The sequence below is a fragment of the Brevibacillus dissolubilis genome, from assembly GCF_006170445.1.
In the GTDB taxonomy this organism is placed as follows: domain Bacteria; phylum Bacillota; class Bacilli; order Brevibacillales; family Brevibacillaceae; genus Brevibacillus_B; species Brevibacillus_B dissolubilis.
Genome location: NZ_VCNA01000004.1, coordinates 55,651 through 113,321, shown reverse-complemented (window position 1 = coordinate 113,321; position 57,671 = coordinate 55,651). Strand labels below are relative to the sequence as shown.

The window sequence follows — 57,671 nt, the reverse complement described above, 5'->3', positions numbered from 1 at the left end:
CAGGTCAGTCAGCTGAACCAGTATGTGCTCGACAACGATCCAGATCATCTGCTCAACCGGATCGGGGTCTATTGGCAACGCTGGGTGAACAAAGAAAACCGTGATTTTGCCGATCTGCCGCCCGAGATCGTCCGGCTGTATAAGCAAAGCTTGCTCACCGTCCGCACTCAGATTGATTCCAACGGTGCGATCATTGCGGCCAACGATTCCGATATTCTCCAGTTTAACCGCGATCACTACAGCTACATGTGGCCGCGCGACGGGGCGTTGGTGGCGCTGGCGATGAGCAAGGCTGGGTATGACGGGGTGGTCTCACGCTTCTATGAATTCTGCCGCGACGCCCTGACCAAAGACGGCTATCTGTTGCACAAATACAACCCGGACGGCTCAGTCGGCTCCTCCTGGCATCCATTTATCCAAGAGGATGGAGAGGTGCAGCTGCCGATCCAGGAGGATGAGACAGCACTTGTCCTGTACACGCTCTGGGAGCATTACCAGCGCAGCGGACAGATCGAATCCTGCCAGCAGCTCTATGCCTCGCTGATCCGCCCGGCAGCCAAGTTCCTGCACACTTACATGCATCCCGAGCTTCACCTGCCGCTCCCAAGCTACGATCTGTGGGAAGAGCGGCGCGGGATTTTTACCTTCACCTGTTCATCCACCTACGCCGGACTCAAAGCCGCTGCCCAATTCGCCCAGCTGTTCGGGGATGACCGCCGCTTTGAGCGCTATGACCATGCCGCCGAGCAGATCAAAGAGGCGATGATCAAGCACCTCTATGACGAGGATGCAGGCCGTTTTCTGCGCGGGATCTATCTGGGCAAAGAGGGGAAGATCGTCAAGGACTATACGGTGGAATCCTCGCTGTTCAGCCTTTTCTCGTTCGGCGTCCTGCCAGCCGATGACCCGCGTGTCGAAGCCACGATGAACGCGGTCAAGCGAAGTCTGCGGGTCAACACAACCGTCGGTGGCTATGCCCGCTACCAAGGAGACTACTATTTCCGCAAGACCCATGACATCAACCGCGTGCCGGGCAATCCGTGGATCATCTGCACGCTCTGGGTGGCCGAGTGGGAGATCGCCAAGGCGAAGGCGCTTGCCGATCTGGAGGAACCGCTGGAAAAATTGCGCTGGGTCGAGCAGCACACGATGGAATCGGGACTTTTGTCCGAGCAGCTTGATCCGTTCACGGGTGCACCGCTGTCAGTTGCTCCATTGACCTGGTCGCATTCCACGGTGGTGCTGACCGTGCTGAAGTATCTGGAGAAGTACCGCGAGCTGAAGGAAGGATAGGGATGCGTCCCTCCGTGAATAGAGGGGGCGTCGAGATAAAAGCAATTTACAGACATAGAGACTGGGGACATTTCTTCGGAAAAGGCCTCCAGTCTTTTTTTGATGGAAAAAAGCTCAAATCACTTCATTACTTTTAATATGTATGAAATTGTATGTTGAACCATATTAAACAAAAAGGTTTGCAAAAAAAGTAGTTTGGATCATTCGATCAACACATTTTTTATGATAAATATTTCTCTCATACTTTACAAGATCTCTCATTAGTGGACGAAAAAACAGGTTGAAAACAGCACAGAAATAGGTAAAAAACTTACTTAATTAAATTAAAAAAGTATTTACAACCATGTAACGGGTTGCTAATATAAAGCCTGTAAGTGATGCAAACAAAATGATGAACAAAGGAATGATTTAAAAATGATAAACTTCTTCAAAAAGCATAAGACAAAAGTGCTCCTTGCCGCTCTTTTCTCTGTATCTACCATCGCTTCCTCTCAGGTCTATGCTGAAACGTTTTCCTGGAAATGGAATTCTTCAGTTACCCCTACAATCGAAATGAAAGATACAACCGGTTCTTGGTCAGTCTACTTCTACGATGCGATTGCCAAATGGAGAAATGTCTCAGGATCAGCGATCAATCCGTTGTTGGTATCCAACACGACAGGAGTCGAAGTCTATCTCTCTTACGACTCTGCTACATACCTCAATCTCTTCGCGATGATATATCCTTACGACAGTAGTGATAAGCTGATGTATGATACAACTGCAGGTACACCTTACTACGTGAAAATCAGAATGCAATCTGCAGAGGTAGATCCGCTGACCACCACTAAACGCGTACAAATGTTGGTGCATGAAATCGGTCACTCTTTGGGATTGGCGCATAATTCAGGAGATTCAGTCATGAATAAGGACAAAACCTTCAGTTACACTAGTATAACCCAGAAAGATAAAGACGATTTGGCAGCCCGATACTAATTAGAAAAGGTGAGAATGGATATGAAAAAAACAACTTTGATCGTATATAGCAGTTTAGCAATTCTTCTTGGAATCGGTTCTGGTGTAGGTGTTACGGCGATGTCCATGGATAATCATCAGCATGGTGCTGCTTTGCTGGTACCTGGGTATCAAACGGTGGATGAACTCACCAAAAATACGAACACGATTATGAAAGCACAAGTTTCCGGCGATTATGAAGAAGTAGAAACAGCTATTCCAGATGAGAAGGACTTATATACGGTGTCCCGTGCTTACAAGCTCACTGTTGAAAAAGCTTTCAAAGACGAAGCAGGCAACAAATACAAAAAAGGAGATGTCGTCGAACTTCTGGTACCTGTGGGCGTAACGCAAAAAGTGGACGGCAAAAATACCGGTCTTCTGCCAATCTTTGACGAACAGCCGAAACTTGAAGAAGGGGAATACCTCCTCTATCTGACAAGCGCCTACTCCAAGCAACACGGCAAAAAGGTTCTCATGCTTTCCAACTACCATCACATCTACAAAAACAACAGCAAAAACAAGGGCGCTGCTAACTCTGCATCCGTATTCGAAAACATCGCTTCCGATAAAGTACCAACCATCGATGAAGCAACTCTCATCAGCGAATAAGAGTTTCGCACATCAAGCAGATATAGAAGCTATATTATAGAAGGAACTCGTTTCAGCCCGACACCTGTTCCAATCAAAAAAGGCGAACCATTCACCGCATTTCCAGCGGGAGAGGGATCGCCTTCTTTCTTTTGGGAGGACCAACAGTACTGCGTGTTACAGAAACAAAAGCTGGGCACAATTCCAAATGAGTTACCGCCCTATGGATGAATCATCGCACCTGCCCGAAAGGAGAAATATGATGGGAAAGACCCAAAAACCGTTTCTGCTTGCAACCTCCCTCAGCCTGATCCTCACCGCTTGCGGCGGTACAGCGACAGAACCACCCCTAGAACAAACCACCGAACCACCAGCCCAGCAGCCAGCCGACCAGGCATCCGGGCACGTACATTGGTCATATGAAGGCGAAGGCGCTCCCGAGCACTGGGGGGACATCAGCCCTGACTATGCCACCTGTGTCAACGGTAAAGAACAATCCCCGATCAACATCGAGACGGCAAAAGTCAAGCCAACTGGTACAGGTGGCGGTCAAGCATTTACGCTCAGCTACAAGCCGACCCCTTTTACCGTCATCAACAACGGTCATACGATCCAAGCCAACCCGGAAGACCCGCATAACATCATAACCATTGACAGCGAGTCGTATCAGCTGGCCCAGTTTCATTTTCACACCCCGAGCGAGCACCAGCTCAACAGCCAGAACTTCGCGCTGGAGCTACATTTGGTCCATAAGAATGCCCAAGGCCACCTCGCCGTACTCGGTGTCATGCTCAAGGAAGGGGCTGAGAATCCGACGATTGCGAAGATCTGGTCGGGTATGCCAAAGACTGAGGACACAGAGGATGTAGAACTGGTGGAGCCGATTGATCTGAACACGTTGTTGCCCGAGGATCGGAAGTCGTTCCGTTACAATGGTTCACTGACGACGCCGCCATGCTCAGAAGGCGTGAAGTGGACCGTGCTGGAGCAGCCGATTGAGATGTCAAGGGAGCAGATTGCGGCGTATCAGGCGATTTTTCCGATGAATGCAAGACCGGTGCAGCCGGTGAAGGAGCGGGTTGTTTCTTATTGAAACAGGACATGAAAAAGGAAGATACGCAGTATGATACCGTGTACCTTCCTTCTTTTGTCCTACTGGTATTACTGGAGCCAGTTGGTAGTGCTCAGCGTGTTGGTAGCATGTCCTTTCTACTTCGATTCTCACCTGTTACGGATACCTACTTAAACGTATTGGGATCTGGATCTTCCGGGTATAACTGATCCGGCTCGACCGTATAGTAGTTCGTAAGTCCGGATGTCGGCATCAATAAGCCTGTCCAATCATGATCCGTTGTATTCAGATTATTCTCATAAATATGTACCTCATCTGTCTCATTCAAGCTGCCAAAGCTGCTGAGTACTCCCGAGTCATTGTCTCCCATCATCATACTGTTTGATTCGGTGAAGGTAAGAGTGGTGCTGTTGAACGCTTGCGTCTGGGGCATGTCCATCCACGAGACCATGCAGAATGCAGCAAGAGCGGCGAGCATAGTCTTCTTTGTGATCTTATTGCTTTTCACAATATTCACTCCCTTTCACGTAATATAACTTTTTTATATCCTATCTACAAATATACGACAAGGTACTAATGTTACAAAAATTTCGTGACAGAACAAATCTTCATCTATCGCCTGCACTCTGCTACAATAAGTTGAGAAGAATCCAGGTACGGAACAGAAAGAGAGAGTTGAACAGATGCGAATTGATCAGGATGTGCTCGATGCGTTTTTGCGGGAGGTTAAGCTGGAAGCACCCTCTCCCATCGACCCGGTCCAGGTGCGCTATGTACCGAAGCCGTGGGCGGTTGTGGGTGCAGGCAACTATGCCGGTGTCTTCGAGCATCCGGATTATCCCGATGTCGTGCTGAAGCTGTATGCGCCGGGCCGTTCCGGTTTTGAGGAGGAGCAGGAGGTATACCGACGCTTGGGCGAGTCGAAGTATTTTCCCGTATTGTATCAGGCAGGGGAGAATTATCTGGTGATCAAGCGGATGCGCGGGATTTCGCTGTTTGACTGTGTGCGCTATGGAATCCCGATCCCGGAAAATGTAATTGAGGAAGCGGAGGAAGCATTGGGCGAGGCGCGTGCCAAAGGCTTGTTCCCGCAGGACGTGCACGGCAAAAATGTGCTGATGTACCAAGGACACGCCTATATCATCGACGTGTCCGACTATCTGAACGAATCCGGCAAGCCAGATACCAAGTGGCGTGACCTGCGCAAAGCCTACTACAAGGTATACCTGCCGTTCATCAAAGACCGTGGGTGGAAAGTCCCATTGTGGATGCTCGATGGGGTACGGAAAGGCTACCGGTTTTATAAATTGATCAAGCGGACGGTCCTGGGCAAAAAGAACGATAAATAGATCGGACAAAAGATCGGACAAAAATTGTCCCAAAACAGACAGAGCAAGGTTCCTGCAAGTTGTCACTGACAGGTGGGCATGATACAATTCGTATATTGTCAATTTGGATTGTTTTGGTTAAGAGGAGGCCGGGCATGTTACTCTACTATATCGTTGCAGCGGCGATTATTTTGGTCGATCAGGTGACCAAGTATCTGATCAAGAGCAATATGGAGATTGGTGAGACGATTCCATTGATCCAGGATGTGTTTCATCTGACCTCCCACCGCAATTTGGGCGCGGCTTTTGGGATGCTCCAGAACCAGCGTCTGTTTTTTATCGTCATTACGATTGCTGTGGTAATCGGGATTATTGTCGCACTGACCCGGATGGGACGCAACCAGCCGCGCGTGGCGTGGGCGCTGTCACTTGTATTGGGCGGAGCGGTCGGCAACTTCATCGACCGTGCCACTACGGGACAGGTGGTTGATTTTCTGGATGCCCGCATCATTAACTTCCCGATTTTTAATGTCGCCGATATGGCGATTACGTTTGGTGTCGGGTTGTTGCTCTTGGATGTGTTTTTAGATTCCAAGCGGACAGCCAAGGTTGACGGAGAAGCATAAGGGCATACTACCCTTAAATCTTTTTACACAGGAGTTTTGTGATCTGATGAATGATACAGCCGTATTTGAACGTTTTGATTGGACAGTGGAGACAGAGGATAAGGGTGAGCGCATCGACAAGTTCATCACTCTGCAGAATGAAGAATGGACCCGCTCCCAGGTGCAGGCTTGGGTAAAAGAAGACCGTGTGACCGTCAATGGGGAACCGGTGAAGAACAACTACAAGGTACATCAGGATGACGAGATCACCCTTCGTGTACCACCTCCGCGCGAGCTGGAAATCAAGCCAGAGCCGATGGATTTGGAGATTGTCTATGAAGATGCTGATGTCGTCGTGGTCAATAAGCCACGCGGTCTGGTCGTGCATCCGGCTCCAGGGCATTACTCTGGGACGCTGGTTAATGGTCTGATGCATCATTGCAAGGACTTGTCCGGCATCAATGGCGTATTGCGCCCAGGGATCGTACACCGCATCGACAAGGATACGTCTGGTCTGTTGATGATCGCGAAGAACGACAAGGCTCATCTCGGCCTGTCTGAACAGCTGAAGAACCATACCGTGAACCGCAAATACGTGGCGCTCGTGCATGGCGTGATTCAGCATGAGATGGGCACCATCGATGCGCCGATCGGTCGCAATCCGAAGAACCGTCAGGAGATGGCGGTTGTTTTTGAGAACTCCAAGAATGCTGTCACGCATTTTCTCGTGATGGAGCGCTTCAAGGACTATTCCCTTGTGGAGCTGAAGCTCGAGACTGGCCGTACGCACCAGATCCGTGTCCACATGAAGTATATCGGCTATCCGCTGGTCGGAGATCCGAAGTACGGGAAGAAAGACCCGCTGATCGATCTGGATGGACAGGCGCTCCATGCCAAGACCTTGGGCTTTGTGCATCCGCGCACGGGTGAGTATCTGGAGTTTGAAGCACCATTGCCACCTGAGCTTGTGGAGCTGACCGACTTTTTACGAAAACTGTAGTTGACATGGGCTTGTACCTATGACATAATCCTATTAGCTAAAGTGAACCTTTAAATCCAGTCCCGTGAGGCTGGCAAGGACGACGGACATTCGCATATGGAAGAGTAGCAGGACATATACCGATCTGTGAGTCGGGGTCCGCTGGTTTCCGTGTACCTCTGCGTAATCCCCAAGCTTCTTGTCATGCCGACAAGAAGCTTTTTTTATGCCCTCGCGAGACGACGAACAAGCCAAGATGAGGAGGATTGTGCGGTGTCAGAAAAAAACGTGATCATGGATGAACAAGCCATACGCCGTGCCTTGACCCGGATCGCTCATGAGATTATCGAGCGCAACAAGGGTGTCGAGGACTGCGTGATCATCGGGATCAAAACGCGTGGGGAGTACATCGCCAAGCGGCTGGCAGACCGGATCGAGCAGATTGAGAGTGTCAAGGTACCGGTCGGAGAGATCGACATCACCTTCTACCGCGACGATCTGACCCATAAGGCAGAGGATGCGGTTCTGCAAGGAGCCAAGCTGCCAGAAATTACGGGAAAAACGGTTGTGCTCGTAGACGATGTGCTCTACACCGGACGCACGGTGCGAGCAGCCTTGGACGCCCTGATCGATCAGGGACGCCCGAAGATGATCCAACTGGCCGTCATGGTCGACCGTGGACACCGCGAACTGCCGATTCGCCCGGATTTCGTCGGCAAGAACGTCCCGACCTCCAAGAGCGAGATCGTCTCGGTCAAGGTCAGCGAAGTGGATCAGGCCGACGAGGTAAATATTCAACAACAGTAAAAATCAGTGGACGTCCAACTGCATATGATCCCTCTTTAACGCTAATCCTGTGAGGTTAGCAAGGGGGCAAACGAACTTCCCATAGGTGTCCGGTGCCTTGTTTGCGCATGGACATGGGAGAAGTCTGCCTCTTTGTGCCTGCACAAAGAGGTTTTTTGTTGCAACAGAGTCGGTTGAAACTGCCATACTAAGCGGAGCACCATAGAAAGAAGGGGAAACACATGGATCACAAATCCTACATCGATGTCAACGAAACTCCACATATTACCAAACTTTTCCCACTCAGCATTCAGCATCTGTTCGCAATGTTTGGCTCGACGGTACTGGTTCCGATCCTGACCGGGTTGGATGTATCGGCGACCCTGTTATCAAGCGGGATCGGTACACTCCTGTTCCTGCTCATCACCAAAGGCAAGATCCCGAACTACCTCGGCTCCTCCTTCGCCTTCATCGGGCCGATCATCACGGTCACGGCGACCTACGGAGCAGGAACGGCGCTGCTCGGTTGCCTTCTCTCCGGTCTGGTCTACATGGTGGTCGCAGCGATCGTCGCTAAGAGCGGTGTCAACTGGCTGAACCGCCTGCTGCCGCCGGTCGTGATCGCCTCGGTCATCGTCGTCATCGGTCTGAGCCTCGCAGGTGTCGCAGTCGATATGGCGACCAAGGTAACTGTCGACGGAGTATCTAAAATCTCGTTGACCTCGATCGAGCTTTCGCTGGTCACCATGATCGTCACCATCCTCGCCGCAGTCGGCTTACGCGGATTTTTCGGACTCATTCCCATCCTCATCGGTATCATCACGGGTTATGTATACACCCTGATCCGCCACCCAGAGCTGGTGGACTGGGCTTCTGTAGCAAATGCACCTTGGTTCGTCAGCTTCTCTGAGATGTACAGCCAGCACCTCAAAGTCGGTCTCGTCTTCGAGACGATGGCAAGCCCAGGCGCATGGCTCTCCGCTCTGATCATCGCACCGATCTCCTTCGTCACCTTGGCTGAGCACTTGGGTCACCTGCTCGTCACAGGCCGCATCATGAACCGTGACCTGATGAAAGAACCGGGTCTGCACCGCAGTCTGATGGGGGACGGTGTGGCGACAAGCTTGGCCGCCATCCTCGGTGGACCTCCGGCAACCACCTACGGTGAGAATATCGGGGTACTCGCCATCACCCGCGTCTACAGCCGCGTCGTCATCGGTCTGGCTGCCGTACTCGCCATCCTGTTCGCCTTCGTCGGTAAAATCAGCGCTCTCCTGATGACCATCCCGACTGCTGTACTTGGCGGTGTCTCCATCATCCTATTCGGGATTATCGCCGCACAAGGCTTACGGATGTACGTGGAAAACAGAGTCAACTTCTCAAATAAACGCAACATGATCATCGCCGCAACGATCCTGGTCACCGGGATTGGCGGATACAAAATCAGCTTTGAGGGCGTCACCTTCTGGCAATCATTCCTCACCAACCTGACCATCGACAACATCGCGTTCTCCACCTTCCTCGGCATCCTGCTCAACGCGGTGCTGCCAGGTAAGTCAGAGGCGCTGGTAGAGGCAAGCATCGACCGTCCAGAAGAAGTGTAAGTTGGTATACAAAAGGGAGGAGATTCTTATGGAAAACAAGCACCTGCTAGGCATCAAAGGCATGAGCAAGGAACAGATCGAAGCGATTTTGGACAGAGCAACGTACTGGGCTGACCGTCCTAAACAACAGGCGGACATCCTGCAAGACCGATTTGTGGCGAACCTGTTTTTTGAGCCGAGCACCCGCACCCGCTGCTCGTTTGAAGTGGCGGAAAAACGTCTGGGCGCCCATGTGCTGAACTTCGCAGCCGAATCTTCTTCTACCACAAAAGGGGAGACGATCTACGACACGATCCGCACACTCGAATCGATGGGCGTAGAGGCAGCGGTGATTCGCACCAGCCAGAATGGGTTGTTCGATGAACTCAAGGACAAGGTCAGCATGCATCTCGTCAACGCAGGGGAGGGCACAGATGAACACCCGACCCAATGCCTGCTCGATTTGCTCACCATCAAGCGGCAGTTCGGCAAAATCGCAGGCTTGCGCATCGCCATCATCGGGGACCTGCGCCACAGCCGCGTGCTTGGCTCCCATCTGCATGCCTTGCCGACGCTCGGTGCAGAGCTGGTGCTGGCTGGCCCGCCAAGCATGATGCGCCCGGCAGAAGATCTGCCGACAGGTGTGCGCGTAGTTGGCATCGACGAAGCGATTCAGAGTGCAGACGTCGTGATGATGCTCCGTGTACAGCTGGAGCGTCACAACGAAGCGCTGTTCTCTTCCCAAGAGGAGTACCACCAAGCATATGGTCTCACCCTTGCACGCGAAAAAATGATGAAAAAGGATGCGGTGATCATGCATCCAGCGCCATTCAACCGAGGCGTAGAGATCGACAGCGCACTGGTTGAGTGCGAGCGCTCCCTGATTTTTACACAAGTATCCAATGGTGTCGCAGTACGCATGGCCGTACTCGAAGGACTGATGAACGGAGGAGTTAAGACATGGGAACCATTCTTAAAAACGGCAAGCTTCTAGATGAATCAGGAGCACTGATCACGAAAAGCATTTTAATAGAAGATACACGCATTGTGAAAATTGCGGACGAGATCGAAGCAGGTGATCACGAGGTCATCGAGCTGGACGGAAAATTCGTCTCCGCAGGCTTCATCGACATGCACGTCCACCTGCGCGAGCCGGGTTTTGAGGCAAAAGAAACCATCGCGACAGGTGCTGCCTCTGCAGTACGCGGCGGCTTCACCACCGTAGCTTGCATGCCAAATACCCGCCCGGTGATCGACAGCGTGGAGACGGTCGAGTACATCCTCGGCAAAGCAAAAGAAGCAGGGAAGGCCCGGGTGATCCCATACGGCTCGATCACCGTTCGCGAGCTGGGGAAAGAACTGACCGACTTCGCAGCGCTCAAAGCAGCAGGCATCTGCGCCGTCACCGACGATGGCGTAGGGGTACAGGCGACAGGCATGATGCGTCAAGCGATGGAGCTGGCAAAAGAACACGGTCTCTCCGTTGTCGCTCACTGTGAAGACGAAGAACTGGTCATCCCAGGCACCGCTCTGCACGATGGTGTAACCGCGAAGCGCCACGGGTTGCAAGGCATCCCATCCGCTTCTGAATCTGTCCATGTAGGCCGTGACATCCTGCTGGCTGAGATGACAGGTGTCCACTACCATGTCTGCCACATCAGCGCGAAGGAATCGGTCCGCCTCGTCCGCGACGGGAAGCGCGCAGGCGTCAACGTCACCACAGAGGTCAGCCCGCATCACCTGCTGCTCTGCGACGAGGATATCCCAGACAGCCTCGATGCCCGCTGGAAGATGAACCCGCCGCTTCGTAGCCGTGAAGACCGCGAAGCGCTCATCCAAGGTCTCTTGGACGGAACGATCGACATCATCGCCACCGACCATGCACCGCACACCGAGGAAGAGAAGGCAAAAGGCTTGGAGCGCGCGCCATTCGGTATCGTCGGATTGGAGACAGCCTTCCCGCTTCTCTACACCCATTTTGTGGAGAAGAATATTTTCTCCCTGGCCTTCCTGATTGAGAAAATGACACAAAAACCGGCTGAAATCTTCGGCCTGCCATATGGAAGACTGACCGAGGGCGCGATTGCGGACATCACTGTGATCGACCTGGAGACAGAAAAAGAAATCATTCCAGATGAATTCGCCAGCAAAGGACGCAACACCCCATTTGCCGGCTGGAAGTGCAAAGGTTGGACCGCATTGACACTGGTAGACGGCAAGGTAGTCTATCAGGCACCTGCACAGGTAGAAGCGTAAGACACCCAAGAATCGCAAAGTTCGTTAAGTACGAGTGAGGAGGAAACAAGATGCGAGCAAGATTGATCTTAGAAGACGGAACGGTATGTGTGGGTAAGGCGTTCGGCGCGGCCACAGAAACGCTGGGTGAAGTGGTGTTTAACACCGGATTGACCGGTTATCAGGAGGTACTGTCCGACCCATCCTACTGCGGTCAGATCGTCACCATGACCTACCCGCTGATCGGTAACTACGGCGTGAACCGCGACGACTTTGAGGCGGTGCGTCCCTTCATCCATGGCTTCGTGGTACGCGAACATTGTGATACACCAAGCAACTGGCGCAATACCCAGACCCTCGATGAGCTGTTGAAAGCCTACGAGATCCCAGGCATCTCCGGTGTCGACACCCGTATGCTCACCCGCAAAATCCGTCACTACGGAACCCTGCGCGGCATGATCACCACCAATGACACACCAGCAGAAGAGCTGATCGCCTCTCTCAAGGAATCCAGCCTGATGATCGATCAAGTCTCCCGCGTCTCCACCAAGAGTGTGTTTAGCGCACCAGGTACAGGCGACCGCATCGTACTGGTGGACTTCGGCTCCAAGCACGGAATCCTGCGTGAGCTGACCAAGCGCGGCTGCGACGTCGTGGTTGTACCGTACAATGTGACAGCCGCAGAGATTCGCCGCCTCCAGCCAGACGGAATCCTGTTATCCAATGGCCCTGGCGACCCGAAAGATGTACCACAAGCCATCCAGATGATCAGCGAAATCCTCGGGGAGTACCCACTGTTCGGGATCTGTCTGGGTCACCAGCTGTTCGCACTCGCATCCGGTGCTGACACCGAGAAGCTCAAGTTCGGACACCGTGGCGGCAACCACCCGGTAAAAGAACTGACCACCAACCGCACCTACATCACTTCCCAGAACCACGGCTACGCGGTGAAAGAAGACTCCATCGCAGGCACTGGTCTGGAAGTTACCCATATCGCGCTCAACGACAATACAATTGAAGGCTTGAGCAACCAAGCAAAACGTGCTTTTTCTGTACAATACCACCCAGAAGCGGCACCGGGTCCATACGATTCCGGCTATCTGTTCGATCAGTTCCTAGAGATGGTGGCGAAAGCGAAGGGAGAGAAGAAACATGCCTAAACAACAAGACCTGAAAAAAATCCTCGTAATCGGTTCCGGACCAATCGTCATCGGACAAGCAGCTGAGTTTGACTATGCGGGTACACAAGCCTGCCAAGCTCTCAAAGAAGAAGGCATGGAAGTGGTGCTGATCAACTCCAACCCAGCGACCATCATGACCGACACCAACATGGCGGACAAGGTCTATATCGAGCCGATCACCCTCGAATTCGTCTCCCGCGTCATCCGTCAAGAAAAACCAGACGGCATCCTTCCGACCCTCGGCGGTCAGACAGGTCTGAACATGGCTGTCGCACTCGCAGAAGCAGGCGTACTGGAGCAGGAGAACGTCAAGCTGCTCGGTACCAACCTCGCTTCGATCAAGCAAGCAGAAGACCGCGAGCTTTTCCGTGACCTGATGCGCGAGCTGAATGAACCGATTCCTGAATCTATCATCTGCAGCACGGTACAAGAAGCGGTTGATTTTGCCAACGAGATCGGGTACCCAATCATCGTACGTCCTGCATACACGCTCGGCGGTACAGGCGGCGGGATCTGCGATGACGAAGAGACCCTGCGCGACATCGTGGCAAGCGGCCTCAAGTACTCTCCAATCACCCAATGCCTCATCGAAAAATCGATTGCAGGTATGAAAGAAGTCGAGTACGAAGTGATGCGCGATGCCAACGACAACTGCATCGTCGTATGTAACATGGAAAATATCGACCCGGTCGGCGTACATACCGGAGACAGTATCGTTGTGGCGCCAAGCCAAACCCTGTCTGACCGTGAGTACCAGATGCTCCGCTCCTCCGCACTCAAAATCATCCGTGCACTCGGCATCGAAGGCGGCTGTAACGTCCAATACGCACTCGATCCATATAGCTTCCAATACTATGTCATCGAGGTAAACCCACGCGTATCCCGCTCCTCAGCGCTTGCATCCAAAGCAACCGGCTACCCAATCGCGAAGATGGCAGCGAAGATCGCAATCGGTTACACCCTCGACGAGCTGAAAAACCCGGTAACCGGTCAGACCTATGCTTGCTTCGAGCCAACCCTCGACTACGTGGTAAGCAAAATCCCACGCTGGCCGTTCGACAAGTTCGAATCTGCCAACCGCCGTCTCGGTACACAGATGAAAGCAACGGGCGAGGTCATGGCGATCGGCCGTACATTTGAAGAATCCATCATGAAAGCTATCCGCTCCCTTGAGGTAGGCAGCTACCATCCAGAGGTTCCATACGCACCGGAGATTCCGCAGGACGTGCTGGAGCAGCGCCTCGTACAAGCCGATGACGAACGTCTTTTCCTCCTGATGGAAGCATTCCGCCGCGGCATGACCATGGAGCGCCTGCACCAACTGACCAAAATCGATTATTTCTTCCTTAATAAATTGCAAAATATCGTAGCGATGGAACGCAGCCTCCAAGACATCGGCATGAGCGAAGAGACCCTGTACGAAGCAAAACGCATGGGCTTCACCGACCGCAAAATCGCCGAGCTGACCAAGAGAAGCGAAGACGACATCCGCAGCGAGCGCAAGTCACTTGGCATCATCCCGGTATACAAAATGGTAGACACCTGCGCAGCCGAGTTCGAAGCACAGACCCCATACTACTACTCTACCTATGAGCAAGAAGACGAACGCTTTGAGACTGGCAAAAAACGCGTCATCGTGCTTGGCTCCGGCCCAATCCGCATCGGACAGGGGATTGAGTTCGACTATGCAACCGTCCACGCTGTCTGGGCCCTGAAAGAAGCAGGCTACGAAGCGATCATCGTCAACAACAACCCAGAGACCGTATCGACTGACTTCAACACCTCTGACCGACTCTACTTCGAGCCACTCTACATCGAAGACGTGATGAACATCATCGACGCAGAAAAGCCAGAAGGCGTCATCGTGCAGTTCGGTGGACAGACCGCGATCAACCTCGCTGACAAGCTCGAAAAACGCGGTGTCAAAATCCTCGGTACGTCACTTGCCAACATCGACGCGGCAGAAAACCGTGAAAAATTCGAAGCGCTGCTGCAAAGCCTCAACATCGCCCAACCGCCAGGCAAAACGGTTACTTCCGTAGAAGAAGCGGTAGGTGTAGCAGAGGGCCTCGGTTTCCCTGTACTGGTTCGTCCATCTTATGTCCTCGGTGGCCGTGCGATGGAGATCGTGTACAACCAAGACGAACTTCTCTCTTATATGAAGCAAGCGGTCAAAGTCAACCCAGAGCATCCGGTACTGATCGACCGTTATATGCTGGGTACAGAAGCAGAGGTAGATGCGATCTGCGACGGCGAAAACGTGCTGATCCCAGGCATCATGGAACACATCGAGCGCGCAGGTGTCCACTCCGGTGACTCCATCGCGGTCTACCCGCCACAATCCCTGTCCAATGAGATCAAGCAAGAGCTCATCGAGATGACCACCAAGCTGGCCACTGCGCTTCAGATCAAAGGTCTGTTGAACATCCAGTTCGTCATCTACAAAGACCGTCCATACGTGATCGAGGTTAACCCGCGCTCGTCCCGTACCGTGCCATTCCTCTCCAAAGTAACCGGCATCCCGATGGCGAACATCGCGACCAAAGCGATTCTTGGACACAGCATCCCTGAGCAAGGTTTTGAGACAGGTTATCACCCAGAGGAAACGATGGTATCGGTCAAAGTCCCAGTCTTCTCCTTCGCGAAGCTGCGCCGTGTCGACATCACGCTCGGTCCTGAGATGAAGTCCACCGGTGAGGTTATGGGCCGCGAAACCACCCTGGCAAAAGCCCTCTACAAAGGTCTGATCGCCGCAGGCATGAACATCCCGACACACGGCTCCCTGCTGGTCACTGTCGCAGATAAGGATAAAGAAGAAGCACTCAGCATCGTCCGCCGCTTCTCCGCAATCGGCTTCAAGCTGATGGCAACAGAAGGCACTGCTGGCTACCTCGAAGAGAACGGCCTGAAAGTAAGCCGTGTGCAAAAGCTCTCCGAAGGCACGCCAAACCTCTTGGATGAAATCCGCACAGGACATGTCAATATCGTCCTCAACACCCTGACCAAAGGCAAAACACCGCAACGCGACGGCTTCCGTATCCGCCGTGAAGCAGTAGAGAACGGTGCCGTATGTCTCACCTCACTCGACACCGCAACCGCGCTTCTGCACGTACTGGAGACGATCACCTTCTCCACCGAAGCGATGCCACAGCAGCGTTTTGGCCGCGAATTGGTGACACAATAACCAGACTGGGAGAACAGGGAGGCCGGACACATGTCTGATCGAGCAATGACGGAGAATTTTTCCGAACGAATCATCCTCGCCCTTGATTTTCCCCATATGACTGAGATGGAGCGCGTCCTGTCCTCACTTAGAGGGCAGGTGCGCTACGTCAAGGTAGGTATGGAGCTGTTCTACGCAGCAGGGCCGGGCATTATCACCGAACTGAAAAACCGTGGACTCAACGTCTTCATCGACCTGAAAGTCCACGATATTCCGAATACCGCAAAAGGCGCTGTACGCAGCCTCGCCAGCCACGGTGCTGATATGATCAATGTCCATGCCGCAGGTGGTGTGGCGATGATGGAAGCAGCCCGCGAAGGCTTGGAGCAGGGTCTTACCGCAGGAGCCACCCGTCCGCTGCTCATTGGGGTGACGATGCTCACCAGCACCAGTCAACAGACGATGAACCAGCAGATCGGAATCCCTGGCACGGTGGAGGAGACCGTCACAGCTTATGCCAAGCTGACGGCCCAAGCTGGTCTGGACGGTGTCGTTGCTTCCCCGCTGGAAGTACCGTTGATCAAGGAAGCGGTCAGCCCAAGCTTCATCACCGTCACACCAGGCATCCGTCCCAAAGGCACAGATCAGGGCGACCAGACCCGGATCACCACACCAGAGGATGCACTCATCCGTCTTGGCAGTGACTATATCGTGATCGGACGCGCCATCACCGCAGCTGCTGACCCGAGTGCAGCATGGGAGAACATGATGGAGCAACTTAAGAGGGGAGAGACCACAGCGTGACACAATCCACGACAACCACAGCCAAAAAAATCGCCAGCCAGCTTCTCGAGATCGGTGCGGTACATCTGCGCCCTGACCAGCCATTCACATGGACGTCTGGGATCAAATCCCCGATCTATTGCGATAACCGCATCACCATGTCACACCCAGCCGTCCGCCGTGAGATTGCCCAGGCTTTTGCCCAGACGATCCGCGAGCGCTTCCCAGAAGCACAGGTGGTGGCAGGAACCGCGACAGCAGGCATCCCGCACGCTGCATGGGTAGCCGAAATCCTCGACCTGCCAATGATCTACGTCCGTGACAAAGCCAAAGGCCACGGCCGCCAGAATCAGATCGAAGGCCGCCTCGAAGCCGGACAGAAGGTTGTCGTTATCGAAGACCTGATCTCCACTGGCGGAAGCTCGCTTAAAGCCGCACAGGCCGTGCAGGCAGAGGGTGGCGAGGTGCTTGGCGTCGTCGCGATCTTCTCCTACCAGTTCCCAGACGCTGAAGCGCTGTTTACCGAGGCGGGTGTACCTATGACCACCCTGTCCCACTACACCGCCTTGCTCGAAGCGGCACAGGAATCCGGGGTCATCACCGCTGATCAGGTGCAATTCTTGTCCAAATGGAGAGAACAACCCAAGACTTTCTATAACGAAATGTAGCAAAATCTACTAGGCATCTTTCTCTTACTGAGAAGGATGCCTATTTTTTATACCAATCTTATAGATTTCCGCGCTTGCCTTCTCACTCATCCCACCTACCTCCCATAGATTAGACATTGTGAAGAGTGAGCTTATGGGATATAAGAACCTTCTTTTAATACGGATAAAGAGGTGCAACGATGACCCTACTTAACAACGATTGGCAAGACATGTTTGAAGAAGTGAAGCAATGGCATCAAAAAGGAATCGAAGGCGATAAAGAAGCTGTCAAGCAGGCCAGCAGCCTCATGGCCAAAATCCGCCTGAAGGTGTTCAATAACACCCTGGTGGATGCCTACCACGGCAGTATTCAAGCCCTGCAAGCCCGTGACCTGATCAGCCCGATGGACCGCTTGGATAAAGCCAACAAGGGCCTAAAAGCACTCGATAGGGCTGTGGCAAAAGAACCAGACAACCAAGAAATCCGTTTCCTCAGAGGCAACGTGGCCTTCAACCTGCCGGAGATGTATTTTCACCGCAATAAAACAGCGGTCGAGGATTTTGAATTCCTGATTGCTCTCTATGAAAAAGATTCGAAAGCGTTCGCCAAGGAAACGTATTGGAAGCTCCTCTATAAACTCGGCGCCGCTTATAAAAATCTCGAAAAAGAAACGGAAGCCAAAGCCGCCTGGCAAAAGCTATTAAGCAAAACGACCGACACCGGCTACAGAAAACTGCTCCAAGATGAGGGAATCTTTTAACGGATAAAAGAGAGGGGGAGCAAGGGTGATCCGTAGACGTAAACGCACAGCAAGCAATTCTTCCAAGAAAAAACAGGCAAGTAAGAAGTCGAAGCAGCCGCAACTGAGCGTAACCCCGGATGCCAAGATCAAATCGACCACCAAAGCAGAGTCCCAGAGCAAAGCGGGGGGCAAGCGAAAAAGAGGACTCGGTCTTGGGCGCAGAAGCCGACTGGCCAGCAAAATCAGAGAGGTTCTGCTTGATTCATCACCAACCCAATCGCAGAGTCAGAGTGAACCCGCCGGTCTTGCACGCGGCTCAGGCTCAGCGCAACGCTTCTATGAGGAAGCGGTCAAAATCCACCAACAGGCTGTAGACGGAGACCGGGACGCGGTGCAAAAAGCGCTGGGAATGTTTGAACAGCTTCACCGCAAAAGCCCGAACAACAACCTGATCAAAGCATACTTAGGCAGTTCCATCGCCATGCTTGGCCGCGATGAGTCCAATCCGATCGAGCGGTTCCAAAAAGCGATCAAGGGTCTCAAGCTGCTCGACGAGGCCGTGGCAGGCTCACCCGATGACGTCACGATCCGCATGATGCGCGGTCATGTCTCCTACTATCTGCCGGAAAACTATTTCCACCGCACCAATACCGCCATCGAAGACTTTTCCTATCTGGCATCTCTGTACGAGACGGACGGGAGTGCTTTTTCGCGTGAAGCGTATTGGAAGCTGCTCTACGATCTCGGTCATTCCTATAAGCGGATTAACCGGGGGCAGGATGCGGAGAACACATGGGAGAAGCTGCTTGCGGTGGCGGGAGATGACAAATACAGCCGCCTGATCAACCGTGAGCGGCAGAATGCAGCCATGGCCGCCAAGGAAGCCGAGGAGAGAGCGGCACGCAAGGCAGAGCAGGCGGACCGAAGTCCCAATGCCAGCAGCCAAGCAAACTCCACATCCAAAGCACCTGACATCAAAATCGATCTGCCCGGTGAAGGTCTGGCCGAACAGATTATCGACTATATCGACGTCGTCGTGCCCAAGGATGCGCTGAAGCTCTACCACCGTGCACTCGGCGGTGACCGCAACGCGATGAATGAAGCCGCTGACCTGTTCTCACGCCTAAGCGAAGCAGAACCGCGCGGCTTGATGTACAAAGCGTATCAGAGCGATCTTGAGTCGATGCTCGGCAGCACCGCCAACAACACCTTTGAGATGTTTGGCAAGGGGATCAAGGCGATGAAAGATCTGGATAACCTGGTCAATGCCCAGCCGCACAATATCGAGCTGCGCCTGATCCGAGGCAACCAGAGCTACCGTCTGCCGGAATCGTTCTTCCACCGCAGTGCGACGGCGATCGAGGATTTTGAGTACCTGACCCAGCGTTATCAGGAGAACCCGTCTATTCTGTCCAAGGATACCTACTGGGATGTCCTCTACAAGCTCGGCGAAAGCTACGAGCGCCTGCATATGAACGAAGAGGCTGAAGCCACCTGGAAAAAGCTCAAATCCCAAAACCCAAGCAACGAGATCAAGCTGCGGCTCATGACCAAATTCGAGAATCTGCGCGATCTGGTCAGCGGTCACCTCTCGATGGATAACCTCGATGAAGCGATGAGTCGGGGCAAGATGCTCCACGACATGGCGGTCAAAGGCAACCGCCAAGCGACCAAACTCTCCTTTGAGCTGTGGGAGCGTGCCTTCCGCGCCTACCCAGACAGCACCGTAGCAGAAGCCTATTACGGCTCTAGCATGGCGCTCAAGGGACGCGATGCCCAAGACCCGCAGGAGATGTTCGGGATGGCCTTCCGTGGACTCAAGCATGTCAACAACGCCGTTGCGCTTGACCCTGACAACTGGGAGCTTCGCGTCCTTCGCGGATACTTTTATTACTCCTTGCCGCCAGCCTTTTTCCACGTCACCGAGAAGGCGATCAAGGATTTTGAATATCTCAAAAATGCCTACGAAGAAAACCATAACCTGTATGACACATCGCTCTACCACCAAATCCTGATGGACCTCGGTTTCTGCTACGACCGCAGCTATAACAAAGACCGGGCACAGCAGCTCTGGCGCAAACTGATTCAAGAGACCAGCGATCCATCCTTTAAGCAACAACTTTATGCGAGGGGGATCAACGTAGAATGAAATCAAAGTTTGTCAAAAAACTGAGAGCTTTGACCATTCCCAAGGTGCTTGAAAAGTATTTTTCCGGACCTGATCATCCCGACGTTGCACCACTCGAAGTACTGAAGGAGTTTCAATTCGAGGCGCTGCAGGAAATCGTCACCCGCGCCTATGAAAAAGTCCCCTTTTACCGCGAAAAGATGGAGGCGGTCGGCTTCAAGCCAGAAGACCTGAAGACACTGGCTGATCTCGACAAGCTACCCTTCCTGACCAAAGATGAGCTGCGCGGCAAACCATGGGTGCTCTTGGCCGTCGACAAGTCAGAAGTTGCCCTCGTGCAAGTTTCCACTGGGACGACAGGCGGCGAAGAAATCTACATGATGTATACATGGAACGACTACTACGTCCACGACCTCGCACCGACCTATGGCAACCTGTTTCCGATTGAGCAGGAGGATATCTGTCTCAACGGGTTGCCGTATGAGATGAGTGCGGCGGGTCTGGCGTTCCACAAGACCTTCATGGAAGGCGTCAGCGCGACCGTCATCCCAACCGGGAAAGGCGGGGCTTATTCGACCCCGGAGAAGACGGTCAAGATGATGCGCGACCTCAAGCCCAATATCATCATCACCAGTCCGTCCTGGGCGATCATGCTGGCCGAGACCGCAGAAGAGGCAGGCTTTGACCTCAAGAGCCTCAACCTCAAAAAGATGTACCTGACTGGCGAAGGCTGCTCACACGCATTCCGCCAGCGCGTGGAAAAAATCTACGGGGTCACCGCTAACTTTTTCTACGGCTCTCTGGAGTGCGGGGTGCTTGGGATCGAGTGCGACAAGCATGACGGCTACCATGTCGCCGAAGGCCACGCGATCATGGAGTTCATCGATCCCAAAACCGATGAGGTGCTCGAACCGGGCGAAATCGGCGAGATCGTCGTCACCCCTGTCGTGCGCTTCGACAGCCCGATGCTCCGCTACCGGACCAAGGACCTTGGCTATCTGGAGACCAATCCATGCTCCTGCGGTGTCACCATGCCGAAGTTCTACCTGCGCGGCCGTCTCGTCGACCAGATCGAGATCATGGGGGCATCCCTGTCGCCGTACTATCTCGAAGAATTCCTCATGCGCATCCCAGAGGTGGGCAACTGGTTTGAATTCGTCATTAGAGACGGAGTGGATTCGCTCAAGGTCCGCTGTGAAGCAGCCAAAGGAGTGACCCCATCCGACGAGCTGGCAGAGCAGCTGGCGAGCAAGATGGAGTTCGGGGTGGGCGTTCCGTTTGAATTCGAATTCGTTGACAAAATGCCGCGTCCTACCGGTAAAACGATCCGCGTCGTACATGAATAGGAGGAGGTGCTTCGCATGATCATTGATGCACATGCTCATATTTCCAATACGGATTACGGCAATCTGACGCTTTATCTGCAACAGCTCAAAGAAGCAGGCATCGATCAGGGTGTCGTCGTACCCGGCGCGATGCTAGACGTCCGCAAAATGACCGACTACATCACCGGACGCGCCAAGCCGGAGAATCCGGTACCCGATAACGACTACATCCAGACCTCATTTGGCGAGCAGGAGGCCCTGCATGGCTTCGTCTGTATCAATCCGCATCAGGCTGATGCCATGGAGATCCTGGAAAAGGCGGCACAGGCGGGCTTCCGCGGACTCAAGCTCTCCCCGATGAGCCACGAGTTCTCCTTTGCCAGCAAAATCGTCAATGCCTTGGCAGAACGCTGCGGTGAACTGGGCTTCCCGATGTATACCCATGTCCTCTACAATCCAGGTGCCTCCACGCCCAAATTCGTCCAGCTTGCCAAAAACCACCCCAAAACCAACTTCATCATCGGTCACATGGGCTTTGGTCCGGCCGATCAGGAAGCGGTGGAGGCGGCGGTCAGTCTGGAGAACTTTTACTTGGAATCGTCACTCGGGAACTACCTGCACTTTGAAGAAGTGGTGAAACGGGCAGGGGCGACCAAGCTGATCTTCGGCTCTGAGTTCCCGCTGTCCCATCCCGCGATCGAAGTGCAGAAAATTCATATGCTTCACGTAACAGACGGGGAGAAGGAACAGATCCTCGGCGGCAATATCAAAAACTTGCTTCACCTGCCCTAGACAAAAGGGGAGGACGCCATGGACGCGCATGCCAGACTCTACGCGTTGCAAAAGGTTTTGGCGCACAGCAAGTCGTCTGCCTTTTACCGCCAACGGATTCCGGATGCCCCCATCGAATCGCTTGCCGACTTCCGACAGATCCCGCTCCTCACCAAGGATGATGTGCGCAGCCAGTCGCCTTTTGGTCTGGTCTGCGCCCCACGCGAGCGCCTGTTTCAGTACCACGAATCATCGGGCACCACAGGCACTCCCTCCTCTGTCTGGTTTACCAAAAGGGATCTGGCGCAAATCCACCAGCGAATCAGCCGATGCGGCGTCCAGTTCACTCCACAGGATATTGTTTTGATCCGTTTTCCCTACGCGCTCTCTACGATCTCTCACATGATGCACCAGACTGCCCAGATGCAGGACGCTTGTGTCGTACCTGCTGACAGCCGCACTACGATTACGCCGCTTCCCAGTGTCGTGCGGATGCTCAAGCAGCTTCAGGTAAGTGTGTTGTGCTGTCTGTCGCTTAATGCGGTGATGATCGCGGAGATGGCTGAGATGCTGGGATATGACCCCAAGGCTGATTTTCCCTACCTGCGGGCGATCTGTACGGCAGGGGAGCCGCTTAGTCCGGCCCGCCGCCGGCTGCTCACCGATATCTGGGGTGTCCCTGTCTACGACAACTATGGGATGACCGAGACAGGAACGATCATGGTAGAGTGTGAGCACCATCAGGCACATATTTTTGATGATCTCTACCATATCGAGGTACTTGCCGATGATCTGACGACCGAAGCCGCACCCGGTGAGATTGGCCATCTCGTCATCACTACGTTACAGGAGCGGGCCACCCCGATGATCCGCTATCTGACAGGTGACCGAGTCCGGCTCATCCATCAGCCATGTGCTTGTGGGGAACCGACCACACTGCACGTCTATGGACGCAGTGCAGATACCCTGACGATCCAGGGCGGCCAGCTCGATCTGTGGCACTTGGAGGAGATCGTCGGTCATCTGCCCTGCCGCAGATTCTGGGCGGTCGCACCGACAGCGGCGGGCCTGCATTACCTCGTGGAGCAGGAGCGGGAGGGGGTCACTATCCCGACGGATCTGAAAGCCAAGCTGGAACAGACCTATCAGATCGCGCTTACCATCGAGCTGGTCCCCAAAGGTACGCTGTATGACCGCCGCGAACCGATGTCGTTTGGCATGGCGGGCAAACCGAAATATATCTGCACGCCCGATGAAATCACAAACCTCAAAGCCTGAAAGGAGCATCAATTCATGAGTAAACAAAGAGAAATTTGGTTTGATGGGAGAGGGCTATCGGTTGAGAACATGGATGTGTGGAGCGTGATCAACCATTCCACGATCGACAAGATTATCGTTACCCCAACCCAGCGCAGTGAAGGGTATTTCCCGCAAAAGACCCAGTTCATCACCGCCATCGAAACCGATGAAGATCTGGCAGGTGTACCGGCAGGAGAGACCGTCTTCTCCGGCAACCAGCCGCTTCTCGAGAAAGCACAGCGCACAGGCTACAAAACCGGGATCTTTTTCAAAGTAGATGACCGCGAGCAGATGGAGCAATGCTGGAGAGACGCATCCAAATTCGACTACGCTGCCGTAGACTTCAATCTCCCAACCAACATCCCGCTTGAGCTGATCATTGCCCGCCTCGATGAGACCAACACCGTGCTGTTGCGTCTGGTCAACTCCTTCAACGAAGCAGAGGTTGCCTTCGGTACGCTGGAAGTGGGCAGTGACGGTGTACTCGTCTCCACGACAGACGCCAAGGAGATCGTCAAGCTCGTCGAACACCTGCAAAAAGGCGATCTGCCCAAGCTTGACCTGCAACCCATGGTCGTCACGGAAGTCACCCATGCTGGGATGGGCGTCCGCGCTTGTATCGACACCACAGGCATCATGACCCAAGACGAAGGCATGATCATCGGTTCTACCTCTGGCGGCGGTGTGTTCGTCTGCTCTGAGACTCACTATCTGCCGTATATGAACCTGCGTCCGTTCCGGGTCAATGCAGGTGCCATCCACTCATACTGCTGGCAGCCGGACAACAATGCCGAATACCTCTCTGACCTGCGTGTCGGCTCCAAGGTCCTCTGTGTCAACACCAAAGGGGAAACCAGAGTACTTACCGTAGGCCGCATGAAAACCGAAGTGCGCCCGCTACTCCTCATCAAAGGTCTCGTCGGCAACCGTGAGCTCAATGTCATCGTACAGGACGACTGGCACATCCGCGTGATGGGGGCAGACGGTAAGGTGCGCAACGCTTCCATGATCCGCCCAGGTGACGAACTGCTTGCCTACATCTGCGACCCGGGCCGCCACGTCGGCATCAAGGTCAACGAGACGATCATCGAAAAATAGTGACCATCAGGAGGTTATCCCCTCATGGAAGGTAAAGTCAATCGCCTGAAACGTCTGTACAATCATACAGATAAACTGTTTGTCGTACCGATGGATCACGGCATCACACTCGGGCCCATTCCTGGGATCACTGACATCGAGCAAGCCATCTCCGCAGTATTTGACGGCGGTGCCGATGCCGTGGTCCTGCACAAAGGACTCGTGCGCTATTATAACAACATCCTCACACCCGCCTCAGGCGAGCTGATCATCCACGTATCTGCCTCTACTGAACTCTCTCCTCATGCCAACCGCAAAGAACTCGTCGCCTCCGTCGAACACGCCGTCCGCCTGGGCGCCACCGCCATCTCCACTCACACCAACATCGGTGCTCACACCGAACCCGAAATGCTCAAAGACCTCGGGATGATCGCCGAAGAGTGCGACAAATGGGGCATGCCGCTGCTCGCCATGATGTATGTGCGCAACGGTAACAAGCAGGACGAATTCAGCCCCACCCGAATCGCCCTCGCTGCCCGTGTCGCCGAAGAGCTGGGAGCCGATCTGGTCAAAGTCAACTACACCGGTAGCCCCGACACCTTCGCCGAAGTCATCAGTGGCGTCAAAATCCCAGTCCTCATCGCAGGCGGTCCCAAAATGGATTCCACCCAAGACGTCCTCACCATGATCGAAGACGCCGTCCGCGCCGGTGCCAATGGCATCTCCATCGGCCGCAACGTCTTCCAACACGCCAATCCAGCAGATCTGTCGGCAAAAATCCGCCGCATCTTAAGCTAGGCAGGGCATGAGCCTTGACCATAGATATCCCATAAGGAAAGGAGGTGTTCCTTATGGATAAGAAGCAGCTCATGGAAATGAAAGAGTACATGGAAGCATTCCAAAAGAAAATCACTGACGCCCGCAACAGCGGCCAATCCGGCGACAAAATCAAAGCAGCCGTTATGGAAATGCTCGAGCATTTCAGCAAAATGAACAACTTCGCTGGCAAAGACGGCGCCAAAATCGACATGTCTCAATTCTTCAACAAGATGCCAGGAAAAGCTGACAAGAAGTAACTTGTAAGTAATCCACCAGCGACCAGCAATAGAGAGCAGCAGAGGGAGAGATCCTTTGCTGCTCTCTTTATTTTTCGTTCTTTGCAAGGGGAGAGCAGGTGCTCCGTTGCTTCGCCTTCTTGAAATCCCCCGAAGGGAGATGGACTGTCCGCTCCACAAAAATCAATGGTGACGTTCGGGCAAAAAGGGTTCGCCGAAGCAAACTCGTACGAAGGGGTTTGCCCTTGGCGGATTCGAAGAAGCCGATTCACCATTGCTTTTTGCTCCGCTATGTTGGGATTCCAAACAGGCTCGCAACGGAGCACCTGCTCGCTACCATCTCATTAAAAGAAGAAACAAAAAAAGCAGAGGAACCAATCCTCTGCCTAATACCAAACAACTCTACGAAATATTTCACCTGCCCAGAGCAAAACAGACAAGGCCCGTCAGCAACCGTCCTTTTTCTTTTTCCTTCCCACAGGAGGAGAAGTACACCCGGACGAGAGCGAGAGGAGGATCTGTTTGTAAGGCGACCGGCCCCGCAGGGGGAAAGGCAACTGGAAAACAGGTCCTCCTCTCGCTCTCCCCCAAGCACGTATCATCCACCCCTACTTTACCAACTGACGATACATATAAGCCATGGCAACGCGCCAAGGCAGAATCATCCCATATGCAAGGATAAAGAACAATCCCGCTGTTTGCAGAGGTGTAAACACATCCCCCATCACCAGCTTAATCACAAACCGGATCACAAACAGCCCAAGCAATATCCCAATAAACGCCTTGGAGCTTTTCAGATAAATCTCCTTACCCTTCACCTCAAACTTCGAAGACAATATCAACGGAATCGAAAAGATCACCCCGACAAAAAAGGCAACCAAATCATAAGAAGCCGGGAGGGCAAAGCCAGGGAAGTGAAACATCGCGAACCCCGTGCTCATCATCACAGGCGGAATAATAATGTTGCGAAAAGAAACCGGTCTCTTAGCCGCACGCATCCGGTACAGGATCAAGGTGCTGGCCATAAACAGCCCGACCACGCTGCCAACCACACCGATGACGGCAGGGTCTATTTGGGTTACCCATTCTATCATGCTACTCATGCTACGACTCCTTTCCTTTGCAGCAGCACAGCACGCTCTATCGTTTCATCATTCGTTACGATGAGTCATTTAGAACAAAGAGATGTCCTATTCTTTAAGTGTACACAATCCACCTGCCGATATTCCAGATGATTTTGTTACAAAATAAGATCATCTAAGGAAAACTCCCCTCCAGCTGACAGGTCGTTGTCAACGAAGGGGAGCGGGGGCCGTGTATTATGCTGTTTTTGCTTTTGGTTCACTTACCTGACGCACATCGAGAGCGTGGCGGCGGCCATAGCTGAGGGAGACGATCCCGACGATGATCGTGACCACACAGAGCGTGAACATATACATGCCGATTCCCATAAAATCAAGACCAGCCCCTGTCAATAGGAGTGAGACTTGGAACCAGACGCGGTCCAGCATGTTTTTAAAGGAGAAGAAGCGTCCGCGCGCATTCTCCGGCAGTTGCTTTTGGAAGATGGTGGAGTTCATTGGAACCATGAATCCAAATGATATCCCAAACACCGCAAAGGAAATCAGCAGGCTGACCACGTTCATCGAGACTGACATTCCGAATTGGGCCAGACCAAGCACGAAGACGAACAGGGTAGAGACAGCAACCAGATTTTTGTTGCCGACCCAGCGCTTCGCCATCAGACCTGCGAGCAGGACACAGGTTCCTTCTACCGTATAGATCCAGCCGGTCAGCTGTGGTGCATGCAGGTGCTCACTAAAATTAATAACCAACAGGTTGAAGCCCCCGACAAAGAAGGAAAGCATCATGGAGTTGAACAGACCGATAAAAATCGCCGGTTCCGACCGTACCATGCCAAACACTTCGCGGAACCGCACCTGTTCGGATTGGGCTTTTGATTTTCGCTCGATTTTCGGAATCTGAATGGGAGAGATTAAGAAAGCAAGAATAACGTAAGAGACCAGTGTAATCATGTACAAGGTCATCAGATCCATCATCGTCACCAGAAGACCCCCGAGAGCCGTACCGCCGATCCGAGAGAGCGTGACTGCATTCATATAGATGCTGTTGGCCCGTAAAAGCTCTGTCTGCGGCACAATCGAAGGAATCGAGGCTTGCGCCGAGGGGATGTAGAAGGTCGCCGCCATCTGGATAAAAATCGTTGATACAACCATCCAGCTGATCGAATCGTAGGCAATCGCGAAGAACATCGAGGTCGGCGCCAGACATCGGATCAAGGTGGCGTAAAAGAGGATTTTTTTCTTATCGAAGCGGTCGATCAACTCACCTGCTTTTGGAGAGATCAGCAGGCTCACGAAGAGTCCTACCATCAAGATGAGCGCTTTCAAAAAATCAGAAGGAACGAGATGGGTTAAAAAAGCCAGGTTGGCAATGATCCCAATCCACATGCCCGTTCCGGCAACAACTTCACCAGTCATAATCAGGACGAAAGATTTATTTCGTAACAGAATATGAATCACTCCCCCTATAAAATTTTCTCTATCTCTACTAAAGTAGTACCGAAACCTAGTATACCATTTTTTACATAATGAGGAAAAGTTGAAAATTACGTTTTTTGATACTTTTTTGGCTTGATATTTGTTAAATAATGGATTTTTAGTATGGTGAATAGGGAAAATGCTTTAGAAATAATCTAAAAGAACCATGCTTTTTTGCATAGACGAAAGGGGGACTAGGGTTGATCGCGAAGAGAAAATCGCTCTTGATGATGATCTGCTATGGCTTCCTCGCTTCGATCAGCATTTATTACGGATTGGTCGAGCGTCAAAGTTTGTTTGTAACATTTGTATCATTTCATGTGGTGGTTTGTCTAGTGGTACCTTTGTTCCACGGGTATTGGGAAGGGTATTTGACAGAGCATTGGCGGAATGCTTGGGGCGATGATTTGTTTCACCAGGCAGAGGGCTTGTTTTTTGGTTTTTTGACGGGTACGGTTCTTTTTCTTGCCATTCTCATCGGTTCGTGGCTTCTATTGACGACAGAAGTGAATGCGTTATGGATTCGGCGGGTGCTGATGCATTGGGGGCTTACCTCGGATTGGATTGGCCTGTTCGTCTTATATATAACGGTGATCAACTCTCTGTTGGAAGAGCTGTTGTGGCGGGGCTTTGTGCTGGAGCGGTTGTTGCCGAGTATGTCGCGGGTGCGCGCCGTGCTGTTGAGCAGCTTTTTTTACAGCCTGTACCATCTGATTCTGGCTTCGATTCTGTTTGGGGTTAAATGGGGCTTGATCATCACAGGGCTGGTCTTTATCGTCGGCAACATCTGGGGCTGGTTGAAGCTTCATTACCATGGTGTCTATGCGACATGGGTGAGTCATCTGCTGGCTGATTTGGGGCTGATGGTGGTGCTGGTTACGTTTGTATTCTAGCTTGGATGTTCAGGAGGGATAAACATGGTGGTGCATTATGTGGAGGAGCGATTACGTAACCGTCTACTAAGTATCTTACGACAAAACAGTGGAAATATATTCCTCTATTTTGATACGTACGGGTTCACTTCCGTTGAAAAACTTCTGCCTTACATACGGACGCTCAAGGGAGTCGAGGGAGCGGATCTGGATGCTTTGCGCCAGGTGGTAGAGCATGACCCGAAAAAGCAGTTTGAGTGGGATGGCGGGGCGCTGATCCGTACGACCTATGGCTTCTCTCCCGGTCGGGATCATAAGGGCAGAGCAGAAACCCCGCCCGACACGCTGTACTATGGAACCCACCGCAAGCTGCTGCAACAGATTCGCGGGATAGGCCTGATCCCGATTGCAAGCGACATGGTGCAGCTCGCCGTCAACCCCGAGGATATCGGGAGCGTGGGAGATGGTCTAATCATCATCCCGGTCAATGCAAAAGAAGCGCACCGCGATGGGATACGCTTCAATCGGATTGGGGAACGGTATTATTTTGTCGCGGAGTTGCCTGCGAAGTATCTCGAAGTAGGTGAAGAAGGGATGTAGGGAGCATACGTGCTTTGGGATGAAGCACAGCGCTGTGCCCGGTATATAGGCTTATGCGCCAGCGGTCCCCCGGTGTTGCTGCTTGGCATCGAGATTGCGCTGGCGCTCGGTAATCACGTCAGAGCGGTCGCGCAGGGTGTGCTTGTGGATGAGGTACTCGTCAGCGAGATTGCTTGGCTGACCGAACACCAGCCCCTTCTCCGAGCAGAGCGTCTGGCACAGCGTATGCAGAGCTTCGTCGGCAATCGGCAGGTTGAGGCTGGTGTACGGCTCACCTGCGGCGATCTGTTCGACGCGTGTGCCAAGAGCAATCTTGAGTGCGGCGGGATCAAGGCCAAGCGCGGCTACCTCTGTCTCATGTTCAGTAAGGATACGGACAGCGCTGGACAGCATTTTGGCAGCTCCCGCGGTATTGTTGCGGCGGTGATGATACAGCCCGACCGCGATCTGAATCAGGCCGACCCAGACGTGTGAGCGTGTTTCGTCAGAAAGACTTTTCCAATATTCTTCGAGAATCTCGTGGCATTCAAAATAATCACGGTCTCCGTGAAAATGAACCAGGTACTCTTGATAGGCAGTCGGATACATATTTTTCACCTGTTTCCTTTGACTTTCCTTTATTATAGTAGTGTACAAGCAAAATTTCGAGGTGAATTCCCTATGACAAAAGCAGAAATTCTCGCAGCACTGAAACAAAAACGCATGGATGAAATCATTGAACTGATCGAAGACGCTGAAAAAGGCGATCTGGAAGAGCTGGAGCTCGTCGAAAGTCTGGGACTGCTCTATGATGAAGAGCTGAACCGTGAAGTGATCTCCTTGCTCGAGAGCCTCGGGGTCACGATCATCTGGCTGACCGGGGATGAAGAGGAAGAAGAAGGCGAAGAGGACGAGGATTAAATAAAAAAGGTGGCATCCTTTTTCATGGGAAGAGGATGCCACCTTTCTTTGTATAGATGTAGAGTGGGACGGTTATGCTCTTACCCAGACACGGTTTTTGTTGCGTGTTGCCGGGAAATGCTGACCTTTTTGCAGCTCAACATGCAAAGGATCAATGATGCCGGCACCTGGACCGTTCTCACTGATTTCCATGTAGTGACCGTCGTTGGGAGCTTTGTCTCCTGGTTTGAAACGGCTTTGTTCGCCCATCGTGTGTTCACCTTCCTTTCCCAAATATGTCCGTAGTATGTCCTCTGTACCGTGCAATCATCCATCTGTACCTGATTCGTTGACGAAAAAAGTAGAATTGCTATACTATTAAGCTTACCTTTTTTACATCGGATGATACTGGAGGGAATCCTCATGCTGCGCCTTACTCTGAATAAAGAAACGAGCCTCTCCTATCACGAGCAGCTTTACCAGCAGATTGCCTCACTGATCCGCAGCGGTGAACTGGCTCCCCATACCCAGCTGCCCCCTGTGCGTGATCTGGCTGCCCAGCTGCACGTCAATTACAATACGATCCGCAGTGTGTATCTGCGTCTGCAACAAGAGGGTCTCGTCGACTCCAGGCAGGGACGCGGCACCGTGGTCAGCAATATCGTCAACGACCCGCAGCTGACACGCAACCCCGCCCATCTCACCCTGCTGGCCAAGGAAACCCTGCACAAGGTAAAAGCGATGGGCTACTCGCTCGACGAATTTGCCCGCGTGCTTGGGATCGTCCAAAAAGAAATCAACCAGCTTCCCGTGCTGTTTTTACGGTTTACCGAGCTGGAGCTGGCTGAATACTGCCGGTTGGTTCAATACCATCTGCCAAGCGCGATGGTGGAGGGCTGGACGCTCACGACATTTTGGGAGCGGCTTGAGGCGGACAGCAACTTCCTGCAGGAATATCGCGCGGTCGTCGTCCATCCGTCTGTCAGCGATCAGGTAATGCCGTCCCTGCCGCGTGAGGCGCCTCCGGTGGTAAGCCTCGATTTCATCCCAGACCCGACCGTCGTCATCCCGGAAGTCGATGCTTATCCCCGCCATACCAAAGTGGGGCTGATCTGCGCTACCACCCGTGGAGCAGAGGGGATGATCGATGACTTGCACAATGCCGGGATTCATCATCTGGACCTGCATACGATCGAAGCCAATCACCCGGACGTATTTGACTTAATCGCGATGTGTGATGTCGTCTATATCTCTAAGCCGGGCTACATGACCCGCCCGAATCTGCTTACCCTCCCCAAAGTAAAGGAGTTCCGTGAGATACCGGATCATCATGGGATTACCGAGCTGCGCAAAATTGTATCCCAATAGCTGTTCGTTCGCCTGTCAGGACAAGTCTGACCGTGACATCCGCTGATTTTGCAGTCTGTGGGTACCTGTACCATTCCTCTAACCCTTTTCATTCATACCCTGTACTGTACCAATTACAAGAAAGGGTGAAGTGTAATGGGTCACGGTTGCAAAAGAGGTAAGTGCAGAACCAAATGCCACTGCAAAACTTGCTGCAAGAAGAAATATTATAAAAAAGTATGCAAACTGGTTCCTTACTACAAAAAGAAATGCCACCATCACTCCAAAGGTCACGACTCCTCCTCTTCTTCCTCTATGGGTCACTACGGTCACGGCAGCAGTTCCAGCTCCGGCTACGGCTACGGTCATCATGGTCATCACGGACACCACGGACACCACTACTACTAAGAATAGCTTCCCCTACGCATATTTCCTTGAAAAAAGCGCCTGATACGGGCGCTTTTTTTGTATCATCACGGGACTTGGGGAGGAGCAACTTTTGCCGTCCATCCCCATACGATGGCAACAAACAGCTCACATGCAGGAAGGAGACAGCCAGATGGATCACATGACACCAAGCAAGGATGAGCGGACATGGGCGATGGTTGCCCATTTGGTTGTGTTTTCCAGTTTTATCATTCCATTTGGCAATATTATCGGACCGCTGGTGGTCTGGTTAAGCAAGCGCGAACAAAGTGCTTTTGTCGATCATCATGGTAAAGAGGCGCTCAATTTTGCCATCAGCACGATGATGTATGCGTTTGTCTCGTTTTTGCTTACCATTGTCGTAATCGGTATCTTTGCCTTGATTGCCCTGGGATTGTTTTGGATGACAGTGACGATCATGGCTGCGCTTAAAGCGAACGATGGTGAGGTGTATCGGTATCCGTTGACGATTCGGTTCATTAAGTAGGTGCGGAGGGAGAGGAGCAGGTGGGCGTGTGGCGGGGCAACTTGACAATCTGCAAGGAAGATAATACTGCCCGCTATGCAAGTAGCGAATGGGGTACGGGTGGAAAATGTTTCAATCCCCCGATGAGAGGGGACATCTGGGTAGCGCAAGGGAGTGAGACTATTCCCCCCTAAAAGAACTCCCCATTCACTACTTTCTCCGCTAGGTTAGACGGTCAAAGGGCTATCCTTCGGGAACCCTGCTCCTCTCTACGCGGCTTTCGTGAACCGAACTCGCCAGCAGATACCTTGGGATGAGTAGAAATAAAAAGCAAAAAACAAAAGATCAAAAGAAACAAAACCAGAGCCGAAAGTTTGAGCTATTCGCCAAACAACGCCGACCGCTTTTCATCCCCGTCTCCCTTCAAAAGTGTGATGGTCTCGGAGGAGGATGGACGGGGAAAGCCTCTTTGGAAACCATCTCAGCTACGGAAAAAGCGCTGGCGCTTTAAGTCCTCTTCGAGTCCTCTCAGGGTCAACCCCATCGCTTGAACCCGCTTCTCCGAACATTTTGCCCCGGACAAGCCAGCGTTTTTTCCGTAGCGGACAGTCAATACTCCCCCTGCGGGTTTTCAACAAGGCGAACCCCGTCCATCCTCCTCCGAGCCCACGCACAATTTTTCCCATCCCCAAGCATATAATGCCGAAAAAGAGACTACACAAGGGGGCATTTTCGTGATCTCAACACAAGCACTGCTCGCATCAGCAAAAAATCGGCCAAACCATCTGGCAATGATCGACGGAGAAAAGCGGATCACCTACCGTGAGATGTTCGCACGCGTCACCAGACTGGCGGGGGCCTTGGAGGCTTCCGGCGTCCGCAAAGGGGATCGGGTAGGGATCCTGTTATTCAATGAATCCAGATATCTGGAGCTGTTGTTTGGGATCACGATGCTCGGGGCCGTCGCTGTACCGATCAACACCAGACTGTCCGCACCCGAAGTTACGTTTATCCTCAATGATGCGGACGCCAAGCTCCTGTTTTTTCATCGGGAATTCCTTCCGATGCTTACGACACTGCAAAAAGAGGCCGCGGGGATCGAGCGGTTCATCCTGTGCGAAGACGGTGGAGAAGTTGCAGATACAACTATTTATGAGGCGTTCATGCAGGAGGCTTCGCCGATTGAAGACGTGTACCGTGTCTGCGAGAATGATCTGGCCGGGATTTTTTACACAGGCGGCACGACAGGTATGCCAAAAGGCGTGATGCTCACCCACCGCAATCTGATGAGCAATGCTTACAATTTTGCCATAGCTCTTGAGTTTACAAGACAGGAGATTTACCTCCACGCAGCCCCGATGTATCATCTCGCAGATGGCTGCTCGACGTTTGGAACGACAGTTGTCGGGGGAACCCATATCTTTATGAGGATGTTTGATCCGGTGAAGCTGCTGGCCTTGGTGGAGCGCGAGCGGGTGACGTCGATGATTTTGGTGCCGACGATGATCAATATGCTGATTCATACCCCGTCACTGTCCGATTATGATGTCAGTAGCCTGCGCAAAATCCTTTACGGTGCGTCCCCTTGTCCGACCGAGGTGCTGCGCAAAGCGATGACCCTCCTGCCGGTACGCTACTATCAGGGGTATGGACAGACCGAAGCGGCACCGTTGCTGACGATCCTGAGTGCCGAGGACCATGTGCTGGAGGGAGAGGAGCATATCGTCTCCCGTCTGACTTCGGCAGGTCAGCCGTTGCCGGGCGTGCAGGTGCGTGTCGTCAATGCGAAGGGGGAAGATGTGGCACCGGGGGAAGTGGGAGAAGTGATTGCCAAAGGACCGAATGTGATGGCAGGCTATTGGAAACGCCCGGAAGAGACAGCGGCAACGATTGTCAACGGTTGGCTGTATACAGGGGATATGGCGACCGTGGACGGGGAGAATTTTATCTATATCGTCGACCGCAAAAAAGACATGATCGTCACCGGTGGCGAAAATGTCTACTCGGTCGAGGTGGAAAATGTCATCTATACCCATCCGGCTGTGCTGGAAGCCGCAGTCGTCGCCGTCCCTGATGAAAAATGGGGCGAAAGCGTGAAAGCCGTGGTCGTGCTCAAAAAAGACTGCACTGTAACAGAGGAAGAATTAATTGAGCACTGTCGCCGTGATCTCGCCGGGTACAAGGTCCCCAAATCCGTCGATTTTGCAGCAGAGCTTCCCAAAAGCGGTCCCGGCAAAATCCTCAAGCGCAGCATCCGTGACCACTATTGGAGCGGCATGTCTCGACAAGTTAACTAAAAATGTAACAATAAATTCGGAATTTCTCAAAAAGAGCACCGGGTCAGGTGCTCTTTTTTATTGTATGGTAATAAAGAACAGTCGAATAAAAGATGTTTTCACATAAGACGGACAGGGTAATAAACATAAGTAACAAAAAGTAACAATAATGAATGATAGATGTAAGTACAGGAGTGTTTCTTTTATGCGTATGATACACCGCATGTTTCATTTGCACAGCATGAAGGGACAGCTTCAATTCTGGGGCAGTCTGACCGTCGTTTTGTTAGGGATTTTAAGTATTACCGTATACTCTTTCCTTGAATATAACGAATCTAAGAGGGAAGGTATCGAGACGCTTCGGACCGTCACCACGATGCAGAGTGAATTTATTGAATATTGGTTTGCAGAACGTGCAGAAGATATCCGCGCGATGGCTTCCCGTAACAGTTCCCGCATGCTGGATTTGAAAGAGATGCGGGCCAACTTTGAGTTTGCCTTGAATAACCGGAATGATTTTACCGTGATCAACTTCTTGGACAAGAAGGGGAACCTTGTGATCACGACAGAAAAAGGTATCCATGAGCTTAATTTTGCCGATCGGGAGTATTATAAGCAGGCGATGAAGGGCCGGGAGTACATCTCTGACGTGATTGTCGGGAGACTGACCGGGGAACCCAATATTTATTTTTCTGCTCCGGTCCGGGATTACAAGGGAAATGTGCAAGGTCTGGTACTTGGTGTCGTCAAGCCTGACCAGATTGACAAGATCATTAACAGCACCTCCCATGAGGAGAAAGGAACCACCTATCTGGTCAACAGAGAGGGTGTGCTGCTTACTGAATCGGATGCGCTCAAGGAATCGATACCCCGAAAAATCGGCGGCTCGGTTCGCCTTAAGATGAAAGTAGATACGGAGATCGTCCGCAGTGCTTTGAAAAACAGACCCGTCCTCGAATCCTATCTGGATTACCGGGGGAAAGAGGTATACGGTGCATACCGCTGGACTAATGGCGGGAAGTGGCTGATTATCGGGGAGATGGACAAGCATACCGCTTTGACGGATATGTATGAACGTCTGGTGCTGATGATCTTTTTGACCATTTTGGTGCTGCTTCTGTTCATCTATCTGGCGATCAGAGTAGCCGGCAAGATGGAGCGGCCGATCCAGTCATTACGCAGGGGGACGCAGGTCATCAGGGACGGGAATTACCGTTGGGCGATCCGGACCGATCAGCTGGGTGACTCCCCGCTGGAACTGCTTGAACTTTGTGAGACCTTCAACCAGATGGCAGCGACCATCGATATGAACATCAAGCTGTTGGAAGAAAGCGAGCAACGATTCAAATCACTGTTCCTCTACAACAGCGATGCCGTATTTTCACTCGATCTGAAAGGGCGATTCGTCCGGGTCAATCCGACGTGCATCCGCATGTCCGGCTATTCAGAAGAAGAATTGCTTTCCATGTCCTTTGAGCCGATGATTCGACCGGAGGACCGTGAACGGGCCAAGCAGGCCATCACGTATGTCAACTTGGGGCAGTCCGACCGTTTTGAGTCCGTATTGATTCACAAAGACGGCCATGTGATCGACACGCTGATCAAGATCGTCCCCATCATCGTGTCTGGTAAGATCGTCGGAGCGCATGGAATAGCCAAGAATATTACGGAGCAAACCCGAGCATTAAAAGATCTTCAAGCGTCCAAAGAGCTGGTCAGCAACATTTTGGAGAGTATCACCGACGCCTTTTTCGCGCTCGATCTAGAATGGAGGTTCACGTACGTCAACCATGAGGCTGAACGGATGCTGGGCAAGGGCAGTGATGGCTTGATCGGGAAAGTGATCTGGGATGAATTCCCGCTGATCTTGAATTCTCCATTCCAGCATGCCTACGAGGATGCGATGAAGAAGCAGATCGTGGTGGAATTCGAGAGCCATTTCGAACCTTTCTGTATCTGGTTGAATGTCCGTGTGTTCCCATCCAAAGACGGACTCTCTGTCTATCTCCGCGACATCACCAGCCGTAAAGAAGCAGAGGAGTCACTGCGCGAGAGTGAGGAGCTCTTCCGCCTGTTGACCGAAAATGCCAATGATATCATCGCCCGCCACGGTCAGAATGAAATCTGCACCTATATGTCCCCAGCAGTTCGGACCATTCTCGGATATGAACCGGAGGAGGTCGTCGGCACATCTACGTATACCTTAATTCACCCGGAAGATGTCTCGATCGTGCGTGAGTCCCATGAAAGAATCCTCCGCACCGATGTCGTAACCCATCCGACGTATCGGATTCGCCGCAAAGACGGCAAATATATCTGGGTGGAGACCACAACCAAGGGGATTCGCAACAACACGACCGGTGAAATAGAAGAGATCATCACGGTCACCCGCGACATCAACGAGCGCAAACGGGCCGAGCAGAAGCTGCAGGAAGCCAATACGATGCTCAAGCATATTTCGTTTATCGACGGGCTGACAGAAGCAGCCAACCGACGCTACTTTGACGAAATGCTCCAAAAGGAATGGCAACGCCTCTCCGAGTGTGGCTTGCCGCTCTCCCTGATCCTAGTCGACATCGACTCCTTCAAAGCCTACAACGATACCTACGGCCATCTGGGCGGCGACAGCTGCCTCAAGCTGGTAGCCAAGGTCCTGCAGGAAGGCATGGCTTCACGCCCTGAAGATATCGTTGCCCGCTACGGCGGCGAAGAGTTCGCGATCCTGCTTCCCAACCTGAGCCAGATCGAGGCCGTCCAGATCGCCGAGAGCCTCCGCCATCAGGTAGAGTCCCTGCAAGTCCCACACAGCCAATCCAAAGTCGGCAAATACGTCACCATCAGCGCCGGTGTAGCGACCATCACACCAAGCATGTTCACCACCCCAGAAGGTCTCATCCAAGCCGCCGACAAAGCCCTCTACCAAGCCAAACGCACGCGAAATCAGGTAGAGACGTATTCTTAATACCGTTACAGATATAGTTCACATTCATGGTGCGAAACACTCACCAATCCCTAGGCGTCCGCATTCCCATCACATACCGGGATCGACGCCTTCTTCTTTTACTATTATCATCGCCCCGATTTTCAGCTGGCCAGGAAGCTAGAGCGAGAGCATGATCTGTTTGTAAGGAGACCGGCCCCATAGGGGGAAAGGCGACTGAAAAACAGATCATGCTCTCGCTCTCCCCCTTCCAGCAACTGAAAAAATCTTTTTACCAATAGAGGAAAAAGTTCAATATACACTTACCAAGTTAACTGTGTTAACATAACAGTGTTCTTACTTTTACCCCCCATAACCTGCTGATACTCTTCTCCTGCGATGTTCGTGGGAGCTTTTTTTATACATAGACCTAAGCAACGAAAACAGGACATGCAGGACGGAAGACTCAGGCCCAAATGACCATGTAACAGCATGGGAGATCAACCGATACCATAGTGTGTAGGGAAAACAGAAATAACATCACGGTATTTTCAGACTATTTGAGAAAAAGGTGAGTATGTTGATGAGTAAGCGTAAGGCAGTTCTTACAGCAGTAACTTCCGTTTTGTTGGGAGCGGCGTTTGTCACCAGTCCTGTTGTCGCATCGACTACTACATGGACCACGGATTCCGCCTTGACCAACTATAACAAGTATCTTTCCAACTACCAGTCAGACGAGCTGGTCAAAGTGAATCAGTACAGACAAGCCTACAGCAGCATCAAAGGCAGTTTGGCCGATCAAATCATGGAACGCGCGTTTTGGTATATGGAAAATGGATATGCCGTCTATGGTCATGGTTGGAACTCCTATCCAGAAGAGGGGATTATCGATTGCTCCAGCTATACCCGTCTGGTCTTCGGAGATTTCGGCTATAACATGACGAATGCATCCGTCGAGTACGATAACGTGGGTTACAAAATCACGGGAGTCTCTTCCGCATACGAAAACGGCGCGTGGAAGTTAAAAGGTACAGAGAACCTTCGCCCGGGCGATATTCTGACATGGTATGCAGTTAACTCTTCCGGTCAGAAGTATATCAGCCACGTTGCTATCTTCATCGGGATGCTCAACGGTCAGCCAGCCGTCATCGGAACCACCGAGAGCAATGCGACAACCCTTGGGATCGTCAATGATTTCCGTTACTGGTATGGCTCTAACTTCCACAGCGCACAGCGCGTCTTGCCAAAAGAAGCGTGGACAGCAGGCAAAGTGATTCCAGGTCACGAGGCTAAAGCACCAGTCATCCCGAAATCCTACGTACTTAAGCCGCAAAAGTCAATCACCATGCCAGTGATTCAGAACACGGGAGCAGCAGCACTTACCGACGGCAAAACCTATATCACCCCGAACTCCGGCTACGTCGGTGTCCTCTCCCAGCCTAACACCAGCAGCACGCGTCTTGGTTCCTTGCATATCGGAGAGTACGCACCGATCATCCGCAAGTACAACAGCTACTACTATGAGATCCAATACGCAGGCAAAACAGGATACGTGACAGCCAGCAGCACCTACACCCACACAGAGCCAAACAACCTCGGCCAGACGTGGACAGGCGGTCTCACTGTCACGACAGACCCATCGATTCCAGGCGGCACACCAATTAGCACTAGCACCAGTACCGGCACGACACAGCCGCCAATCGTCACCGGTCAATACGTGATGACCAACAATGGCTGGGTCTCCTATTTCTCTGGTCCGTCTCTGTCCAGCACTCAGCTGGGCAAGCTGTACCTTGGACAAAAGGCACCATACATCCGTAAATATAACAACTACTACTATGAAATCTGGATGAACGGCCGTCTCGCCTACATCACAGCGAGCAGTGTTTATACCAAAGTTGTAAGTGAATAGACAAGCAACCGCATAATTACATGGAGGATACCCCCAAAGGCTTATGTCATCAGGCATAACTAGGCGGTATCCTTTTTGTGTTGGGACGGGCAGGGCGCGGGCCTATACATGACGTACACAGAGACTCGGTTCGGCTGGTGTCCCGATCCATTCGGTTATGTGGAAAGGAAGACGGATGCATTCCCTCCCGAATCGTCATACTAAGGGTGATGCAGATTCTGACGAAGCAAGGGAGAGCCCAACTGATATGAAACCAATGATTCTGGCAAGCGCACTGGCTATCCTGCTGGTAGGTGCAGCGGGTATCGAGAGCAGAGCAGAAGCGATCCCGCAGGCAAAGATGCCTTTTCCCAAGGATGCCGTCACGATTAAAGAAGCGTCCGTGGATGTCACCGGAGATACCAGACCAGACCGGATCGTTCTGGCTGGCCGCCCCCGCAAGGATAACAACATCTATTATGAGAAACTCTACCTCGGCGTCGAAGACCCCATCACCAATCAGATCGTCTCGTATGACATCGAAGGCGGCTACTCGCCGTCTCTGGAGTTCGTGGATGTGACAGGCAACAAGGTTCCAGAGATCTTCATCTCAGCAGAGACAGGCGGCAGCGGGGGGATTATCAACTACTATCTCTACACGTACCGCAACAAAGAGATTCACCCGATGCCCGTACCGCAGGGGCTAGATATGTCGGGAGCCTTGGAGGATGGTTATCAGGCACGGATCTATGTGCGGGATACCAATCAGTATACGACGATAGACCTAGCTGATCGTGCGAAGCTATACAGCGATCTCGGGATTTACCGCAACAACCAGATCGTCCGCCCGGTCAGTGTGATGACCAGCCGTTCCTGGCAGCTGCTTAAGCCCGCTGATCCAGAAGGTGACGGTGTCTATGTGCTTTGGGGCATCCAAGCGATTAAGGGCGTCGCCAATGCTGATACGATTGCCGTAGCGGGTTCGGAATGGATATGGGAACCAGCCGGGGCTGGTACGTGGAGATTGTCGAGGTCGAATGTGATTAAGTATGAGCCGAGACGGGCGAATGGGAGTATTAAGTGAGTCAGGTAGGGAAGAGGTCCTGCTGGGTGGAGGAAGGTTGTTTCCATCTGGTGGGATTTTTTTTTCGTTAAACTACGCGTCTAGCCATACGAACGACGTGTACGATGCGGAGTCGAGGTTGTATGATGGAAGAGCGCAGTATAATGAACCGAGAGTAGGGCCACCAGGTGAATAGTCGATCAAATGGGTTCGAACGAGGATTTCGATAATATGTATCACTTGAAACGCTCGAATCCTTTACAACAGAAATGGAACAAGACTTATCCCAATTTTTTATTAAATGAAGATATACATATATTTGGTAATTACCGTTCAGGCAGGTGAATCATGTGTTTCAAATAGACTACAGAATTATTACGGATCATCATTATTGGAAGAGGTTGAATTTGGAGCAGATCGAACATGAAGGAGGGCTGGAAGGCTTTTTCAATTAAAGTTTCAAAATGAAGTGTATGGATATTACCACGACCGCGAGCTGGCTGCGAAAGAGCAAGGAGTTGATATCATATCAACATGGTTGGAGCTACTCTTAGAGGTATATATATGTCCTTACAAAAGAAGTATATAGCTATTAAAGATGTTGAATCGTATAATACATGGCTTGAATTTCTTGTTCAAGAAACTGAGTTGACTGTCAGTATAATGAGATCGGACGAAGCAATCAGCCAGTTTATCATTACCCGGTCTGTTCAAGATTGTACGTATCCAGCATGGAGAAATATAGTGGTTTCTCGGGATGAGTTTAAAAATGAACTAATCATCAAAACCCAACGTTTTATTCATGAGGTTATGTTGATAAATGTTCTTTTTCTTCAAAGTCAGAGGATTAAAAGATTGGTCAGACTGCTTGAACAAGTAAAGGCTTCCTAGATCCAAAGACTTGATTAAAAGAATGAGGTGATGATCATGAATTATCATATGTTAATCTGGAAGAACAGCTCTCCTAACATGCCTAAGATAATTATTTATGAAGTGGGGATATATGGTTATGAGACTAGGAAATTAGAGTTTTTTGATGGTGGCAAGATTGGATATGCTTATGACGAAATTGAGTACTGCGAGTGCGAAATAGCACACCCTACGGGATTATCAGATCAACCATCCCCACAGATAGATGACTATAATCAGAATCCAGTATTTCTGGCAAAGGCTATAAGTAAAGATTATTTTGAGATGGCATGGGACAAATTCGGGCCCGAATAAAACAACGAATGATGATTTTTCATCAAGCGTGAAATTTTGTTCAATTTGGGGTGTTAAGTAAGGAGTGGCATATTAGATAACATTGAAATCAGAGAACTTGGTGAAAAATTAGAGATACTCTGTAGAAAAGCCCTAGAGTTATAGAAAACAATCGTAGCCGCAGGAGATTGACTCGGTCGTTTAGGGAGGAATTACTTATTGAAGCGATCGTACTGGCCCCGCTTTTTTTAGGGATAATCCTACTTTATATGTTAACCCCGTTTATAAGTAGGATTAAATCGGGAGTGTGTTGGCTGATCATTGGGGGACTATTCCTGTACCTTATATTTTCTCAAACAGGATTTCATGTTAGAGTGATACCCGGAGTGTTGTTAATGGTTGTTACGGGTAGTTTATTATGTTTGAACAAATCAAAGATGGCGTATATTGGTTGGCTTTCAATATTTGCTTGGATAGGCATATTGATCGTGCCTTGGTGGGGAATTCCGGGAGCGATTGTGGCTATTATAGGTACTCTATGGAGTTTATATATAAGAAAACGTTTTGGTATTCAATAAATGAACGATTTACAACATGAACTTGAAGGAAAATAGACGAGGTGAGTCGCGTTTTGGAGTATGGAAAACTCATTTCTAATTTATTGAGTCATTTACCAGCAATTAGACCCTATTACGAAGAAGAGATGGAATGGCTTAAGGAAGATTTACCCCATGTTATTTTTGGCATAGTAGTCGTTCCATACATAGTGAAACATTTACAGGAACAAGAAGGTCTAGAAGAAATATTTGAGTTTCTGGAAAAAATGGCTGTGTCAAATGACGAGGAAGTTGAGGGAGTATTGGTTGTTTCAGTCCTTGAACCACTACTTATTGAAAGAGATGTTATCGGTTTAGCCGAATCCCAAATGCGCCAAAAGACGAGACAGCTTTTCGATATAATCAAAAAGACAAACGGTTTTCATTAAAAATAGAAAAGGTTTGATCGTGCAAAAATATAACTTGGAGAACTTATGATGAAACACACATGCATCGTCTGTGGTTATGACAACTTAGAATATCCACAATACGAAAACGGCTATGCCACTCAGACCATCTGTCCGTGTTGTGGATTCCAAGTCGGTTTCCATGATGACGCGATGGAGGATCCTTATACAATCGAGGAATTCAGAGAGGAATGGATCAAACATGGTGCAACTTGGTACAGCAAATATCACCCCGAACCTGCTGATTTTGATGGGAAAAAGCAATTAGAAAAACATAGGGTGAAGGAAGGTTGACTGGTGTTCCTTCTGTAATCAGGGTTGGCTTGTATACTTGAAAGACGAATTGACCCAATCTTTATTGTTAATGTGCTTGGAATGCGAGATTGAATTTGATGACTATCATGAACGTAACAAGAAGGCTAGACGAACCCAGCGCAATCATTATTAAGAACCGACCCTTACTGAAATAAAGGAAGCTGGATTGTTTGGGTATTTCATTGCCGAGTGGAGGGGAGACAAGATTATTAACATAAACGGAGATATCGTGAGAGTCTGGGATGAACCCCCTAGAAACAAGCAAGCTTAAGTTTACAAAAAATTCTTGATAAACCTCAAGTTTTGATAACAGGAGGATGTTATGGAATCAAAATTAACCAAAAAAAAATTAATGATTGTAGGGATTGGGGTTATCAGCTTAATTGCTATCATTCTGTTCACTTTCACTGCTGGAGGAAATTTGCATAAGGAAGAAATTCACAAGGTAATTACACAACATGGCGGAGTGGTGACCGATATAGAGAAGCCATCCAGAAGTTCAAGTCCATTTGAAGAATATGGATCGGGAAATACTATCTATAAAATTACCTATACCAAAGACAACAAGACTTACATTGCGTGGTATCGAGGGGTCAATAATTTATCCAACATACACGAGAGAATTAAAGGGAGTTATGAAGAGGCTTGGATTTTTTATGAGTAAACGATGCATCACAGAACAATAAACATTCTGACTGGCATCTGCCGCATAAAAGCCGTTCCCCCTCATCGGGAACGGCTTTTCCTCACTTCTCTTCTCACTCATCCTCTTCCGCTACACGAATCTGATCCACCACCGTATCCAATTCCATCCCCCGCGACGCTTTGAACAAAATCGCGTACTCCGGCGTCAAATACGGCTGCAAATACTCGAGCAGATCCTCATTACTGTCCGCGTGCGTCTTCGCCCCGCTGAAGGCATCATAAATATGCTCGGAATAATCTCCAATCGTAAACAGATGCGCAAACGTATCCTTATGCTGCTCGACAAACGCACCCACATCCTGATGGAGCGCCTTGCTGTTCTTCCCAAGCTCCAGCACGTCACCGAGCACCAGTATCTTTTTCTTATCATGCATGATCTGCTCAAACGTCTCAATCGCCAGCTTAATCGACGTCGGATTGGCATTGTATGCGTCGTGGATGATCGTGCTGCCATGCAGGCCTGCGAGCACTTCAAACCGGCTTCCGGTGATTTTGACCGTCGACAGACGCCGGTGGATCAGGTCGGCCGGGAGCCCTTTTTCGTACGCGATGTAAACAGCAGGCAGGGAATTACATACATTGTGAACGCCATATAATGGAATAAAAAGGTCGGGGAGATGCAGGTTGTACTCGGGGATCGTCACGTCAAAGGTCATGCCTTTGTCCGTGAAAGCAATATTCGAGGCTTTGATATCGAGGTTGTCGCTGTGGATGCCGTAGAACACTTTTTTGCCGGGGTAGAGGTGGGAGAAGCCGGTGACATAGGGGTCGTCACCATTGAGGACGGCGTAGCCTTTGGGGTTGATGTTGGGGAGGAGTTCGCTTTTGGCTTTGGCGATGTTTTCCTTGGAGCCGAATAGCTTCATGTGTGATTCGTTGACATTGGTGATGATGCCGATGTCTGGCTTGACGGAGGAGGACATCAGGTCGATCTGGCCGTAGTAATCCATGCCCATCTCAAGGACGGCGGCTTGATACGAGTGGTCGATCTGAAACAGGCTGATCGGTACGCCATAGATGTTGTTCATGTTTTTCCAAGTCTTAAACGTAGGCATGATTCCATTCAGCAGATGGGCCACCAGGTCCTTGGTTGTCGTCTTGCCATTGCTGCCAGTGATGCCGATAAACGGGAAGTCGAACTGGGAGCGGTAGTGGCGGGCGAGGTCGTGGAAGGCGCGCAGGCCATGCTTGACGACGAGAAAGGATGCGTTGATATGATCGTAGCGGCTCATCTGATGGCTTTCCGGGATGATGATGGCAGAGCAGCCCTTGGACACCGCTTTTTTGATGATGTGCTCGGCTTCCGTCTGTTTCTCGGTGATGACCAGCAGGGAGTTTTTGCGGGCTGAGTTCCAGGTGCAGTGGATGAAGGTGATGAGCTGCGTAGGGTCTCCTTTGGCAATCTGACCATTGGTGATGTGGGCGATTTCTTGAAGGGTAAGCTTCATGGGTTCACTCCTATATAACAAATTTCAGTAAAAACCCCCTCACATGGAGGGGAAGGATGAATCAGCGTCGTCTGGATCGGTTTCGGGATTCTCGACAGGCTTATGTCCGGCAAGTGCGGCAGCATAGTTGAGGAGACGATAGTTGGCCAGATTCCGCAGACGGAAGGCTTTGACTGATGAGAACAGATTGTCTGGCTTGGAGTTGATCTCGATGATTTTGATCTGGTCATATTGGTCGATACACAAGTCTATCGCCAATTCACCGATCTTGCCGACCTGCTCCTCCACCGTGGTAAAAATCCGCCGGGATGCTTTGGCCAAACGTTCCTTGATCCGTTTCTGATCGGCTTCATCTGGATAGAGCTTTGGCAGCACCTGGCTGATTTTCATGTTGACATCGGTGAGTATCGTGACAATACCGCCCTTGCTCAGACGCGCGACCATACCGGTGCGACAGAGATTTTCTTTGCTGTTTTTTTGCAGATAGACGCGGATTTCAACGGTGCTGCCCCTCCATTGCTTGCGGGCGATGGCCTCCTGCACGATGTAGGAGCCTGCCTCGGCTAGCTTCCTCACATGTTTGTATATCTCGGTAGAGTCACGGTAGAGGATCGGATCTTCAGCGTTTGATTCCATCCAGGAAATACCGTTGTTGCGGCGTGTGACACGGATGATCCCTGCTCCCAATGCGCCGCCGATCGGCTTGAGGAAGACCTCTCCGTACTGATCGAGCATGCGGATGACATCATTGGGGTCTTGGAGCATGTGCGTTTCAGGCAATAGGTCGGCATTGTCCTTGGCGAGCAATTGGTGGGACCGCCATTTGTCCCCGGTCAGCTCGAACAGGCTCGGTGGATTGAGGAATTTGACCCCATAGATGGTCATAAGCTTCAACCTGACCTCGTCGATATTGTAGTTCTTGCGGTACGGACCGAGGAAGTAGCGGTCGTAAATGACATCTGGGAAGGGGAATACACCGGGCCCTTGATGGGATATCCCTTTTATCGTCATGTTGTGCCAGTCAATATCATTTGGCTCAAAGTAATAGACCAGCATATTTTTCTCTGTACCCAGCTTGTTAAGATTGTGGAAATAGGTTTCTTGACGGCCAAACGGACTATTCGCCATGACCCCGATGACAGGACCGAGCGAAATCGCGCCGTCCTGAGTGAAAATCCGAGGCTTCCACCACTCAGGGATGCCTAAAAGGTCACGGAGGGGCTTGGAGATCTGTACGGCGTCAGGATCACGGAAGGCATAGGGGTGGGAGGAAATCGTGGCTTGGGTGACATTTTTACCTGCCCGGATAAAATAAGTCTGACCGGTAGTCAATGTAAACTGCTTGCGGATTTTTCGGGAGAGGTGAATGACCATGCCGGGGTCATACGCTTGATCGGTGCGGGGGAGATCCCAGGTATCGCGCATGTCGGAAGACTCTTGCCAGAGCTTGCCTTCTTCGATGCGGATGAAGAGGGGGGCCAGTTCTTTTTCATAATGCGGGTAGCTTGCAGTTTTGACGAGGCGGTCTTTGAGGATGGGCCAGATCTGGCGGAGGCAGAGGCGGTTGCCACGGTAGTAGGCACGCTGAATCAGAGGTTGGAAGAGGAGGTCTGCGGGGAGTTCATAATAATGGTTGGCGCATATTTTGGCCAGGCAGAGGATGGCTAGGGTAATCTCGGGTTCGGCAATCCAAGAGCTCAGGGAGATGTATTCGAAGCCATATGGTTTGATCCGATAGCGACCCAGTCCGCCGTGTTTGGTCCGTCGCCTGCGCTTGGCTGTGCGCGAATCTTCGATCATCCCGACCGGCAACGCGAGATACTGATCAAGCACTCGCAACAGCTGCAAGGAGATCGGCAGACCAAAATGCAAATGGCCGCCACATTGGTATCCTGAGAACGGCATGCTGCCGGAGCGAAACTCAATATCACGGTACGGGACCTTTTCCGAGGCTTCAACCAACAGCTGCCGGATGTTCTCAAACAGCTTTTTGGGCGATGGGCTAGCATCCGGCCGCATCTCCACCAGCGCATAATCCCCGCTGTCCCGTTCGATCTGCCGCTCGTCACACCCGACACCCCCGTCATTAGGGAAAAAACGGGAGGCTGGGATCATTTGCCCCTGATAATCCATCATGAACTCCACGTCTGCTCCCATCGTAAACGAATGGGATGGCACATAAGCGGGAGCCTGATACGCTTTGTCTGTCGGATTGATGTCGATGATGATCGGTGCACCGCTAACAAGCTTGCCGATCTTCACCACACCATGGGTAAGCCCGGTGATATACAGAGCGCGCACACACAGATCAAGCCATTCTTTTGACACACTCTCTATATCCACTTCGCGAAAAACCCATCCGTACGAAGCGCTCCGGATCGGAAATTCATTCCACATTACTTCTTCTGGAAACGCTTCCTCAATCTTGGTGACTGTAAGCCCCTCTACTTCGACGCGATACTCTGACTCGATCACATACATCCTGGTAAAATAATCAAAGCCTTCTTCCCGAGCCTGATCAGCATTGGTGACCACCACAATATCACTGCCCTGCTGATGCCCGTGCATACGTCCGATAACCGGAAACGGACTGTTCTTGATATCAACCAAGCGGACAGCCGGAATCCGGTTCAGTTCCAGCACTTGTAAGGTCAGTTCTTTATCAAGTGCTGTACAAAAAGAATGTTGTACAAAATCCATAACAAAATCACCTGATTGTTCGTCTTAAAATCATTTCAGAGCGGTGGTCCGCGCGTCAATGTTCCCCATATCAACAAGGTATGCAGGAAAAATAAGATCGGAAGAGGGGTAAGGACACATTATAAACTGAGCAGAAGGAACCAATTTGAATAAACAGTATGCTTGTGTGAGAGATTAGGAATTATCTGCAAATTATGTAAACGCGGCTGTCCCTGTGAAAAAAGTACTACAAATATCTCCCTAGGCTTTGGCGGATTTGCCAACAGATTACGTTGAGAAAACAAAAACGGTGTGATAATATATAAACATCAAGTGAATCACGAAATGAACGAAACAAAACAAGTCCATAATCCTGCGATGTTCGTTACGCTTTTTATGTTTTTAACCTTAAGTGTTTCGAAGGGAGACGGAACTCCGTAAGTATGTCAGGCCCACCTCCATTATTGGACGCATGGGAAGGCAGAGGCGCGGACCAGTCACCCACCTGTTAAGTACAGGTTATAGAAACATACTAGCACGACGGCAGAGCGGGGCATCTATTCATAAACAAGAGCCTATCCAATTAGTAATTGGGTAGGCTTTTTTTTCATTTTCCTCTACTTTTTTGCCTCGAAGGGGGGAGGGGGAGTGAGGAGAGAGTGAGATGTGTTTTCCAGTCGCCTTTCCCCCTCTACGAGGGGCCGGTCTCCTTACAACACATCTCACTCTCTCCTCAGACCACTGTGGTGGATAAAGAAAGCAAAAGAACAAAATGCCTAATGACAGCTAGAGCCAGAAGAACGCCGATCTTTCTATTCTTTTAAAATGCCAGTCAAAACACCTAGAGCGTGAGGATGATCTGTTTGTAAGAAGACCGGCTGAACGAAGTGAGGGAAAGGCGACTGGAAAACAGATCATCCTCACGCTCTTCTCCTCACGCTCCTGCCGGAGCCACCACCAAAAAACAAAAAAAGACTGCCGACACCTCATTTGGCGTCGACAGCTCGTAATAACTTAACTCAAACCCTATTTCGTTTTCTTCTTAAAAATCTCCTCACGAACCTCTTTCGTCTTCGCCTCTACCAATTCACGCATAATCGCTTCACGTACACGTTCATTGGAGACTTGATGCTCGACACGATTTTCGACGAGGATGATATGATAGCCGAATTGAGATTTCACAGGCTGACCCACTTGACCGATTGTTTGGGTGAGAACAGCATTTTTGAACTCAGGAACCCATTGGCTGACAACTGCGTTTTCATAGAGACCGCCGTTGTCTTTACTGCCTGGGTCAGTGGAGAGCTCCTTCGCGAGGTCTGCGAATTTTTCTCCTTTGTTCAGGCGGGCGATTGCCGCTTTGGCTTGCTCTTCGGTATCGACGAGGATATGGCGCACGGAGGAGGTGATGAAGTCTTCCTTGTGGGCCGCGTGATAGGCCGAGATCTCAGCATCGGTGATCTGAGAGCGCACATATTCGGTGGTGAAGAGGTCGAGATAGGCAAAATCGCGTACGTCCTGCTCGGTGATGCCCATCGTTTGCATTTCACGTTTCAACGCAGCAGCATCGCCGTTGTGACGGTCAAGGGTACGTTCGTTGACGAGCGCCATCATTTCATCCATCACCTTGGTCGAAACCTTCACCTTGTCACTGTACTTCGCGATTAGATATCTTCCGAAAAGTGTGTCATCAGCCACTTTGGACTTATACAGATCAGCGACGGTACTGCCCTTGCTGCCGAAGAAGATGAATGTGAAGGCTTTGAGCTGCTTGTCCGCCTCATCTTGGTAGACGACTACATTGTCGATGCGGCCATACACTTGACGGTCCGCGATTTTGACGGTGCGGGTCGTATTATCCCAGTTCACCGCATAGTTGAGTGCTTCCGCGATAAAACGGACAGGAACCATCGTGCGTTGGTTGACGATCGTTGCTGGAGCATCAAGTGTGAGGGACTCGTTATTTTTCTTAGCGGTAGCCTTGTCGATCACCAGCTGCACGTTGGTCACACCTTTGGAGATGGAGACGGTGCGGGTGGTATTGTTCCAGGTTACCTTGAAGCCAAGACTCTCGGCGATCGGACGGATCGGTACGAGGGTACGGCTGTTGCGGATCAGTGGCTTTTGGTCAGGGAAAGCCAGACCTTTTCCATTGTATTGAACTTGGATCGGCTGTGTCTGCACAACCGTTTGTTTTGGAGCAGCCAGAGCTTCTGTCGCTGTGTACGCGCCTGTCGGCAAGAGTGCCGCGGCCAGAAGCAACGCCATAGATTTACGTTTTAGCATGGGGTAGAACCCTCCGTTCTCGAAATCTAGTCATTTCGTTAAAAAAGCTACTCACAAAAGCGTACTATATCTCATAAAGTGGCGCAAGGATATAATAATGGAATGAATCGATAGAACCAGCATACAAACCTAAAAAAAGTCCGGTCACACCTGTCATCATCGACAGGGGAAACCGGACTCTTTGGATGGGGGACTAGCTGCCTTTGCTCTGACTCATGGAGCGGGTACCGCCGCTGCGTCCCGCACCGCCTTCTTTTTTCTTTTTCTCTCCGCCGGAACCTCCACCGTTCTGCTCATCGCCGCCGCGGGAGAGGACGGTCAGCTTCTGTTCAAGCTCTTTGCTCTCCTTGGCGTCGTTGATCAGCTGATACATCTGGAGGAACGTGGCTTTGTCACCTTCGGGGATGCCTTTGATTCGCACGGTCATTTCCTGGCTTTTGTCACCTTGGCTGCTGCCATCTTTTCCGCCGCCGCCTTGACCGCCACCGCCTTGATGACCGCTTTGTTGGTTTTCCTCCTGCGTATCATCACCGCCGAGGAAGCTGAAGAAGCCCATATCCATACCGCCGCCGGATTGGCCTCCGTCACCGCTGTTCTTGTTCTTGTCTTTTTGATTGCCTTTTTGCTTGTCTTGCTGCTGGCTTTCCTGAAACAGAATATTGAACTCATTCAAGTCAGTCTGTACGATACCGATTACTTCCATGACTGTTGGTCACCTGCCTGATATGATTCAGTAGTAGGAAGAGGCCAGATCCGTGGATCAGCCGGGATGCTTCGAGTGGTGTACGCCTTTTCTCTGCAAATAATCATGGTAGAAATATTCAACAACCGAGAGTGCGAAGGCAGTCAAGAACAGTCCGCTTAAGCTGTACAGCTGGTTGAAAATCGCAGCCATAGCCCACAGCAGGGTAAAATTCAGCAGGAAATCTGCGGTGCTGGCAAACGTATTGTTGGTTTTGGGCAAAATCAGCTGATCACCGATGAAATAAGAAATCAGCGACAGAGCGATTGCCGCCCCTACAGCGAAGGCAAGCGATGTACCAGACCAGATCAGTCCCGGTACAGCAATGATCCCATTGGCTAAAAGCTTAAGTAAGATGTTTATGACAAACACCTCCCTTCATGCTCTTAGTATGGTCACACCGCCTTTGGCTATGCGTCTTGTTTGGCAGGCTGGTTGGTGCGCAGACGCTCGATCAGTGACTCGTCTGGCGTGATGTAGAGTGTCCGTTGATTGTCATAGATGACAAAACCTGGTTTGGAGCCGTTTGGTTTTTTGACATGCTTGACCAGGGTGTAGTCGACCGGAACCTGACCGGAGCTGCGAGCCTTGCTGAAGTAGGCAGCGAGGTTGGCCGCTTCGAGCAGCGTTTCCTCAGAGAACTCCCGGGAACGGATCACCACATGTGAGCCGGGGATATCCTTGGTATGCAGCCACGTCTCAAAGCCCAAGGCCAGCTTGTTGGTCAGATATTCGTTTTGCTTGTTGTTTTTGCCGACGAGGAGCTGCACACCTTCACTGGAGTAATAGGTATCCAGCTCGGGACGGGTGTCTTTTTTCTTTTTCATACCGCGTTTGCGGCGGTCGCGCAGGTAACCTTGCTCCACCAGCTCATCGCGGATTTCCTCTGCTTCTGTCAGGCTGGCATCAGAGAGCTGCACAAGGATCCCGTCGAGATAGGCGAATTCTTCTTTGGCAAGTTGAATCTGCTCCTCGACCACTTGGATGCTGTTTTTTGCCTTGTTGTACTTTTTATAGTAGGCTTGCAGGTTTTCAGATGGGGTTTTCAATGGATCGAGCGGGATGGTGATGGTGCCGCCGTTCTCATCGTACCAGTTCTCCGTGGTCAGCTCCGTCTGGCCTTTTTGCAGCTGGTGCATGTTGGCTGTGATCAGCTCGCCGTAGATTCGGAAGCGCTCTGCGTCAACTGCTTCGGAGATCGTTTCTTCGAGCTTCTCGATCTTTTTCTCATTCTTGTTCTTTTCATTCGTGACGATACGGATCAGGTCGTGGACGCGCTGCTTGACCACATCGCGCATCGCTTTGTCTTGGAAAAAGTGCTGGAGCATCTCACTCACACTCGGATAGTGTGTCACTTTTGTTCCATCCAGATGGGTCAGCTCGCCTATATAAAAGAAGGATTTATCCTTGGTATCTGCAATCTGCGGCTGATAATCACCTTCGCGCACCTGACGGATGAAGCGGTCAAACTCCCGCCAGATCGCTTCACGCGTAGGCAGCTTGGCCCGGTGCAGGATCTCACGGGCGATCAGTGGGGACAGACCGCTGTAGGTGTCGACAAGCTGCTTATCCACTTTGCCGGCATTCCAGTTAAGCTCGCCGACAAAAGAGCCCTCTGTCGCATTGAGCAGGTTCTTTTTATTCTGACTCGGCGGTGCGACGAACTGACGGCCTGGCAGGACTTGGCGGTATTGGCTGACGCCGTGGCTGACGTGATGGGCCGAATCCAGAATTGTGTTGCTTGCCGTGTCGAGCAGGATAATGTTGCTGTGCCGCCCCATGATCTCGATGATGATCCGTTTGGCGGTCACATCACCCAGCTCGTCCCGTGATTTGACATCGATATGGACGATCCGCTCCATGTCCACCTGTTCGATCCGCTCGATCACACCGCCCTCGCAGTGCTTTCGCAAAAGCATGCAAAACATCGGGGCTTCCTGTGGATTGACGAATTCCTCTGTCGTCAGATGCATGCGCGGATAGGTCGGATTGGCTGAGAGCAAAAGCTTCGAGTTGCCGCCTTGTCCGCGGATCGTCATCACAATGTCACTTGAGTGTGGCTGATGTATTTTATAGATACGTGCGCCGATCAGCTTTTGTAATTCTGATACGACCGCACGGGTTACGATACCGTCAAAAGCCATGGTGATTCACCTCAATTTCTCTCCCTGTATGATGAAACATATTTGATTAGTGTACCATAATCAGGACGGATTTGCCCAAGGTTCCTGCCTGCTTTTGCCCGTGCAAAAAGTTGACACTGGGAAGCATTGTCTCCTATAATAAGTTAACGATTTTATGTCTGTGAGAGTGTGAGCCTATGATCCTAAGTATGACTGGGTACGGAAGAAAGGAAGAACAGAGGGGGAATGTTCGGCTTTTGGCCGAGATTCGCGCCGTGAACCATCGCTATTGTGAAGTCATCACACGTCTGCCTAAGTCATGGGGAGTGCTCGAAGCCCAAGTCAAGAACGTGGTTTCGCAGAAAGTCCGCAGGGGTCGTGTCGAGGTGCACATCTCGATGGAGCAGGTGCGTGATCATCATGCCCCGTTCACCATAGACTGGACGGCCGCCGAGTTCTACGCACAAGCGGCTGCGAAGATGAACGAACATTTCTCCCTGCACGCCCCACTCACAGCCAAAGACCTCCTGACCCTGCCTGGTGTCGTGCTGCATGAAGAAGTGGCACAGGTCACCCCGGAAGAGATCGAAGAGTGGCTGACCCAAGTGGTGGTGGCAGCGGCAGCTGATCTGTACCAGATGAAGCAAGCCGAAGGGGAGCGGATCAATCAAGACCTCACGATGCGCCTCACGCAGATTCAGACATGGACGGACGAGATTCTGGAGTTTTCTCCGCAGGCAACAGAAGAGTATCAGAAGCGGCTGACCCAGCGGATTCAAGATCTGTCCGGTGAGCTTGTACCTGATCAGTCCCGGCTGATGCAGGAGGTTGCCTTGTTTGCTGAACGTGCGGACATCTCTGAAGAGACGACGCGATTGGCCAGTCACTGCGCCCAATTTTGGGATCAGTTGAATGCGACGGAAGCAGTGGGCCGCAAGCTGGATTTTCTTTTGCAAGAGATGAATCGGGAAGCCAATACCATCGCTTCCAAAGCGAATCATCTGCCCATCCAACGCCTCGCTGTGGAAATCAAAACCGAACTGGAAAAGATGAGAGAGCAGGTTCAGAACGTCGAGTGAGGGAAGAAAGGATTGGGGAGCGACATGGCAATTAAACTCATTAACATAGGCTTTGGCAATATCGTTAATGCGAACCGCATCATCTCGATCGTAAGTCCTGAATCCGCACCGATCAAGCGGATCATCCAGGAAGCGCGTGATCGCAGTATGCTGGTTGATGCTACATATGGACGCCGTACCCGGGCGGTGATTATCACCGATTCGGATCACGTGATTCTTTCGGCGGTACAGCCTGAGACCGTGGCACAGCGTCTGGGCAATAATAAAGATGACGATCCTGATGAATAGAGTAGGAGTTGAAGCAACATTATGGGGAACGATAGTGGTCTCCTGTTAGTCCTGTCCGGTCCATCCGGCGTGGGCAAAGGCACCGTATGTAAGGCGCTGCGCCAGTACATGCCAGAGCTGGTGTATTCCGTCTCCGCCACCACCCGCAAACCACGCGAGGGTGAAGTGGATGGAGTTAATTATTTTTTCAAGTCAAAAGAAGAGTTCCAGCACATGATCCAAAACGATGAGCTGCTCGAATGGGCCGAATACGTAGGCAACTACTACGGAACCCCGCGCAAGTTCGTCGAAGAGACACTGGCAAGTGGACGCGATGTTGTCCTTGAGATCGAGGTACAAGGCGCATTGCAGGTCAAAGAAAAGTTCCCACAAGGTACGTTTTTGTTCCTCGCACCGCCAGACCTGTCCGAATTGCACAACCGCATCGTCGGCCGTGGCACCGAGACAGAAGAGTCCATCCGCAACCGTATGGAGATGGCCAAGGTCGAGATTGAACTCATGGAAAAATACGATTATGTCGTGGTCAACGACGTGGTTGAATCAGCGTGTGAGCGCATCAAGTCCATCGTGACGGCCGAGCACCTGAAAAAAGACCGTCAGATTCACAAATACCGTAAGATGATCAAGGAGGTCTAAATCTCATGCTATTCCCATCTATTGATAAATTGACTGACAAGGTAGAAAGCAAATACATCCTCGTGACCATCGCGTCCAAGCGTGCACGCCAACTGCGCCAAGAAAACAATCTGCAGCTGACCCGTCCGTTCTCCAAAAAGTTCGTCGGTCAGGCACTCGAAGAAATCATCGAAGACAAACTGGTTTTCGAAAACAACAACATTCGTCCACAATCCTAAGTTAGACACGGAAACAACCTGACCGCAGGTTGTTTTTTTGCGCCAAGCGGCAGATGGCGGAATGGATGGATGTATCGATGTGAGAGGAGAGGGTAGGATGCTACCGTTACAAGACAAAATCATCGTGCTGGGCGTCACAGGCGGCATCGCGGCTTACAAAGCGGCAGCACTGACCAGCAAGCTGACACAGGCCGGAGCGAAGGTGTATGTGATCATGACGGAGGGGGCGCAGAAGTTCGTTCAACCGCTGACTTTTCAAGCGCTGTCCCATCTGCCTGTGTATACAGACACCTTCACCGAGCCTGACGTGAGTGTGATCGCCCATATCGACCTGGCTGACCGCGCCGACCTCGTACTGGTCGCACCCGCTACAGCCAACCTGCTCGGCAAGCTGGCCCACGGCATCGCCGATGATATGCTGACCACCACCCTGCTTGCGACCAAAGCACCTGTGATGATCGCACCGGCCATGAATGTGAATATGTACGCACATCCAGCGGTGATGCAGAACATGGACAAGCTTCGCGGATGGGGCTACCGTTTTATCGAGCCGGGCGAGGGGTTTCTGGCATGTGGCTGGGTAGGAAGGGGACGGCTGGCAGAGCCGGAAGAGATTGTGGAAGTGGTGAAGCAGTATTTTGCGGGGCAGGAGGAGGTTCATCCTGTATCGGATGCACCTGCTGTGGCTGTGGATCAACCGTATTTGAACCCATCAGCATCCACTGGATCGTCCATCACCCACGCACGCGATCTCGCTGGACTCAAAATCCTCGTCACCGCAGGCCCCACCCGAGAGAAGATCGACCCTGTGCGCTACATCACCAACCACGCTTCCGGCAAAATGGGCTACGCGATCGCAGAAGCAGCCCGCGACCGTGGGGCAGAGGTTGTCTTGGTGAGCGGACCAACCGCATTGCCGAAGCCGGATGGGGTTACTTTTGTCGCGGTTGAATCGGTACAGGAGATGCTGGATGCCTGTCTGGCGGTGTACCCTGTGACTGATGTGGTTGTCAAATCTGCCGCTGTCTCCGACTACCGCCCGAAGGTCACCTACGAACATAAGATGAAGAAAACCGGGGATGAACTGACCATCGAGATGGAAAAAGCCCCGGATATCCTGCGAACCTTGGGCGAGCAGAAGCATAATCAATTCTTGATCGGCTTTGCCGCTGAGACACAGGATCTCGCCAAGTACGCACTAGATAAGATCGCCCGCAAAAATCTGGACATGATCGTAGCCAACAATGTGCTGCAGGAAGGTGCCGGCATGGGCGGCGATACCAATATCGTTACGATTTTTAGTAAAGATGGGGATCAGGTCGCGTTGGACAAGATGAGCAAGCGTGCGGTGGCGGATAAGCTGTTTGATGTGGCCCTGACCAAAATACAGGCAAGCATGACGAGGTAGCCCAAGGGATGCGATTGATCGCCAAAGTCATCGTTGACGTACCGACGAACCGCACGAACCGCCCCTTTGATTACCTCGTCCCCGACTGGCTGGCTCCGCTGATCCAAGAGGGAAGCCGTGTCGTCGTTCCCTTCGGCCCGCGCAAGCTGCAGGGCTATGTGGTGGAGCTGATCGGACATGCATCTGCTAACCCATCCACAGCCACATCCGCTGATCCGACTGATGAACCAGCCACCTATGGCCTTGGACTGTTCGCGGATGAAGACCTGCCCGAACCAGCCGCCACCAAGCTCAAAGAGGTACTCTCCGTCCTCGACGATGAACCGCCGCTGACCACAGAGTTGATCCGCATGGGCGAGTGGATGGGCCGACAGTATCTCTGCCCGTGGACGATGGCGCTCACCGCGATGCTGCCTGCTGTGCTCAAAGGCAAGGCCGAGAAATGGCTTGTCGCCACCGAAAGCCTCACGCCAGAGCTTGCATCCACCTACGGCATGCTCCGCTATGTGGCAGATCACGGCGCGATCCAGATGGGGGAGGCGGAGAAGCGCTTTTCCGAAGAGTTCATGCTCGTCCCCGGATGGATCAAAGCCGGATGGA

General features: G+C 51.6%; 54 protein-coding genes and 1 other RNA gene (2 of these 55 only partly in view). 43 read left to right on the top strand and 12 right to left on the bottom strand.

The genetic code is table 11. The features are described from left to right. The 4 genes from FGI41_RS09660 to FGI41_RS09645 form a co-directional block, all read left to right on the top strand. On the top strand, window positions 1-1,293 hold the 3' portion of the coding sequence (locus FGI41_RS09660) for a glycoside hydrolase family 15 protein (protein WP_139489908.1). It extends 678 nt beyond the left edge of the window; the window shows 1,293 of its 1,971 coding nt (coding positions 679-1,971); its start codon lies beyond the left edge, outside the window; its stop codon occupies window positions 1,291-1,293. Window positions 1,294-1,707: 414 nt separating this feature from the next. Further along, on the top strand, window positions 1,708-2,268 hold the full coding sequence (locus FGI41_RS09655; RefSeq protein WP_139489906.1) for a matrixin family metalloprotease: 561 nt from the start codon (window positions 1,708-1,710) through the stop codon (window positions 2,266-2,268). Window positions 2,269-2,289: 21 nt separating this feature from the next. Continuing rightward, window positions 2,290-2,898 carry a hypothetical protein gene (locus tag FGI41_RS09650; protein ID WP_139489905.1) on the top strand — a complete coding sequence of 203 codons (609 nt, stop codon included), beginning with the start codon at window positions 2,290-2,292 and terminating at the stop codon, window positions 2,896-2,898. 241 nt (window positions 2,899-3,139) lie between these two features. Beyond that, on the top strand, window positions 3,140-3,970 hold the full coding sequence (locus FGI41_RS09645) for a carbonic anhydrase (RefSeq protein WP_255298406.1): 831 nt from the start codon (window positions 3,140-3,142) through the stop codon (window positions 3,968-3,970). 145 nt (window positions 3,971-4,115) lie between these two features. Here the strand turns inward: FGI41_RS09645 and FGI41_RS09640 are convergent, their stop codons facing one another. After that, complete coding sequence (locus FGI41_RS09640) at window positions 4,116-4,457, bottom strand: hypothetical protein (RefSeq protein ID WP_139489901.1); 342 nt, start codon at window positions 4,455-4,457, stop codon at window positions 4,116-4,118. A gap of 175 nt (window positions 4,458-4,632) precedes the next feature. On the opposite strand from FGI41_RS09640, the gene FGI41_RS09635 reads away from it, so the two are divergent. The 19 genes from FGI41_RS09635 (at window position 4,633) to FGI41_RS09545 (ending at window position 25,658) form a co-directional block, all read left to right on the top strand. Further along, the gene (locus FGI41_RS09635; RefSeq protein ID WP_139489899.1) at window positions 4,633-5,298 is read left to right on the top strand and encodes a serine/threonine protein kinase; all 666 of its coding nucleotides are present in this window, start codon (window positions 4,633-4,635) and stop codon (window positions 5,296-5,298) included. Between the two features lie 134 nt (window positions 5,299-5,432). Further along, window positions 5,433-5,903, top strand: coding sequence for a signal peptidase II (gene lspA, locus FGI41_RS09630; RefSeq protein WP_139489897.1), 471 nt, complete (start codon window positions 5,433-5,435; stop codon window positions 5,901-5,903). Between the two features lie 46 nt (window positions 5,904-5,949). Next, window positions 5,950-6,882 carry an RluA family pseudouridine synthase gene (locus FGI41_RS09625; protein ID WP_139489895.1) on the top strand — a complete coding sequence of 311 codons (933 nt, stop codon included), beginning with the start codon at window positions 5,950-5,952 and terminating at the stop codon, window positions 6,880-6,882. Between the two features lie 252 nt (window positions 6,883-7,134). After that, window positions 7,135-7,668: a bifunctional pyr operon transcriptional regulator/uracil phosphoribosyltransferase PyrR gene (gene pyrR, locus FGI41_RS09620; RefSeq protein ID WP_139489893.1), complete on the top strand. Its 534-nt coding sequence runs from the start codon at window positions 7,135-7,137 to the stop codon at window positions 7,666-7,668. 221 nt (window positions 7,669-7,889) lie between these two features. After that, window positions 7,890-9,251, top strand: a complete 1,362-nt coding sequence (locus tag FGI41_RS09615) for a solute carrier family 23 protein (protein ID WP_139489891.1) — start codon at window positions 7,890-7,892, stop codon at window positions 9,249-9,251. 28 nt (window positions 9,252-9,279) lie between these two features. Continuing rightward, window positions 9,280-10,224, top strand: a complete 945-nt coding sequence (locus tag FGI41_RS09610; protein WP_139489889.1) for an aspartate carbamoyltransferase catalytic subunit — start codon at window positions 9,280-9,282, stop codon at window positions 10,222-10,224. Then, the gene (gene pyrC / locus FGI41_RS09605; RefSeq protein WP_139489887.1) at window positions 10,191-11,486 is read left to right on the top strand and encodes a dihydroorotase; all 1,296 of its coding nucleotides are present in this window, start codon (window positions 10,191-10,193) and stop codon (window positions 11,484-11,486) included. The genes FGI41_RS09610 and pyrC overlap by 34 nt, the downstream gene beginning before the upstream one ends. A 50-nt stretch (window positions 11,487-11,536) precedes the next feature. Further along, window positions 11,537-12,625 (top strand): carbamoyl phosphate synthase small subunit, encoded by a 1,089-nt coding sequence (locus FGI41_RS09600; RefSeq protein WP_139489885.1) that lies wholly within the window; start codon window positions 11,537-11,539, stop codon window positions 12,623-12,625. Next, window positions 12,618-15,830 carry a carbamoyl-phosphate synthase large subunit gene (gene carB, locus FGI41_RS09595; RefSeq protein ID WP_139489882.1) on the top strand — a complete coding sequence of 1,071 codons (3,213 nt, stop codon included), beginning with the start codon at window positions 12,618-12,620 and terminating at the stop codon, window positions 15,828-15,830. The genes FGI41_RS09600 and carB overlap by 8 nt, the downstream gene beginning before the upstream one ends. 30 nt (window positions 15,831-15,860) lie before the next feature. Further along, window positions 15,861-16,613 carry an orotidine-5'-phosphate decarboxylase gene (gene pyrF, locus FGI41_RS09590; protein ID WP_139489880.1) on the top strand — a complete coding sequence of 251 codons (753 nt, stop codon included), beginning with the start codon at window positions 15,861-15,863 and terminating at the stop codon, window positions 16,611-16,613. Next, window positions 16,610-17,260 carry an orotate phosphoribosyltransferase gene (gene pyrE, locus FGI41_RS09585; protein ID WP_139489878.1) on the top strand — a complete coding sequence of 217 codons (651 nt, stop codon included), beginning with the start codon at window positions 16,610-16,612 and terminating at the stop codon, window positions 17,258-17,260. Before pyrF ends, pyrE begins: the two co-directional genes overlap by 4 nt. A 179-nt stretch (window positions 17,261-17,439) precedes the next feature. Next, window positions 17,440-18,000, top strand: a complete 561-nt coding sequence (locus FGI41_RS09580) for a tetratricopeptide repeat protein (protein ID WP_139489877.1) — start codon at window positions 17,440-17,442, stop codon at window positions 17,998-18,000. 25 nt (window positions 18,001-18,025) lie between these two features. Then, on the top strand, window positions 18,026-20,131 hold the full coding sequence (locus tag FGI41_RS09575; protein WP_139489875.1) for a tetratricopeptide repeat protein: 2,106 nt from the start codon (window positions 18,026-18,028) through the stop codon (window positions 20,129-20,131). Beyond that, window positions 20,128-21,456: a phenylacetate--CoA ligase family protein gene (locus FGI41_RS09570; RefSeq protein WP_139489873.1), complete on the top strand. Its 1,329-nt coding sequence runs from the start codon at window positions 20,128-20,130 to the stop codon at window positions 21,454-21,456. The genes FGI41_RS09575 and FGI41_RS09570 overlap by 4 nt, the downstream gene beginning before the upstream one ends. Before the next feature lie 15 nt (window positions 21,457-21,471). Continuing rightward, window positions 21,472-22,227 carry an amidohydrolase family protein gene (locus tag FGI41_RS09565; RefSeq protein ID WP_139489871.1) on the top strand — a complete coding sequence of 252 codons (756 nt, stop codon included), beginning with the start codon at window positions 21,472-21,474 and terminating at the stop codon, window positions 22,225-22,227. 18 nt (window positions 22,228-22,245) lie between these two features. Next, window positions 22,246-23,484, top strand: a complete 1,239-nt coding sequence (locus FGI41_RS09560; RefSeq protein WP_139489869.1) for a phenylacetate--CoA ligase family protein — start codon at window positions 22,246-22,248, stop codon at window positions 23,482-23,484. A 15-nt stretch (window positions 23,485-23,499) separates the two neighbouring features. After that, window positions 23,500-24,603 (top strand): 3-dehydroquinate synthase II domain-containing protein, encoded by a 1,104-nt coding sequence (locus tag FGI41_RS09555; protein WP_139489867.1) that lies wholly within the window; start codon window positions 23,500-23,502, stop codon window positions 24,601-24,603. A 24-nt stretch (window positions 24,604-24,627) separates the two neighbouring features. Further along, window positions 24,628-25,380, top strand: a complete 753-nt coding sequence (locus FGI41_RS09550) for a 2-amino-3,7-dideoxy-D-threo-hept-6-ulosonate synthase (RefSeq protein ID WP_139489865.1) — start codon at window positions 24,628-24,630, stop codon at window positions 25,378-25,380. A gap of 53 nt (window positions 25,381-25,433) precedes the next feature. Next, window positions 25,434-25,658, top strand: a complete 225-nt coding sequence (locus tag FGI41_RS09545) for a hypothetical protein (RefSeq protein ID WP_139489863.1) — start codon at window positions 25,434-25,436, stop codon at window positions 25,656-25,658. A gap of 587 nt (window positions 25,659-26,245) precedes the next feature. On the opposite strand, the gene FGI41_RS09540 is transcribed toward FGI41_RS09545, so the two are convergent. Together FGI41_RS09540 and FGI41_RS09535 are read right to left on the bottom strand one after the other, a co-directional pair. After that, window positions 26,246-26,740, bottom strand: coding sequence for a CcdC family protein (locus tag FGI41_RS09540; RefSeq protein WP_438358017.1), 495 nt, complete (start codon window positions 26,738-26,740; stop codon window positions 26,246-26,248). 216 nt (window positions 26,741-26,956) lie between these two features. Then, window positions 26,957-28,180: an MFS transporter gene (locus FGI41_RS09535; protein WP_255298405.1), complete on the bottom strand. Its 1,224-nt coding sequence runs from the start codon at window positions 28,178-28,180 to the stop codon at window positions 26,957-26,959. Between the two features lie 218 nt (window positions 28,181-28,398). Between FGI41_RS09535 and FGI41_RS09530 the strand changes: the two genes are divergently transcribed. Next, complete coding sequence (locus tag FGI41_RS09530) at window positions 28,399-29,091, top strand: CPBP family intramembrane glutamic endopeptidase (protein WP_255298404.1); 693 nt, start codon at window positions 28,399-28,401, stop codon at window positions 29,089-29,091. A 24-nt stretch (window positions 29,092-29,115) separates the two neighbouring features. After that, complete coding sequence (locus FGI41_RS09525; RefSeq protein WP_139489861.1) at window positions 29,116-29,670, top strand: RNA 2'-phosphotransferase; 555 nt, start codon at window positions 29,116-29,118, stop codon at window positions 29,668-29,670. Between the two features lie 51 nt (window positions 29,671-29,721). On the opposite strand, the gene FGI41_RS09520 is transcribed toward FGI41_RS09525, so the two are convergent. Then, window positions 29,722-30,258: a DUF309 domain-containing protein gene (locus FGI41_RS09520; protein ID WP_139490184.1), complete on the bottom strand. Its 537-nt coding sequence runs from the start codon at window positions 30,256-30,258 to the stop codon at window positions 29,722-29,724. 72 nt (window positions 30,259-30,330) lie between these two features. Between FGI41_RS09520 and FGI41_RS09515 the strand changes: the two genes are divergently transcribed. Next, on the top strand, window positions 30,331-30,570 hold the full coding sequence (locus FGI41_RS09515) for a hypothetical protein (RefSeq protein ID WP_139489859.1): 240 nt from the start codon (window positions 30,331-30,333) through the stop codon (window positions 30,568-30,570). A gap of 72 nt (window positions 30,571-30,642) precedes the next feature. Here the strand turns inward: FGI41_RS09515 and FGI41_RS09510 are convergent, their stop codons facing one another. Continuing rightward, window positions 30,643-30,819: a YjzC family protein gene (locus FGI41_RS09510; protein ID WP_139489858.1), complete on the bottom strand. Its 177-nt coding sequence runs from the start codon at window positions 30,817-30,819 to the stop codon at window positions 30,643-30,645. 153 nt (window positions 30,820-30,972) lie between these two features. On the opposite strand from FGI41_RS09510, the gene FGI41_RS09505 reads away from it, so the two are divergent. Further along, window positions 30,973-31,917: a GntR family transcriptional regulator gene (locus FGI41_RS09505; protein WP_139489856.1), complete on the top strand. Its 945-nt coding sequence runs from the start codon at window positions 30,973-30,975 to the stop codon at window positions 31,915-31,917. A gap of 78 nt (window positions 31,918-31,995) precedes the next feature. Here the strand turns inward: FGI41_RS09505 and FGI41_RS09500 are convergent, their stop codons facing one another. Further along, window positions 31,996-32,268 carry a hypothetical protein gene (locus FGI41_RS09500; RefSeq protein WP_139489854.1) on the bottom strand — a complete coding sequence of 91 codons (273 nt, stop codon included), beginning with the start codon at window positions 32,266-32,268 and terminating at the stop codon, window positions 31,996-31,998. A 187-nt stretch (window positions 32,269-32,455) separates the two neighbouring features. Here FGI41_RS09500 and FGI41_RS09495 point away from each other — a divergent pair, with 187 nt between their 5' ends. The 9 genes from FGI41_RS09495 to FGI41_RS09455 all read left to right on the top strand — a co-directional run bounded on the left by FGI41_RS09495 (window position 32,456) and on the right by FGI41_RS09455 (window position 44,123). Further along, complete coding sequence (locus FGI41_RS09495; protein ID WP_139489852.1) at window positions 32,456-32,809, top strand: DUF4870 domain-containing protein; 354 nt, start codon at window positions 32,456-32,458, stop codon at window positions 32,807-32,809. 713 nt (window positions 32,810-33,522) lie between these two features. After that, window positions 33,523-35,085, top strand: a complete 1,563-nt coding sequence (locus FGI41_RS09490) for a long-chain-fatty-acid--CoA ligase (RefSeq protein ID WP_139489850.1) — start codon at window positions 33,523-33,525, stop codon at window positions 35,083-35,085. 184 nt (window positions 35,086-35,269) lie between these two features. Continuing rightward, the gene (locus FGI41_RS09485) at window positions 35,270-38,026 is read left to right on the top strand and encodes a PAS domain S-box protein (protein WP_176560200.1); all 2,757 of its coding nucleotides are present in this window, start codon (window positions 35,270-35,272) and stop codon (window positions 38,024-38,026) included. A gap of 541 nt (window positions 38,027-38,567) precedes the next feature. Continuing rightward, window positions 38,568-39,896: an NlpC/P60 family protein gene (locus FGI41_RS09480; protein ID WP_139489846.1), complete on the top strand. Its 1,329-nt coding sequence runs from the start codon at window positions 38,568-38,570 to the stop codon at window positions 39,894-39,896. Between the two features lie 247 nt (window positions 39,897-40,143). After that, complete coding sequence (locus tag FGI41_RS09475; protein ID WP_139489844.1) at window positions 40,144-40,959, top strand: YybI family spore inner coat protein; 816 nt, start codon at window positions 40,144-40,146, stop codon at window positions 40,957-40,959. Between the two features lie 906 nt (window positions 40,960-41,865). Next, complete coding sequence (locus FGI41_RS09470) at window positions 41,866-42,162, top strand: DUF6881 domain-containing protein (RefSeq protein WP_139489842.1); 297 nt, start codon at window positions 41,866-41,868, stop codon at window positions 42,160-42,162. Between the two features lie 598 nt (window positions 42,163-42,760). Then, window positions 42,761-43,126 carry a DUF7674 family protein gene (locus FGI41_RS09465; protein ID WP_139489841.1) on the top strand — a complete coding sequence of 122 codons (366 nt, stop codon included), beginning with the start codon at window positions 42,761-42,763 and terminating at the stop codon, window positions 43,124-43,126. Window positions 43,127-43,171: 45 nt separating this feature from the next. Beyond that, window positions 43,172-43,438 (top strand): hypothetical protein, encoded by a 267-nt coding sequence (locus tag FGI41_RS09460; protein ID WP_255298403.1) that lies wholly within the window; start codon window positions 43,172-43,174, stop codon window positions 43,436-43,438. Window positions 43,439-43,781: 343 nt separating this feature from the next. Then, window positions 43,782-44,123 carry a hypothetical protein gene (locus FGI41_RS09455; protein WP_139489839.1) on the top strand — a complete coding sequence of 114 codons (342 nt, stop codon included), beginning with the start codon at window positions 43,782-43,784 and terminating at the stop codon, window positions 44,121-44,123. 94 nt (window positions 44,124-44,217) lie between these two features. Here the strand turns inward: FGI41_RS09455 and FGI41_RS09450 are convergent, their stop codons facing one another. Continuing rightward, window positions 44,218-45,612, bottom strand: coding sequence for a UDP-N-acetylmuramoyl-tripeptide--D-alanyl-D-alanine ligase (locus FGI41_RS09450; protein ID WP_139489837.1), 1,395 nt, complete (start codon window positions 45,610-45,612; stop codon window positions 44,218-44,220). 39 nt (window positions 45,613-45,651) lie between these two features. Further along, window positions 45,652-48,312, bottom strand: a complete 2,661-nt coding sequence (locus tag FGI41_RS09445; RefSeq protein WP_139489835.1) for a putative amidoligase domain-containing protein — start codon at window positions 48,310-48,312, stop codon at window positions 45,652-45,654. A gap of 346 nt (window positions 48,313-48,658) precedes the next feature. On the opposite strand from FGI41_RS09445, the gene ssrS reads away from it, so the two are divergent. After that, window positions 48,659-48,850, top strand: a non-coding RNA gene (gene ssrS / locus FGI41_RS09440) — 6S RNA. Between the two features lie 467 nt (window positions 48,851-49,317). Here the strand turns inward: ssrS and FGI41_RS25275 are convergent. The 4 genes from FGI41_RS25275 to FGI41_RS09420 all read right to left on the bottom strand — a co-directional run bounded on the left by FGI41_RS25275 (window position 49,318) and on the right by FGI41_RS09420 (window position 53,463). After that, window positions 49,318-50,577 carry a stalk domain-containing protein gene (locus FGI41_RS25275; RefSeq protein ID WP_255298402.1) on the bottom strand — a complete coding sequence of 420 codons (1,260 nt, stop codon included), beginning with the start codon at window positions 50,575-50,577 and terminating at the stop codon, window positions 49,318-49,320. Window positions 50,578-50,770: 193 nt separating this feature from the next. Continuing rightward, a complete protein-coding gene (locus FGI41_RS09430; RefSeq protein ID WP_139489833.1) occupies window positions 50,771-51,280 on the bottom strand; it encodes a hypothetical protein in 510 nt (169 codons plus the stop codon). 57 nt (window positions 51,281-51,337) lie between these two features. Continuing rightward, a complete protein-coding gene (locus FGI41_RS09425; protein WP_255298401.1) occupies window positions 51,338-51,691 on the bottom strand; it encodes a DUF2512 family protein in 354 nt (117 codons plus the stop codon). Between the two features lie 38 nt (window positions 51,692-51,729). Beyond that, window positions 51,730-53,463 carry an Rqc2 family fibronectin-binding protein gene (locus FGI41_RS09420; protein WP_139489831.1) on the bottom strand — a complete coding sequence of 578 codons (1,734 nt, stop codon included), beginning with the start codon at window positions 53,461-53,463 and terminating at the stop codon, window positions 51,730-51,732. A 176-nt stretch (window positions 53,464-53,639) separates the two neighbouring features. Here FGI41_RS09420 and FGI41_RS09415 point away from each other — a divergent pair, with 176 nt between their 5' ends. From FGI41_RS09415 to priA, 6 genes are all read left to right on the top strand, one after another. Then, window positions 53,640-54,521, top strand: a complete 882-nt coding sequence (locus FGI41_RS09415; protein ID WP_139489829.1) for a YicC/YloC family endoribonuclease — start codon at window positions 53,640-53,642, stop codon at window positions 54,519-54,521. A gap of 24 nt (window positions 54,522-54,545) precedes the next feature. Next, the gene (remA, locus tag FGI41_RS09410; protein WP_139489828.1) at window positions 54,546-54,809 is read left to right on the top strand and encodes an extracellular matrix/biofilm regulator RemA; all 264 of its coding nucleotides are present in this window, start codon (window positions 54,546-54,548) and stop codon (window positions 54,807-54,809) included. Window positions 54,810-54,830: 21 nt separating this feature from the next. Beyond that, complete coding sequence (gmk, locus tag FGI41_RS09405; protein WP_139489826.1) at window positions 54,831-55,445, top strand: guanylate kinase; 615 nt, start codon at window positions 54,831-54,833, stop codon at window positions 55,443-55,445. Window positions 55,446-55,450: 5 nt separating this feature from the next. Next, complete coding sequence (gene rpoZ, locus FGI41_RS09400; protein ID WP_139489824.1) at window positions 55,451-55,663, top strand: DNA-directed RNA polymerase subunit omega; 213 nt, start codon at window positions 55,451-55,453, stop codon at window positions 55,661-55,663. A 97-nt stretch (window positions 55,664-55,760) separates the two neighbouring features. Beyond that, the gene (gene coaBC, locus FGI41_RS09395) at window positions 55,761-57,071 is read left to right on the top strand and encodes a bifunctional phosphopantothenoylcysteine decarboxylase/phosphopantothenate--cysteine ligase CoaBC (RefSeq protein WP_139489822.1); all 1,311 of its coding nucleotides are present in this window, start codon (window positions 55,761-55,763) and stop codon (window positions 57,069-57,071) included. 14 nt (window positions 57,072-57,085) lie between these two features. After that, window positions 57,086-57,671, top strand: partial view of a primosomal protein N' gene (gene priA, locus FGI41_RS09390; protein ID WP_139490180.1) — the 5' portion only. Its footprint extends 1,931 nt past the window's final position; the window shows 586 of its 2,517 coding nt (coding positions 1-586); its start codon is at window positions 57,086-57,088; its stop codon lies beyond the right edge, outside the window.

What these genes read in the sequence shown, in the direction of transcription:
- FGI41_RS09545 (WP_139489863.1), top strand. Translation starts at nt 25,434, where the DNA reads ATGGATAAGAAGCAGCTCATGGAAATGAAAGAGTACATGGAAGCATTC.
- FGI41_RS09565 (WP_139489871.1), top strand. Translation starts at nt 21,472, where the DNA reads ATGATCATTGATGCACATGCTCATATTTCCAATACGGATTACGGCAAT.
- FGI41_RS09415 (WP_139489829.1), top strand. Translation starts at nt 53,640, where the DNA reads ATGATCCTAAGTATGACTGGGTACGGAAGAAAGGAAGAACAGAGGGGG.
- FGI41_RS09420 (WP_139489831.1), bottom strand. Translation starts at nt 53,463, where the DNA reads ATGGCTTTTGACGGTATCGTAACCCGTGCGGTCGTATCAGAATTACAA.
- lspA (WP_139489897.1), top strand. Translation starts at nt 5,433, where the DNA reads ATGTTACTCTACTATATCGTTGCAGCGGCGATTATTTTGGTCGATCAG.
- FGI41_RS09650 (WP_139489905.1), top strand. Translation starts at nt 2,290, where the DNA reads ATGAAAAAAACAACTTTGATCGTATATAGCAGTTTAGCAATTCTTCTT.
- FGI41_RS09515 (WP_139489859.1), top strand. Translation starts at nt 30,331, where the DNA reads ATGACAAAAGCAGAAATTCTCGCAGCACTGAAACAAAAACGCATGGAT.
- FGI41_RS09635 (WP_139489899.1), top strand. Translation starts at nt 4,633, where the DNA reads ATGCGAATTGATCAGGATGTGCTCGATGCGTTTTTGCGGGAGGTTAAG.
- FGI41_RS09550 (WP_139489865.1), top strand. Translation starts at nt 24,628, where the DNA reads ATGGAAGGTAAAGTCAATCGCCTGAAACGTCTGTACAATCATACAGAT.
- FGI41_RS09505 (WP_139489856.1), top strand. Translation starts at nt 30,973, where the DNA reads ATGCTGCGCCTTACTCTGAATAAAGAAACGAGCCTCTCCTATCACGAG.
- FGI41_RS09430 (WP_139489833.1), bottom strand. Translation starts at nt 51,280, where the DNA reads ATGGAAGTAATCGGTATCGTACAGACTGACTTGAATGAGTTCAATATT.
- FGI41_RS25275 (WP_255298402.1), bottom strand. Translation starts at nt 50,577, where the DNA reads ATGCTAAAACGTAAATCTATGGCGTTGCTTCTGGCCGCGGCACTCTTG.
- FGI41_RS09540 (WP_438358017.1), bottom strand. Translation starts at nt 26,740, where the DNA reads ATGAGTAGCATGATAGAATGGGTAACCCAAATAGACCCTGCCGTCATC.
- pyrF (WP_139489880.1), top strand. Translation starts at nt 15,861, where the DNA reads ATGTCTGATCGAGCAATGACGGAGAATTTTTCCGAACGAATCATCCTC.
- FGI41_RS09520 (WP_139490184.1), bottom strand. Translation starts at nt 30,258, where the DNA reads ATGTATCCGACTGCCTATCAAGAGTACCTGGTTCATTTTCACGGAGAC.
- FGI41_RS09610 (WP_139489889.1), top strand. Translation starts at nt 9,280, where the DNA reads ATGGAAAACAAGCACCTGCTAGGCATCAAAGGCATGAGCAAGGAACAG.
- FGI41_RS09600 (WP_139489885.1), top strand. Translation starts at nt 11,537, where the DNA reads ATGCGAGCAAGATTGATCTTAGAAGACGGAACGGTATGTGTGGGTAAG.
- FGI41_RS09560 (WP_139489869.1), top strand. Translation starts at nt 22,246, where the DNA reads ATGGACGCGCATGCCAGACTCTACGCGTTGCAAAAGGTTTTGGCGCAC.
- FGI41_RS09460 (WP_255298403.1), top strand. Translation starts at nt 43,172, where the DNA reads ATGATGAAACACACATGCATCGTCTGTGGTTATGACAACTTAGAATAT.
- pyrC (WP_139489887.1), top strand. Translation starts at nt 10,191, where the DNA reads ATGGGAACCATTCTTAAAAACGGCAAGCTTCTAGATGAATCAGGAGCA.
- remA (WP_139489828.1), top strand. Translation starts at nt 54,546, where the DNA reads ATGGCAATTAAACTCATTAACATAGGCTTTGGCAATATCGTTAATGCG.
- FGI41_RS09580 (WP_139489877.1), top strand. Translation starts at nt 17,440, where the DNA reads ATGACCCTACTTAACAACGATTGGCAAGACATGTTTGAAGAAGTGAAG.
- FGI41_RS09555 (WP_139489867.1), top strand. Translation starts at nt 23,500, where the DNA reads ATGAGTAAACAAAGAGAAATTTGGTTTGATGGGAGAGGGCTATCGGTT.
- FGI41_RS09510 (WP_139489858.1), bottom strand. Translation starts at nt 30,819, where the DNA reads ATGGGCGAACAAAGCCGTTTCAAACCAGGAGACAAAGCTCCCAACGAC.
- FGI41_RS09475 (WP_139489844.1), top strand. Translation starts at nt 40,144, where the DNA reads ATGAAACCAATGATTCTGGCAAGCGCACTGGCTATCCTGCTGGTAGGT.
- FGI41_RS09470 (WP_139489842.1), top strand. Translation starts at nt 41,866, where the DNA reads ATGAATTATCATATGTTAATCTGGAAGAACAGCTCTCCTAACATGCCT.
- FGI41_RS09485 (WP_176560200.1), top strand. Translation starts at nt 35,270, where the DNA reads ATGCGTATGATACACCGCATGTTTCATTTGCACAGCATGAAGGGACAG.
- coaBC (WP_139489822.1), top strand. Translation starts at nt 55,761, where the DNA reads ATGCTACCGTTACAAGACAAAATCATCGTGCTGGGCGTCACAGGCGGC.
- carB (WP_139489882.1), top strand. Translation starts at nt 12,618, where the DNA reads ATGCCTAAACAACAAGACCTGAAAAAAATCCTCGTAATCGGTTCCGGA.
- FGI41_RS09480 (WP_139489846.1), top strand. Translation starts at nt 38,568, where the DNA reads ATGAGTAAGCGTAAGGCAGTTCTTACAGCAGTAACTTCCGTTTTGTTG.
- FGI41_RS09615 (WP_139489891.1), top strand. Translation starts at nt 7,890, where the DNA reads ATGGATCACAAATCCTACATCGATGTCAACGAAACTCCACATATTACC.
- FGI41_RS09455 (WP_139489839.1), top strand. Translation starts at nt 43,782, where the DNA reads ATGGAATCAAAATTAACCAAAAAAAAATTAATGATTGTAGGGATTGGG.
- FGI41_RS09445 (WP_139489835.1), bottom strand. Translation starts at nt 48,312, where the DNA reads ATGGATTTTGTACAACATTCTTTTTGTACAGCACTTGATAAAGAACTG.
- FGI41_RS09450 (WP_139489837.1), bottom strand. Translation starts at nt 45,612, where the DNA reads ATGAAGCTTACCCTTCAAGAAATCGCCCACATCACCAATGGTCAGATT.
- rpoZ (WP_139489824.1), top strand. Translation starts at nt 55,451, where the DNA reads ATGCTATTCCCATCTATTGATAAATTGACTGACAAGGTAGAAAGCAAA.
- gmk (WP_139489826.1), top strand. Translation starts at nt 54,831, where the DNA reads ATGGGGAACGATAGTGGTCTCCTGTTAGTCCTGTCCGGTCCATCCGGC.
- FGI41_RS09645 (WP_255298406.1), top strand. Translation starts at nt 3,140, where the DNA reads ATGGGAAAGACCCAAAAACCGTTTCTGCTTGCAACCTCCCTCAGCCTG.
- FGI41_RS09655 (WP_139489906.1), top strand. Translation starts at nt 1,708, where the DNA reads ATGATAAACTTCTTCAAAAAGCATAAGACAAAAGTGCTCCTTGCCGCT.
- FGI41_RS09525 (WP_139489861.1), top strand. Translation starts at nt 29,116, where the DNA reads ATGGTGGTGCATTATGTGGAGGAGCGATTACGTAACCGTCTACTAAGT.
- FGI41_RS09625 (WP_139489895.1), top strand. Translation starts at nt 5,950, where the DNA reads ATGAATGATACAGCCGTATTTGAACGTTTTGATTGGACAGTGGAGACA.
- FGI41_RS09500 (WP_139489854.1), bottom strand. Translation starts at nt 32,268, where the DNA reads ATGATGACCGTAGCCGTAGCCGGAGCTGGAACTGCTGCCGTGACCGTA.
- FGI41_RS09495 (WP_139489852.1), top strand. Translation starts at nt 32,456, where the DNA reads ATGGATCACATGACACCAAGCAAGGATGAGCGGACATGGGCGATGGTT.
- FGI41_RS09570 (WP_139489873.1), top strand. Translation starts at nt 20,128, where the DNA reads ATGAAATCAAAGTTTGTCAAAAAACTGAGAGCTTTGACCATTCCCAAG.